A 41064-nucleotide genomic window follows, 5' to 3' on the forward strand; every position below is an offset into this window, starting at 1 on the left:
GAAATTAGAAATCCGATTTCACTATTTTGGGGCCTCGCCAACTTACATGTTATTTTAAGCTGACTTTCCGCCAGCTTCTGAGTTTGTGGCCCGTTTCCCCAACTTACATTGTTTGTAGAAATTGAGGATCCAATTCCACTATGTTGGAGCTCCGCCAACTTGCATGAAATAGAAGCTGACTTTCCGCCAGCTTCTGAGTTTGTGGCCCGTTTCCCCAAATTGCACTGTTTGTAGAAATTAGAAATCCGATTTCACTATTTTGGGGCCTCGCCAACTTACATGTTATTTTAAGCTGACTTTCCGCCAGCTTCTGAGTTTGTGGCCCGTTTCCCCAACTTACATTGTTTGTAGAAATTGAGGTTCCAATTCCACTATGTTGGAGCTCCGCCAACTTGCATGAAATAGAAGCTGACATTCCGAAGCCTCTATGTTGTGGACTGCAGTCAACTACTGCCAATATAACTTTGTAAAGCATAAAACATTGATTTGTGTACCAGACATAGTAATATATCAAAAGTTCAATTTTAAATATTAAAACACCATTTAAACGGAATTGATAATTAATTACTCCAGACATAATTGAAAGAAGTCATCTATCAGTATTATTTTTAATGAAATCATTAAACCGCGTTTCTTAATATGCCAAGATTATGATATGCTATTGAAGAATGAAATTAGAGGAGATTTATATATTTATGTTAGGAAAATACTGGATTCAATTATTGATAGCAACAGTTATTATAAGTTTAATATCAATTAAAGCTTTTCCATTGGCAATTGGGGCATTATATTTACCTGTTATTTTCAAAGTAATAAAATTACAACTCAATTTATCAAAAGGATTAATTGATGATGTTAATGCGCAAACATTCATTAAAAGTAATCAATCAGGTATTGTAATCAGTGTAATTTGTTGTTTATTAATAACAGCAATATTGTATTATACACTTGATGGGTTTTATGCGAGTTTAACAGGAGTTTTAGGTACGCTTGTTGCTCTAAATCCATATACGACAATTGTTAGTGCTGTATTATATATACTTACAGCTATTGCTACGGTTGAAGCTACTAAAACAAAGTATCGTAATTAAACTTAGTTCAATAATAACTAAATAATGATAGATAACACACTAATCGTATGACCGTATCACTGTAATAAAGGGTGAACACGTGCGATTAGTGTATTTTTATTTCAAATTATGAAAACGTTTTAATCATAAATTGCTCAATTAAATTATTTAATGATATACTACAGTTAAATAAACAGTGATAAGGGGAGAAATTGAATGTCAGTAAGAATTGAACATGATACTTTTGGAGAAATAGAAGTACCTGCAGATAAATATTGGGGTGCTCAAACAGAAAGAAGTAAACGTAATTTCCCAGTTGGTAAAGAGCGTATGCCAATCGAAGTAGTTTATGGTTTTGCACAACTAAAGCGTGCAGCAGCAATAGCTAATTTTGATTTAGGAAAATTAAGCGAGGCAAAGAAAGATGCCATTGTATATGCATGTGATCAAATTTTATCAGGTGAATTAGATGAACACTTCCCACTAGTTGTATGGCAAACAGGAAGCGGTACACAAAGTAATATGAATGTGAACGAAGTAGTAAGTTATGTTGCTAATATGTATTTAAAAGATCATCAAAGTGATGAAAGTATCCACCCAAATGATGATGTAAATAAATCTCAAAGTTCGAATGATACATTCCCAACTGCTATGCACGTTGCATTATATCAAGAGGTTGAAACAAAATTAGAACCTGCATTAAAACTTTTAAGAAATACTTTGAAAGAAAAAGAAGATAAATTTGATTCAATTATTAAAATTGGTCGTACACATTTACAAGATGCAACGCCGATCAAACTAGGACAAGAGATTAGTGGCTGGCGTTATATGCTTGACCGTTGTGAAACAATGTTATCTGAATCTAAGAAGCACATTTTAAATCTTGCCATCGGTGGTACGGCTGTTGGTACTGGTATTAATGCGCATCCTGAATTTGGTGATAAAGTGGCACATTATATTTCAGAAAATACGGGTTATCCATTTGTATCTTCTGAAAATAAATTCCATGCATTAACAGCACATGATGAAGTAGTACAACTACATGGAACATTGAAGGCGCTAGCAGGAGACTTAATGAAAATTGCTAATGATGTGAGATGGTTGGCTTCAGGGCCACGAGCTGGTTTGGCAGAAATTTCTATCCCTGAAAATGAACCAGGTTCATCAATTATGCCTGGTAAAGTTAATCCTACACAATGTGAAATGTTAACAATGGTTGCAGTCCAAGTAATGGGTAATGATACAGTTGTTGGCTTCGCAAGTTCACAAGGTAACTTTGAATTGAATGTTTATAAACCAGTTATTATGCATAATACACTACAATCAATTTATCTTTTAGCTGATGGTATGGAAACATTTAATAACAATTGTGCAGTGGGCATTGAACCAATCGAAGAGAATATTGATAATTATTTAAATCAATCATTAATGTTAGTTACTGCATTAAATCCACATATTGGTTATGAAAAAGCAGCTCAAATTGCTAAGAAAGCCCATAAAGAAGGTTTAACTTTAAAAGAATCTGCAATTCAAACTGGATATGTTACAGAAGAACAATTTGAAGCATGGATTAAACCAGAAGATATGGTAGATCCTCATTAATTAAATATTAATATAAAATAAAGTTTGGGCATTACAGGTAGATGTAGTGTTCAAGCTTTATTTTTTGTCTATTTCAAATTGAACTTATAAGTCTGATTTGATATAGAGCCGTGAAAGAAAAAACTTTTCATGGAGTCCGTTTTATTATAGAACCTATTTTTTTTATGATGAATTGTTGTACATGTATTGGCCAAACAACCTGTGATAAAAATCTTATGATGTCATGTATTGTCCATAGATACACGTAACGCAGTTGAAAAAGACTACAAGTTATTATCCAAGGATGTTATAAAATGAATAATTACTAAAATATCAAAATATAAAATCCTAAGCATCGTAAAAAACAAAAAACCGAACATCTGAAAAAATTAATAATTTTCCATCTATCCGATTTAAGTTGATACTTGATTTAGTTACAATGCGGTATTGCATGTTTAAATATCATGCAAAACTAATCAAATTAGTCATCCAAAGAAACGGAAATGACTTCCTTAGTCAAGGGATGCACAAACTCTATTTTGTAACTTTCAAGTTCTAATTGTCTTAACGTTGAATCACCATATAAAGGATCACCAATAACAGGGTGACCAATTTCAGCTAAATGCACACGAATTTGATGAGTACGTCCAGTATCCAACTTGATTTCAAGTTGGCACACAGCTTCTTTTATCATTTTTGAAGTTAAAATGTGTGTAATTGCACGCTGTCCAGTAGGAGACACACGTCGTTTATTCGAATGGAATTTATCTTTACCAATTGGCATATCAATCGTTTGTGGTTTTAAAGGTAAAAGTGCCTTAACATTTGCTTTGTATATCCGCGTAATATCATTGTCTTCTAACATGCGATCAAGAATTTTTTTCATTAAAGGATTTTTAGCAACAATTAATAATCCTACTGTTTCCTGGTCCAGTCGATGAATTGGTTCGACATAGTCACTATCAATAGTGTAAATCACATGATTCATTAAAGTATTGCTTTCTTTTAAATCATTAGGGTGAGTCTTAACACCTTTAGGTTTCATTACGATTGCCATATCATCGTCTTCGTATTTAATTTGTGCATAACGATAACTTGGAACATAATTACTTTTTTCATCGATGGTTGGAACAAATACATCGTCGCCAGTATGCACTTTATCCATTAATCGCGCAGGTTTATCATTAATAGTAATATCTTTAGACATATTTAAATGATGTAAATCTTTTTTAGGTACCTTAAGTTGTTGGAAAATATCTCGTAAACTTAAGTCATTAAAGTTTTCTGGTATTTTAAATTTCATAAAATCCTCCTATAGTCTTTAATATCATATCACAAATCAGTTCTCCGAAATATAACTATTGAGTAATCAAGGCCATTTTATCATGTTCACGTCTAAGATTTAAAAATATAATAACTCAATGTATAATAGTTAATACACGTAAAAATGAATTGGAGCGATTTGATGGAACAAAGGACGCGACTAGCTTTATTAAAAGAGATTGCCGAATTTTTAAACGAAGAAACTGAAATGTATAGCATGACCCAAGGTGCGTTAAAATATTTAATTGAGGGCAGTAATTTCACGACAGGCTGGATATTTTTCATCAATAGCGTAGGTGAACATGAACTTGTATCACATGTGGCTCTACCACAATCTTTGACAGCAGACCACTGTCACTATATTAAAGATGGATCTTGTTGGTGTGTGAAAGCATTTAATCAAGGTAGGCTAATGAAAGCGTCGAATATCGTCAATTGTTCTCGTATTAACTTAGCCTCTAAAGCATTTCCTAGCCAAAATGACAATATTACACATCATGCAACGGTACCACTTAAATCGGGTCAAGAACAATTCGGCATTTTAAATGTAGCGTCTCCAAATACTGAAATATATAGTGATGAAGATTTAGAGTTGCTAGAGTCTGTCGCATTTCAATTAGGGTCAGCCATCAAACGTATTTATTTAACAGACCGTGAAAAAGAAGCAGCAAAAATTAATGAACGTAATCGTTTAGCTAGAGATTTACATGATTCAGTAAATCAAATGTTATTTTCTGTAAAACTAACAGCACATGCTGCGTATGGCATGTCAAGCGAATCCATCGCTAAACAAGCATTCAAGACGATTGAGGAAACGAGTCAAAATGCCGTTAATGAAATGCGTGCATTGATTTGGCAACTTAAGCCAGTTGGACTTGAGCAAGGTTTAATTCATGCTTTGACAGCATATAGTAAATTAATGCATATACAATTAAATGTAAATGTAGAAGGTTTAATCGATTTATCTAATGAAATCGAAGAAAACATATATAGAGCATTACAAGAGTGTATTAATAATGTTAAGAAACATGCTGATACGAATAAAATGGATCTTACATTAAAACAAATGAACGATATACTATATATTGACGTGATTGATTATGGTCAAGGATTTGAGATCGATAATGTTCAGATAGCTTCATCACACGGTATTAATAACATAAAACAAAGAGTTAAATTATTAAGAGGTAAAGTGACCTTTCATTCTCAGCCAACAAAGGGTACACAAATACAATTCACAATTCCTATAAAATAGCTTGATTTAAGGAGATAACCCATGAACAAAGTAATATTAGTAGATGACCATTATATTGTGCGACAAGGATTGCGATTTTTATTATCCACGATTGAAAACATAGAAGTTTTACAAGACTTTGCAGATGGAGAAACATTTTTAGAATATTTAAAAGAGCATGAGCACCCTGATATTGTGCTATTAGATTTAGTGATGCCTGGCATGAATGGTATTGAAATTACGGAATATATTAAGGCACATTATCCGGATATTAAAGTTTTGGTATTAACAAGTTATGTTGATGATGAACATGTAATTTCAGCAATCAATAAAGGTGCTGATGGTTATGAAATGAAAGACGTTGAGCCTCAGCAATTAATTGAAACTATTAGACGAGTTATGAACGGTGAAAAAATGATACATCCTAAGGCACAAGATGTATTCGAAACAGTTAGCCAAAAACCACACTACACGAATAAGTTGTCAAAGAGAGAAATTGAAGTGTTACGTGAAATGGTTAAAGGTAAAACAAATAAAGAGATTGCAGAAACTTTATTTGTATCTGAAAAAACAATTAAAACACATGTCAGTCATATATTTAGTAAATTACAAGTTAGCGATCGTACACAAGCAGCAATTTATGCAATGGAAAATAAGTTGATTTAGAATGAGCTTTTAAATATTTGTCGAAAAATAGACAATTTTTAATCTGATTTTGATGAATTTTTTATAGCGATAGGGTTTATTATACAGTTTTCTTTGTAAATTTGATATCATTATAAAAGTGTAAGTTTTATCAAATCTAGTGATTGTGCATAAAATTTTACTTCATTTACTTTCGCTTCATTATAAAGTAAACTTAACTCTTGTTGACTTGATCAAAATTTAATACAAATGTGAAATTGACTCTTTTCATTTTATTAAAAATATATTAAGATGTAATCTGTGTTTCAAGAAATGTGTATTATTGCAATTTCTTGTGTCCGGATAAAATTCCCCAAACAGAAAGGTAGATAACAGAATGGATAGACAGAGTTTTACAGATTTAATTCAAACAAAATTTAAAATGGTTCGTATAGAGGCTGGTTATACGCAAGATACTATGGCGCAAACAATTGGACTTTCTAAAAAGACTTTAGTACAAATCGAAAAAGAGAGAGTATTACCAAACTGGACAACTTGTATTTCAATTTGTGCATTATTCAGAGACTCTGAAGTATTAAACAGTACATTTGGCTGTGATCCATTAGAAATCGTTCAAACAATTTCAAGAAATCACTGTGCATATCCAAACCATGCACCAACAAGTGATATTTATTGGAATAACATTGAGACTCGTAATGGGTACATTTTACAAAGTAACAAAGTAAGCAATATTTATCGTGTATTAAATCCAGATAACCAACCAATTTTCGGTACTTCTAAAATGAGAGAAGCTGAAACATACTTTAACAGAAATGCTAAAGAAGAATTAGTACATATCTAGGCCTATATACTTTTAATAAATAATAAAAGCGATGTAACACACCTGTTTCGATTGGTGAGGCATCGCTTTTTGTATGTAAACTAATAATAAATTGAGCAGAAAGTGAAATGATTAATGAATTAAAAAATAAAAATAGTGGTATAATGAATAACTATGTTGTCACAAAGGAGTCAAAATTATGAATGCACTATTTATTATCATATTTATGATTGTAGTAGGGGCGATAATTGGGGGCATTACTAATGTAATTGCAATTAGAATGCTGTTTCACCCCTTTAAACCATACTATATATTTAAATTTAGAGTCCCATTTACACCAGGTTTAATACCGAAAAGACGCGAAGAAATTGCAACTAAAATTGGCCAAGTGATTGAAGAGCATTTGCTTACAGAAACTTTAATTAATGAAAAATTAAAAAGCGAGCAATCACAGCAAGCAATAGAATCTATGATTCAACAGCAGTTACAAAAGTTGACGAAAGATCAATTGTCAATAAAACAAATTACTTCTCAAATCGATATTGATTTAGAACAAGTATTACAAACTAATGGAAATCAATATATTGAATCACAATTGAATAATTATTATACAAAGCATCAAAACCAAACAATAGCATCTTTATTGCCAAATCAACTTGTAACATTTTTAGATCAGCATGTAGATAACGCAACAGACTTATTATGTGATCGTGCAAGGAATTATTTATCATCTGCAAAAGGCACACAAGATATTAATGATATGTTGGATACTTTTTTCCATGAGAAAGGTAAGTTAATTGGTATGTTGCAAATGTTTATGACAAAAGAGAGCATTGCAGATCGCATTCAACAAGAACTTATACGTTTAACATCTCATCCTAAAGCAAGAACAATTGTGACATCGTTAATTACCAATGAATATCAAACTTTTAAAGATAAACCATTGAATGAACTGTTAGATGCATCGCAGTTTAATGAAATCGCTGAAAATCTATCAGTGTATGTAACAACATATGCAAGCAAACAAGCGAATAAGCCAGTGGTTACGTTAATGCCTCAATTCGTTGATTATTTAGAAGGTCAACTCTCTAGCAAATTAGCAAATTTAATCATTGAAAAATTATCGATTCACTTATCTACAATTATGAAAAAAGTGGATTTACGAGGATTAATTGAAGAACAAATTAATACGTTTGACTTAGATTATATTGAAAAATTAATTATAGAAATTGCTAACAAAGAACTAAAGTTGATTATGTCATTAGGTTTCATTTTAGGTGGTATTATTGGATTTTTCCAAGGTTTGGTTGCAATCTTTGTCTAAAAAAGCGAGATGTGGTAAAGTAATATCGAACGTTTTAATAAACATCACAACAAAGGAGTGCTATAACCATGGCAGTAAATTTATATGATTATGCAAATCAATTAGAACAAGCTTTAAGAGAAAGCGAAGAATACAAAGCAATCAAAGAAGCATTCGCTAATGTAAAAGCTAACGAAGAATCTAAAAAGTTATTCGACGAGTTCCGTGAAACTCAAATTAACTTCCAACAAAAACAAATGCAAGGTGAAGAAATTGCTGAAGAAGATTTACAAAAAGCGCAAGAACAAGCGCAAGCAATTGAAAAAGATGAAAACATCTCTGCATTAATGAATGCTGAACAAAAAATGAGTCAAGTATTCCAAGAAATCAACCAAATTATCGTTAAACCATTAGACGAAATTTACGCTGACTAATATTAAAATAATATTTTTCAATCCTTTAAATAGAGGAATAGACTGCCGACAGAGTCCGAGACTTTGTGGGTAGTTTTTTTAGTTTTGATAACGGAAGTTAGAGGCTCTCTGTCAAATTGGGCAGATGCGTTCAGTATCGGAATTTAGGCTACTAAACATGTCCTAGCTTTAGCTCAGAATGGACGACGGAAGCTGGGCAATCAAACATGGCTAGCTCTATGCCAAAACGGGCAGATGAGCTTGATAACGGAAGTTAGGCTAGTAAACGTGTCCTAACTTCCTTTTTGCATTTTGAAGTGTAAAGTTTTCAACATAATACTATTAGTTCGGTCATGTATCGGACTGATGGAAAAGCGTTTCACTTTTAATGACTCATTAAGAACGGCCTGAAAATGTTTGGCGTATTTAGTGCAATGATAGTTTTGACATTTAGTTTCTAATTGGTCATTACTGCCGAGCAAATCTAGTAGAGTAATCATGTAAATCTTTAATGTGTCAGTTGGTTCACTAGCGGTGTTAACAATTACGGAAATTGCATTTCCGACTGAAATTTTTGAAAAAAATCAACGCACGCTACAAATAAAATTTTAAACTGTTATAAATGTGTCTCAATTTCATATGTTCATCGACGATATGAAGCGTATTATGGTAAAATGAAGAAATAATAAACTTGTTAATAAATAAAACATCACGATTTGACTAAAGCACTTTATTATTGTGTAGATAATAATTTTTTAACGAAATAAAAATGGCGACTGGTTTTAATAAATCAGCTAATGAATCACTACACCTATAAGTATGAATATAGTGATTAGAATGCTTTGTATAGTTGGATTTTGCAAAATTGATGTTAGAACCTTTAATTAAGGAGATATGGATGTATGGTTAAATTTATTCATTGTTCGGATTTACATTTAGATAGTCCTTTCAAATCTAAGAGTCATATAAGCCCTAAAATTTTTGAGGATGTTCAAAAAAGTGCTTATGAAAGTTTTAAAAACATTGTAGATATTGCATTACAACAAGATGTTGATTTTGTAATTATCGCGGGTGATTTATTTGATAGTGAAAACAGAACATTACGTGCTGAAATTTTCTTAAAACAGCAATTTGAACGTTTACAAAATGAACAAATCTTTGTTTATGTTTGTCATGGTAATCACGACCCATTATCATCAAAGATTTCATCAAACTGGCCAGATAATGTTTCTGTATTTTCAAATAAAGTTGAGACGTATGAAGCAATTACTAAATCTGGTGAAACAATTTATATTCACGGATTTAGTTATGAAAATAGAGCAAGTTATGAGAACAAGATTGATGAATATCCATCAAGTCAAGGCCAAAAAGGCATACATATTGGTGTCTTGCATGGTACGTATAGTAAATCTTCAGTTAACGAAAGATATACCGAGTTCATTTTAGAAGATTTAAACAGTAAATTGTATCATTATTGGGCTTTAGGTCATATACATGAACGTCAACAATTAAGTGATATGCCTGTAATTAACTATTCAGGTAATATTCAAGGTAGACATTTTAATGAGCAAGGTGAAAAAGGTTGCTTATTAATCGAGGGTGACCACTTAAAATTAAAGACTAAATTTTATCCTACACAGTATATTAGATTTGAAGAAGCAACTATTGAAACGGATAAGACATCTAAGCAAGGTTTATACGAGGTCATTCAAAACTTTAAAGAACAAGTGAGAGAAGAAGGAAAAGCCTTTTATCGTTTAACGCTTGTTATTAATAGTGAGACATTAATTTCACCTCAAGATTTATTACAAGTTGAAGAAATGATTACAGATTATGAAGAAAACGAAAATCAATTTGTATATATTGATGAGTTAAAAATACAATATGCACAAAATGATGAGTCACCTTTAGTTAATGAATTTTCAGCGGAATTATTAGTCGATCAAACTGTTTTTGATAAAGCGATGTCAGATTTATATTTAAATCCAAGGGCATCTAAGTTCCTAGACGATTATGGAACATTCGACCATACAGCATTAGTTAATCGTGCTGAAGAAATATTAAAAGCTGAAATGAGAGGTGAACAAAATGATAATTAAATCACTTGAAATTTATGGTTACGGTCAATTTGTTCAACGTAAAATTGAATTTAATAAAAACTTCACTGAAATTTTTGGTGAAAATGAAGCGGGTAAATCGACGATTCAAGCATTCATCCATTCGATATTATTTGGTTTTCCAACTAAAAAGTCTAAAGAGCCAAGACTAGAACCACGTCTAGGTAACCAATACGGTGGTAAATTAGTACTTATTCTTGATGATGGCTTAGAGATTGAAGTTGAACGAATTAAAGGCAGTGCTCAAGGTGATGTGAAAGTATATTTACCTAATGGTGCTGTGCGTGATGATGCTTGGTTACAAAAGAAACTTAATTATATTTCTAAAAAGACATATCAAGGTATCTTTTCATTTGATGTACTAGGGCTTCAAGACATTCATAGAAATCTAAATGAAAAACAATTGCAAGATTATTTATTACAAGCAGGGGCTTTAGGATCAACTGAATTCACGTCAATGCGCGAAGTGATTAATCGTAAAAAAGATGAATTATATAAAAAATCAGGTAAAAATCCGATCATTAATCAACAAATTGAGCAATTAAAACAACTAGAAAGTCAAATTCGTGAAGAAGAAGCAAAGCTAGAAACATATCATCGCTTAGTAGATGATCGAGATAAATCATCACGTCGATTAGAGAATTTAAAGCATAATTTAAATCAATTATCAAAAATGCATGAAGAAAAACAAAAAGAGGTTGCTTTACATGATCATTCACAAGAATGGAAGTCTCTAGAACAACAGTTAAATATTGAGCCAATCACATTCCCAGAAAAAGGTGTGGATCGTTACGAAAAAGCGCGAGCGCATAAGCAATCGTTAGAAAGAGATATTGGTTTAAGAAATGAGCGTTTAGCTCAACTTAAAGAAGAAGCGACTCAATTAGAGCCAGTTAAACAATCTGATATTGACGCCTTCATTAGTTTGAATCAACAAGAAAATGAAATTAAAAATAAAGAATTTGAACTTACTGCAATCGAAAAGGATATTGCGAATAAACAACGTGATAAAGATGAATTGCAAGCAAATATTGGTTGGTCTGAAACGCATCATGACGTAGATAGTTCAGAGGCAATGAAAAGTTATGTCAGTGAGCAAATCAAGAATAAACAAGAACAAGCTGCATACATTAAACAATTAGAACGTAGTTTAGAAGAAAATAAAATCGAAGATAATGCGGTTCATAGCGAACTAGATTCTGTTGAAGAAAAAATAGTTCCTGAAGAGACTTTTGAAAAGAAAAAAGAATACTCACAACAAGTCATTGAATTAAACGAAAAAGAGAACTTGTATAGCAAATTGAAAGAACGTTTCGAAATTGAGCAACAAGAAAAACAAAAACGTCAAAAATTGTTACGAACAACGTTTATTCTTTTAACATTAGTAGGTATTGGTTTAACTGCCTTCTCATTTATTTCAAACAACATGTTGTTTGGTATTATTTTCGCAGTATTAACTTTAGTATTTGTTATCGGTATCATCATGTCTAAATCAAAAGAAGTAGATTATAGCGAGGCCATCACAGATGAAATCGAAGAAATTAAAGCACAACTAGCCATTTTAGATGAAAATTATGACTTAGATTTTGATCTTGATGAGCAATATCGCATTCGTGATCACTGGCAACAAGCTTTGAAAAATAAAGATATTTTAGAAGAGAAACGTCAGTATATTGAAGGTCGTTTAAATGATGCGAAAGGGCGTCATGATGAATTACAATCGACAGTTGAGAACGTTAAGGATGAATTATACTTATCATCTAAAATTTCAAATGATTTAATTGTTGATAGTATTTCTACAATGGCGAATATTAAAGCATTAGATCAACATATCAGTGATTTAAATCAACAACGCCAGCAATTGGTTCAAGAATTAGATACATTCTACAATCATGCTGAAGCTGTTACAAAATCACAATTTGTTTATTTCAACAAATTATCTTTATTCCACGATGTGCAACAATGGTTGAAATCAGCTGAAGACACGAATGAAAAATGGCGTATTAATGCTGAAAATACCAAACTTGTTACAAATGAATTAAATCATTTAAATGCTCAATTAGAAGAAAATAATAAAGAAATTACAGCACTATTCGATTTTATCAATGTTGGTACTGAAGAAGATTTTTACCAACATCATGAAGATTACCAAACTTATACTAGTAATTTGAGTCGTTTTAATGATTTAACTAAATATCTTGAGAACCAAAACTATTCTTATGAATTAAGTTCTAGTTTAAGTGAAAAAACAACTGCACAACTTGAAGAAGAAGATCATTTATTGGCTACTCAAGTTGACGAATATAATGAGCAATATCTTGAAATGCAAGCACAAGTCAGTGATTTAAGTGCACAAATCAATCACATGGAAACTGATACAACGCTTGCTAATTTAAGACATGAATATCACAGTCTTAAAAATCAACTTAATGATATCGCAAAAGATTGGGCAAGTTTAAGTTATTTACAAAGTTTAGTTGATGAACACATTAAACAAATTAAAGATAAACGTTTGCCTCAAGTTATTAATGAAGCGGTAGAAATATTGAAGCATTTAACAGATGGCAGATATACGATGATTAACTATAATGAAGATTCAATTACGGTTAAACATGTTAATGGTCAATTATATGATCCTGTTGAACTAAGTCAATCTACAAAAGAATTACTTTATGTAGCTTTACGTATCAGTTTAATTAAGGTACTAAGACCATATTATCCGTTCCCATTAATTGTTGATGATGCATTTGTTCATTTTGATAAAAAGCGTACTGAAAAAATGTTGAATTATTTACGATCATTATCAGAACACTATCAAGTACTATACTTTACATGTGTAAAAGATAATATTGTTCCATCAAAAGAAGTGATTACATTAAACAAAATAGAGGAAGGCGGGAAACGATGAGAAATATAGAGAATCTAAATCCCGGAGATTCAGTTGATCACTTTTTCTTAGTGCATAAAGCTACACAGGGTGTAACAGCACAAGGTAAAGATTATATGACATTACATTTGCAAGATAAAAGTGGTGAAATTGAAGCGAAATTTTGGACGGCTACAAAAAATGATATGGCAACAATCAAGCCTGAAGAAATTGTACATGTTAAAGGTGACATCATAAACTATCGCGGAAATAAACAGATGAAAGTCAACCAAATTAGACTAGCGACAACTGAAGATCAATTAAAAACAGAACAATTTGTAGATGGTGCACCTTTATCACCGGCAGAAATACAAGAAGAGATTTCTCATTATTTGCTAGATATTGAAAATGCTAATTTACAACGTATCACACGTCATTTATTGAAAAAATATCAAGAACGATTTTACGCATATCCAGCTGCTAGTTCTCATCATCATAACTTTGCGAGTGGCTTAAGCTATCATGTATTAACGATGTTACGTATTGCAAAATCAATTTGTGACATTTATCCATTGTTAAACAAAAGTTTGTTATATAGTGGTATTATTTTGCATGATATTGGTAAAGTTAGAGAATTGAGTGGTCCTGTTGCGACGTCGTATACAGTCGAAGGTAACTTATTAGGACACATCTCGATTGCGAGTGATGAAGTAGTTGAAGCAGCTCGTGAATTGAACATTGAAGGAGAAGAAATCATGTTGTTAAGACATATGATTTTATCTCATCATGGTAAGTTAGAGTATGGTTCGCCAAAACTGCCATACTTAAAAGAAGCAGAAATTTTATGCTATATCGATAATATCGATGCTAGAATGAATATGTTTGAAAAGGCTTATAAAAAAACTGACAAGGGTCAGTTTACAGATAAAATATTTGGTCTTGAAAATCGTAGATTCTACAATCCTGAATCACTCGATTAAGAATTAAAAGATATCGGACAGATGAGTATACTGAAACATGAGCTCAACTGTCCGATTTTTAATGCGAAAAAACCGAGCGGCCGTGGTATGATTTTTGAACCACGGTCGCTCGGTTTTGTGTTATTGGCTCATGCCGGATTGTCCGCCTTGTGCGCCACCTTGTTTAAGTTTTTCAGGGTTTAAGATTTTATCTTCGACAACTGATTTAATATCACGATCTTTAAAGTCAACATCGTATTCTTTTAATAGATCTTTGTATGCATCAGTCAATAATTTTGGATTTTTTTGTACTTTCTGATCGACTAATTTTTCTTTCAGGCTTTGTTTTTCACTGTTAAAGTCTGTTGGTTTATCAGCTTTAATAATATGATATCCAAAGCTTGATTTAACAACCTCTGATACTTCACCATCTTTAAGCTTAAATAGTGCTTTTTCAAAATCTTTATCAGTTTGTCCTTTAAGAACATAACCTAATTCGCCATCTTTTTTAGCTGAACCAGTATCCATTGATTCTTTTTTAGCGATTTCACCAAATTTACTTGGATCTTTTGAAACTTCTTTTTGAATTTCTTCAGCTTTTTGTTTCGCTTCTTTATCATCTAAGCCTTCTTTGTCGCTTTTCTTAGATTTAACTTTAATTAAAATGTGTGAAGCTTTCTTGCTGTCTTCTTTAATTTCAGAATCAGAGATTTTAATTTTATCTGATAGTAATTCTTTATGATAAGCAGCAGTACGTAAATTTTCTTTATATTTATCGGCTGTTAAACCTTGCTGTTGAAGGGCCTTTTCAAATTTATCTTTACCGCCGTATTGCTTTTGCATTTTTTCAATTTGTTCGTCAATCTTCTTATCATTAACTTTATTTTTATATTTATCAGCTAAAATTTTATTTAACATTTCAGTAAATGATGCATTTGCAATTTGATCTTTACCGATTTTTTTCATTGTATCTGCAACTGTTACGTCTCCAGCTTTAGAAGAAATTAATGTATTTTCTTTAGAGTCTGTGGCACTAGCGCCACAAGCGCCTAATAATAAAGCACTAGCTGTTACCGGAACGATTAATTTGTTTATCATCTTCATAGTTGAAACTCCTTTGTAAGTTAATCATCGTGAATATAACATAGTTTTATATTATCACCAATCAATAACCCATGACATCAGACTAGAGCATTAGGTTTAGGGGTAGAAATTGATGAAAATAAAAAAACAAGGTCTATATACATTTGATTGTAAGCTATTACATAGCCTAAAAACAAATAATAACACCTTGCTATAATTATTTTGTTATAAATGATATGGATTTTTAATTTTTTTCAAAATATTAATACCTGTACTATGTTCTTCTATATATTGTCCATAATTAGAAAATATAATTATTTTTAAATATAATAAATCTGTAATGGAAATACCGAAATTCAATGCCAATAAGAACATAAAATAATGTCCATATTGCGGGAATGAAATTGTTAGATAAACGAACATTGCAGATAAGATAATTAACGGCAATATTAAGTTAATGCAAAAATAAAATTTGTGTACAGGTTGATTGACGTAGGTATTATAGAATATAAGCCATTTTCTTTTAGTTAACTTATGAACTTTAAACGATTTTCTATATGGTAAGAAAAATAATAAATGTATACTTTTATGTAATGGATACGTCATAAATACAAGTAATAAAAAGATGAGAAAATGTCTATCTGATAATGGCGTATTAGATAAAAAATACATTACTTCATAACTAACTAAAAACATAATGATGGTTGCAACTGCACTCATAAATGCAATTCTAGGCAAACCAAATCGTGCATTGATATCAATTTGTCTTTTACATAAAAACATATCTTACGCCTCATCTCTTTTCAATATAAGTTAGATTATAACTAACTCAGGTTCAGTAATTCAATAGTAACATATCATGTTAGAAGAATTGTTATATAAGAAGAAAGGAGCGACGTATTGTTTGATTTGAAACGCGAAAGTGGGGATTGGTAAAATTGGCTGATTGACTAGCGTAGAAGTAGAATGCAGAATAAATTTCTGCGAACACATCTTCTTGCTAATAAAGCATCACTTATGAAAAAGGCGCGTGTGACATGAGTATTTGAAAACTTGAATAATATAAAAAATGGATATGGCAGGGCATATGCAAAAGCATCTTTTGACCAACTAAGTCATACAAATGCTAAAAATATAGTGATATGTAATTATAATAAACACCAGATTAATAATTTGTGCAAGTAAGGTATATGTAATGTTTATATAAGGTTCGGCTCAATGAAAATATAAGTATGTTGATTGTCGATAATGATTTAAGTAAAGCGTAATCAAAGTGCAAGGATAACACAATGAATCCTAAGCAATGTTTTCAATCAATTCATAAATAGGATTTAAGCGAAAACTACTACAAACAATGTCTTCCTATAATTTGTAAACATAAGTTCATTTGAGTTTTAAAAGAGAGATGACAAGAAATATCTAATTTCTAATGTCATCTCGTTTATTTGGCATTTAAATTTAAAAAATAAATATGCTGTTACTAATAAAAATAGTTGTGATCGAGAACGTAACCTGCTACTTAGAAATTTCGTTTCCAATATCCTCGCCACGATTTTGTAAATTTTCGATGTGTGACTGTAAACGTTCAATATTAGGATTGATGTCAGATTTGAAGTTTCCAAGTAATGACTTAATTTCACCACCAATTGAACTACCAAATTCCGCACTTTCGTTTTTAATTTGAACACCATAGTTTAAAATGTCATTAAAACTTTGTTTAATCGTTTCAAATTCACGTTGTAGTTCTGATTTTGAACCAGTAGGGGCAGTACGATCGATTGTGTTGTTCTTGACACTTTTGTCGTCTCGTCCTTGAAGTGCAACTACAAAACCAGCTGCTACACCAACACCGATACCGAATAGAATGCGTGATGCTTTCATTTATATTCTCCTCACTTTTAACATCTGTTATCTTGATAACTCATTTTGTTTAAAATTGCTAACCTTGATGTTATCACTTCAAACGCAATTGTTATAATATTAATCATATTATACCCGTTCGAGCTTAGATTAAGCATACATTTAAAATTGTGCTTGAATTTGTTCAGCAATTTGTTGTTTTGCATCGTTATCTAAAATATCTTCATGTGTTTCCCACTTATAACCAAATCCATCAATATCATTTTCGTATCGAGGAATTAAGTGGAAATGAATATGAAATACAGATTGATCTGCAAACTCACCATTATTTTGAATAATGTTTAAACCATCAGGATTAAATGCACGCTTAATAGCATTTGCTACTTTAGGTAATGCTGCACCGATATGTTTCATTGTTTCTTCATCAGTTTCAAAGATATTAGCAGAAGCTTTTTTAGGAATTAATAACGTATGTCCTTTAGTAACTTGTGATATATCCAAAAAGGCATAGACATAACCGTCTTCATATACTTTAAAGCTAGGAATTTCTCCAGTTAAAATTTTGCCGAAAATTGTTTCTGACATGATGACTACACTCCTTTTCAACTAGTATTACCATTCATTATAACATTGTCGCTAAAAATTCGATATTAGGACATGTGTATTTAATATGAGCATTTTATAATTTTTGGTACAATATAAGTCATGGAGGTGCCTTATGACAGTTAAAGTAGAACAGCTTACAGGTGGATATGGAAAACGCCCTGTAATTAAAGATATAAATTTTGAATTAAACAAAGGCGAAATTGTTGGACTTATTGGCCTTAATGGCGCTGGTAAGAGTACAACGATTAAACATATGCTAGGATTGCTTACACCTATGGAAGGATCTCTATCAATTTCAGATATCAACATTAATGATGACATAGAGGCTTATAGAAGAAAGTTATCTTATATTCCGGAATCACCGGTTATTTATGAAGAACTCACATTAGAGGAACACATTGAGATGACAGCAATGGCATATGATATTGATCGTGATGAAGCGATGAATCGAGCAATGCCATTATTAAAGACATTCCGTTTAGAAAATGAATTGAAAGTTTTTCCGAGTCATTTTTCTAAGGGGATGAAACAAAAAGTCATGATTATTTGTGCGTTTATCGTTAATCCCGAATTGTATATTATAGACGAACCATTCCTTGGCCTAGATCCATTAGGAATTCAATCCATGTTAGATTTAATGGTTGAAAAGAAAAACGAAGGTAGAACCGTTCTAATGAGTACACATATTTTAGCAACAGCTGAACGTTACTGTGATCGTTTTATCATACTTGACGAAGGTGAAGTCGTTGCATTTGGAGATTTAGAAGCATTGAGACAACAAACTGGCTTACATAATCAAACATTAGACGATATATATATTCATGTGACGCAAGGTGGAGATGTACATGCATAACCAAGCGACCACATTATTTAATAAAAGATTACATGCCCTTCGTAAAGAGAAAAATTATTATAATAAGTTTATATTTAATGGTCATTTCATGGTCTTTTTACTTATTTTGCTGGGTGCATTTATTTTTGGATATGGTGAATGGTTAAAACATATTCCAACGAATATCAATTTTTCATTAATAGCAGCAGTGATTGTAGCATTGACATCCATTTTTCCAATGCGACCACTCCTAAAAGAAGCGGATAAAATCTTTTTATTACCATTTGAAAAACACATGTCTCAATTTATGCGTCATGCGATTTTATATAGTTACTTTGCGCGCATATTAATCCAACTCATTATTGTTATTGTAATGTTCCCGTTGTTTTACAATATTAATCAACATAATGTGGCATTTTATATTTGTTTTGGAGTCAGTGCATTAATTTTTCCATATGTTGGTTTACGCTTAAGATGGCAATGGTATCAATCGGGACTTAAAACATGGCAAGTTAATTTAATATCATTCATCACCTTTGCTCTAACATATTACTTATTATTAGCTCCAAAATGGTACATCGCATTTGTGATGGTTGCTTTGCCTGTGTTAATAGAATTTTTAGTTAAAAAATATAAACCAGGCTTTTTGTATCCTTGGGAGAAAATGATTGCAATCGAACATCGACATCATATGAATTATTATAAATTTGTTAATATGTTCACCGATGTAAAACATTTGAAAGAATCTGCAGTCAGAAGAAGTTATCTAGATATACTTTTACCAGTTCCAAAGGGTAGTAAATTTAACTCTAATGCGATGTATTTATTCTTATTTATTAGAAGCTTTATAAGAGGGAGAGACGCATTTAATATTATCTTTAGGTTAGTAATTATTGCAGTTTTACTTATGGTTTGGTTATCATATCCATTAGTGACAGCAATTATTGGGTGTTTATTTGTATATATTATATTGTTACAAATGGCACAATTTTATTCACAGCAAGCTTATGGCTTATGGCCTCAAGTGTGGCCTGTACCTGAAGAGAAGGTAATCAAAGGGTATGAACAGTTTTTATATAGATTAATGTTTGTTATTTGTACTGTGTTTGCAGTGACATTTATTATAAAACATATGACGTTATTCTATGTTGTACTCATTTTCTATATTGTAGGTTTATTAACGATTAGAAGTATTATTAAAAAGTTAAAATATCAGGAAACATTATTACGAGACTAAAAAACTTCCATTGGCATGTATGTTGTAAAGGTGCATGTAATGTTGAACGCCAAATGATACGGCGTTCAGATTACATTAGCATCTATACGTTAACAGCATAACCAATGGAAGTTTTCTTCGAGTCTATTCTTTTATTGGGTATAGATATCTTTCAAAATAACTTGAATGTTGTCCGCTTGAACCAAAGTAATGACTTAATGCGTCTTTTGAAAAATGGTCATTAAAGGCATCAGATTGCTTAAAGTCTTCGTATGCATGTCGATCAGCAAATCCGAAATAAATTTTGTATGTTGTACCTTTAGCAGGTCTTAACAAACGATAGCTTTTAAAGCCACCAAAGTTTCTGAAATTATCGTCTACACTAATCAGTTTCTTTTCAAGTTGATATGCATGATCTTCTGTTGATGGAATGAAGATTGCACAATAGAAATGATGTTCACTGAATTCACCAATTTCTTTGATAACATCATATTTTGTAGGTGATTTTAAAACAGTCTCACCATCAGTTTCTTCAAAAATAACTGAAGTATCTGATGCTGAAAATTGGAATAGTTGATGGGTCGGGTTATTGATTTTTATTTGATGTAAAAATCCATAAGTGCCATAAGATGTATATAGTTTCTTCATATGAAAGGTCCCCCTTATGTTTTTATTTATTATACGATGATAAACTAGTCATTACCACTATTAATAATTGATTAAAATTACTATAATGAATCTTGCGAGAGATTTAGAAGTAATGATACAAAATAATGGACTTTAGAATTTAAATTTACAATAAATAGTTCTATGATTAAATGTCAGTTTTATGACATTTATTTATTGAAAATACGAACGAATGAGCGATATGATAATATAGATAAGAATGATTTTAATTTAGGAGGCCTTTATGGTGCATAATAAAAACAATACAATTTTAAAAATGATCAAAGGTGAAGAAACATCACATACACCTGTTTGGTTTATGCGACAAGCTGGCCGTTCGCAACCAGAATATCGAAAATTGAAAGAAAAATATTCACTATTCGATATTACACATCAGCCGGAGTTGTGCGCTTATGTAACACATTTACCAGTTGATAATTATCATACAGATGCAGCAATTTTATACAAAGATATTATGACACCATTAAAGCCAATTGGTGTCGATGTAGAAATTAAATCGGGTATTGGTCCAGTGATTCATAATCCTATCAAAACAATTCAAGATGTTGAGAAACTTTCTCAAATAGACCCCGAACGAGATGTACCATATGTATTAGATACAATTAAACTTTTAACAGAAGAAAAGTTAAATGTGCCGCTAATAGGATTTACTGGGGCACCATTTACATTAGCGTCATATATGATTGAAGGCGGACCATCGAAAAATTACAATTTTACAAAAGCGATGATGTATAGAGATGAAGCAACATGGTTTGCTTTAATGAATCATTTAGTTGATGTATCTGTTAAATATGTAACAGCTCAAGTCGAAGCAGGCGCCGAATTGATTCAAATTTTCGATTCATGGGTAGGTGCATTAAATGTCGAGGATTACAGACGTTACATTAAACCACATATGATTCGATTAATCAGTGAGGTTAAAGAAAAACATGATGTGCCGGTAATTTTATTCGGTGTAGGTGCCAGTCATTTAATCAATGAATGGAATGATTTACCGATTGATGTATTAGGCCTAGATTGGAGAACGTCTATTAATCAGGCTCAACAATTAGGCGTTACTAAAACATTACAAGGGAATTTAGATCCATCAATTTTATTAGCACCATGGAATGTCATTGAAGAGAGATTGAAACCAATATTAGATCAAGGTATGGAGAACGGTAAACACATCTTTAATTTAGGACACGGTGTTTTCCCAGAAGTGCAACCAGAGACGTTACGTAAAGTAAGCGAATTCGTACACACATATACACAAAGATAATCATAGTATTACTTTGAAGCACATGAAAGATAATTCATTTAAAGGAAGGTATTATCAATGACTAAAAAAATGGGATTATTAGTTATGGCTTATGGCACACCTTATAAAGAAAGTGACATAGAGCCATATTATACAGATATTAGACATGGTAAACGTCCATCTGAAGAAGAACTTCAAGATTTGAAAGATAGATATGAATTTATAGGTGGTTTATCACCATTAGCAGGTACAACAGATGACCAAGCTGATGCGCTAGTTTCAGCATTAAATAAAGCATATGCAGATGTTGAATTTAAACTATACTTAGGATTAAAACACATTTCACCATTTATCGAAGATGCGGTTGAACAAATGCACAATGATGGCATTACTGAAGCAATTACTGTAGTACTAGCACCACATTATTCTTCATTTTCAGTAGGATCATATGACAAACGTGCTGATGAAGAAGCTGCAAAATATGGTATTCAACTTACACATGTGAAACATTATTATGAACAACCTAAATTTATTGAATATTGGACGAATAAAGTCAACGAAACATTAGCTCAAATACCGGAAGAGGAACATAAAGACACGGTATTAGTTGTTTCGGCACATAGTTTGCCAAAAGGTTTAATCGAAAAGAATAATGATCCATATCCACAAGAACTAGAACATACTGCACTTTTAATTAAAGAACAATCTAATATTGAACATATCGCGATTGGTTGGCAATCTGAAGGTAATACAGGTACACCTTGGTTAGGGCCAGATGTACAAGATTTAACACGTGATTTATATGAAAAACATCAGTATAAAAACTTTATATATACACCAGTAGGTTTTGTATGTGAGCATTTAGAGGTGCTTTATGACAATGATTATGAATGTAAAGTTGTTTGCGATGATATTGGTGCGAATTATTATCGTCCAAAAATGCCGAATACACATCCATTATTTATCGGTGCAATTGTTGATGAAATCAAGTCTATATTTTAATGACGAAAGAAGCGTGAAACGTTGTGACTAAATCAGTGGCTATTATAGGAGCGGGGATAACAGGTTTATCAAGTGCATATTTTTTAAAACAGCAAGATCCTAATATTGATGTAACCATCTTTGAAGCATCGAATCGTCCGGGGGGAAAGATTCAATCGTATCGTAAAGATGGTTATATGATTGAACTAGGGCCTGAATCTTATTTAGGTAGAAAAACGATTATGACAGAATTAGCGAAAGATATTGGATTAGAACAAGATATTGTTACAAATACGACTGGACAATCTTATATTTTTGCGAAAAACAAATTGTATCCTATTCCAGGTGGATCAATTATGGGAATTCCGACAGATATCAAACCGTTTGTGACTACAAAATTAATTTCACCACTTGGAAAGTTAAGAGCAGGGTTAGATTTACTTAAAAAACCTACTCAAATGCAGAATGGTGACATTTCTGTTGGTGCATTTTTCAGAGCAAGATTAGGTAATGAGGTACTTGAGAATTTAATAGAGCCTTTAATGGGTGGTATTTATGGTACCGATATTGATAAATTAAGTTTGATGAGTACGTTTCCTAATTTTAAAGAAAAAGAAGAGGCATTCGGAAGTCTGATAAAAGGTATGAAGGATGAGAAAAATAAGCGTCTGAAACAAAGACAATTATATCCTGGCGCACCAAAAGGACAATTCAAACAATTTAAGCATGGTTTAAGTTCATTTATTGAAGCATTAGAACAAGATGTGAAAAATAAAGGTGTGACAATACGCTACAATACGTCAGTGGATGATATTATTACATCTCAAAAGCAATATAAAATTGTTTACAGTAATCAACAAGAAGATGTATTCGATGGGGTATTAGTGACAACACCGCATCAAGTCTTTTTGAATTGGTTCGGACAAGATCCAGCATTTGATTACTTTAAAACGATGGATAGTACGACTGTTGCAACTGTTGTATTGGCATTTGATGAAAAAGATATTGAAAATACTTATGATGGTACTGGCTTCGTGATTGCGAGAACGAGTGATACAGACATTACCGCATGTACTTGGACATCGAAAAAATGGCCATTTACTACACCAGAAGGTAAGGTTTTGATTCGTGCGTATGTAGGTAAACCAGGTGATACTGTGGTTGATGATCATACAGATAATGAATTAGTATCGATTGTACGTAGAGATTTAAGTCAAATGATGACATTTAAAGGCGATCCTGAATTTACAATTGTCAATCGTTTGCCGAAAAGTATGCCACAGTACCATGTTGGTCACATTCAACAAATTAGACAGATTCAAGCACATATTAAACAAACATATCCACGACTTAGAGTAACTGGTGCATCTTTTGAAGCGGTTGGACTACCTGATTGTATTACGCAAGGTAAAGTTGCTGCTGAAGAAGTAATCGCAGAGTTGTAAGTTAATTGTTGGATGGTGTGGTGTAGGTGCGACGCCTTTAGATAATGTTTGATGAAATATAGTCATTTTTAAGTTATATAATGGTGGAAGTAATGTGTAAATATAGATACTTTCAACGGGAATTATTTTTGTGAATTTGAAGCAGAGACAAAGGTTTAGCTGTTTTTGAATGATATTGAAATGATGACAATACACTTTAATTAGAAATGTCACTTTGCGATATAACATTTCTAATTAAGGTGTTTTTATTTTACAATTATAGGTAATCAGTCATTTTTTTAAAAATAGAAAAGAAGTAGTAAGTTGAAAGGAGAGAATGAGATGACAGATGTAATTATTGTACATTCTATGCATGGAAATAGTAGAAATCATTGGTATCAGTGGTTGGAGCATAACTTAACTTTAGAAGGATATGACGTAACATTATTTAATTTTGAATCCCCTGAAGCGAAGACAGTGGATCAGTGGATTGAAGCTATGACGAAACAAATTAATGTACGCAAAAAGGATACATATTTTGTAACACATGGTTTAGGTTCAATCACAGCTTTAAAATATATTGAAATGATTGATCAGCCGATTGAAGGCTTTTTCAGTATAGCGGGCTTTAAAGAAGATGCAGAAAATATAGATTTAGATATTGATTTAAGTAATGTAACCATTGATTACGATAATATTAAAAAGAAAGTTGACAATTTTTACGGATTGAGTTCTAAAAATGACAAATACGTTTCATATAAAGAGACCCAGCGTTTAATGAATGCATTAGAGGGGAACTTGCGAATCGTGGAAGATGGAGGGCACTTCTTAGAAGAGGATGGCTTCGAAACATTTACAGCGTTGCAAGATCGGATGCAAGATTACATGACACGATAGTTAGTGTATGGGTTGTGTTATGTTGTGTCAGTAGGTAGCTGCTGATTTTGAAAAATTGTTGTAATTGAGGCGTCAAGCAATGTCTTAGGGCTACAATGTTATATTGGTAGTCGCTGACTGAAAGAATATGCGGTGTAACAAGCTTTTATAATTTCTTTTTCAGAAGGTATAGGCGTTGTAAACTTTATAACTCCTATACCTTTTTAAATGCTTTAACACTATTTATGACAACTATTAGACACTTATATGATAAAAGGGAATAAGAAGCGTTTTTTTACACAAAAAACTTTGAAAATGTCGTTGACGTACACTACAAAAATGAATATACTAATATTTGTGTTCAACAGAGAACATGTTGCTACGATATTTAAGTAATTATTTAAGAGATAACATTTAAATTAAATTCAAAAAGTTCTTGACTTTAGGTTTTTGATTATGGTATATTAATTAGGTAATTCAAAATAATATTAGCGCGGGATGGAGCAGTTCGGTAGCTCGTCGGGCTCATAACCCGAAGGTCGGTGGTTCAAATCCGCCTCCCGCAATACATAGTTTTTAATTTAATAGGTCTCGTAGTGTAGCGGTTAACACGCCTGCCTGTCACGCAGGAGATCGCGGGTTCGATTCCCGTCGAGACCGCCATTATTATTACCATTACGGTTCAGTAGCTCAGTTGGTAGAGCAATGGATTGAAGCTCCATGTGTCGGCAGTTCGACTCTGTCCTGAACCATTCTTAATTCATGGCGGTTGTGGTGAAGTGGTTAACACATCGGATTGTGGTTCCGACATTCGAGGGTTCGATCCCCTTCAGCCGCCCCATAATCGTTTACATTAGCGGGTGTAGTTTAATGGCAAAACCTCAGCCTTCCAAGCTGATGTTGTGGGTTCGATTCCCATCACCCGCTCCATTATTTTCTATTATTCCACAGTAGCTCAGTGGTAGAGCTATCGGCTGTTAACCGATCGGTCGTAGGTTCGAGTCCTACCTGTGGAGCCATGGCTCCTTGGTCAAGCGGTTAAGACACCGCCCTTTCACGGCGGTAACACGGGTTCGAGTCCCGTAGGAGTCATACAAACAGAAGTGAAATATCGCTTCTGTTTTTTTATTACATATTTATTGTTGAGGAAGGTTGTCCGAGCTGGCCGAAGGAGCACGCCTGGAAAGTGTGTAGGCGTCACAAGCGTCTCAAGGGTTCGAATCCCTTACCTTCCGTAAAGGCGCTTAAATTGGTTTTACCCATTTTAAGCGCTATTTTTATTTTAGACTCAAACCCTTGATATATCTGCATTTGAGCTATTATCCTCATTTTTACACTTCTTATTTATTTATATCCATTTAAAATTTTTTAGCCACAATGTGACTAATTTTTGATGAATAATCCTAATTTTAGTCACAAGATTTTGAAGTTTAGTCACAAAACAAATCATTCAGATTTTTTTCTATAAATTTAGTTTCATTATCTTCAAATTCTTTAATCAAATGTGAATATGTTTTAAGCGTTGTATGTACATCTGCATGACCTAATCGTTTTGATATGTAATGTTTAGCTGTTACTTAAAGAAAATCAAATATTATAATATAATCAATAGGCATCTACGTGCGGATTTTAAAGAAAAGCGTAGCATAATCAGGAGTTAGTCAATTTTTAATAAATTCGACTTTATTGCATTTGTAATTTATAGAACTGCGAACAGGGGACTACTGTTAATTTATGTGATTAAAGTTTCAATGATATTTGATTTATTAGACCATTTCAAAATCGCAAGGTTCTCATGTTCTGCTACAGTTTGCGGTCTTTGGAAGATATATATCATTTACTATTACTAACATGGTATATTCTAATTTGTTTGTGGATAGGCTGTTTGGTTTGATATCGCGGTAAATATAAGCTTCATTAGTTATATTGTTGAAATCTAAGTTGAATTTAATATCATACAGCAATGTGCCAATTAGGGACATTTTTAATTTTGAACTCTACATTTTGTTGAGAGTATCTGGTTATATTTGCAAAATGGTATGAACATTTATCATCACTTAATAAGTTGTCTTGATGATTGAATGACCCAGTATTTATTCAGTTCGAGAAGATTGAGAGTGTTAAATCGTATTCGCGTATAATTTCGATTCTAGTTATACCATTTTCATAAAGTTTAACCATTTGTAATTTGAAATCCTTAATATATGTTCTTCTGACTCTTGTCAAAATAAAATCGCCTATCCACATAGTTTAACAATAATTATTCTCAAATAATTTGTTTAACTATGTGTAGACGATTCTGCATTATCAATAAGGCTAATCAATTTGCTATCTTAAGCTGTTTCGAAATTTTCAAATTCGTTTCATTTAATATAAACATTGATATTATCACGTCTATAAATATTAAATCAATAAACCTATCTTTTCATCTAATTCGCTATAATCTATTGTACTAATATAGTTTTCATGAAGAAGATTTTTATTATGTTCATTTATTTCTTTTTTTGAGTCATTTAAAATAAAAATAAACTCATTTTGCCTGTGTCTTTTTATTTTTTTTGCTTGCATAGCATCCGTTATTTTCGACTTAATAATCATAGAATTATTAGGGTTAGAAATAGCATTGATAAATTTTTCTTTTTGATTTTTCTTAGCGCTAATAAAAAAGTCGAAATTATGAACAACACCACTGCTTCCTATAATAGGTAAATCTCTTCCGTAATAAATGTTATGTTCATCCAATTTGTTTGCAACATCTTCTGTAAATATGTTCTGTGACTTAGGATTAGAAAGTAAGTACATATCATTAACAAATATAAGGCACTGTAATAAATTATGTTTCGATTTATTAAAATTTTTAAAGTTAGTTTGAACAAAAATTTCGTGAGTTTTATCGTTATATTTAATACCGTAAGCTGAAAGGTGCTCTTCAAAAATCTTTTTATGTTTTTTTGATTTATTTAAAAAAATACCATTATTTTCTAAATCAAATATAGTATAGCCGTCATCTGTCAGTGTAATCATGTCTCTGGACTGATCGTATAAAGCGTAAATGATTAAATTATCTAAAGAATTATCTTTAAAAGGAGTATCTATTCTTACTACATTGTTTGATAAATTAGAAAACTCTAAGGTCTGATTATACCAATCAAGATATTCTTTTTTTAATTTTTTAGCATCAAATGTAGTCATAGTATCCCTCCTTTATTCAAGGTCTTTTATATTATTATACTCTAAAAACGACATATACACATTATACAAGTTATAGATGTCGGGGAAATCTTTCAAGTTAATTTCATAAGCAAACCTATCCTTTTTATCATACTTATCATTATATATGTGAATATGACTTTTCGGAGCGATTGTTCCATCTGGATTATCGTGAGTACCACCGTTAATATCTATTCTAACTAGGGTGTGATAGGTATCTTTGAAAATGATTGAAATTGAAAACCTATCTTTTTCTATGTTCCCTCTTTTTATTGTTAATAAGTACTTTATTCCTAACTTAAAACTTATTATTTCTTGCCTTTCATTTATTCGACTAGCAACTATTGTTTTTAATTCATTTACATCGATATGAGTTTCTGGATATTTTAATTCATTTATTAATAATTTTACGTGCTCGTCGTCAAGACTATTTAAATCAAGTTTAGCCATGTCTGTTCCTCCTTTAACATTGAATAGGCATTAATTTTTAATACTTTCTTATTTGAAAAAAGAAAAAAAGATAGGTGAGATGCATACACAACCAAAAGTGTATATTATCATTTTAGTACCTCGCAATATAATTTTATACAATGTATAATAAGATTTAAAGATGCAGCTCATCAACATTTTCATAGGGGATTTTTAAAATTAAGTATTGAAAAATAAAATATTTATATTATAATATAAATAAGTCAACGACCATGCGTGGACAGTAAAACGAAGTACATGCGAATGTAGTAGCCGTTTACTATGAGACTAGGCATTATAATTGAATATCATAGTATAAATTGCCATGAGAGTAGAAGCTTCAGTTTATGAAGACTTCGAAATCATGGTTTTTTATTTTTAGGGTGAAATTTTAGTTCATAGTAAATATATATATGTTTTTAATTAGACTAAATCATAACATTAAATTTTTTAGATGAAGCTAGCGATATTACGAAATGATATATAGAAGATTTCAGTTATAACAGTATACGAAGTAATCCTCTCCATTTAACGGATAATAGTTAATAATCAGTTAATTTTAAATTCAATTATAGATTATTTGTGATAATACAAACATTATTTTTTAAGATTTGATTAAAGTTCGTTTTGATTTTTATAGCGAAAAAGTTGAGTATCGGTAATTTTATCATATTGTTCGAGTATAAAGGGAACTATTTAAATGTAATGAAGGTTGCATCAAAATGACCGGTTTTCAGCAGCATAAATGAATAAATTGTGTCATTTTTAATATTTTATAGCATTTTATTTTTTAATGAACAGTTAATTTTATAAATAAGTGAAATAATCTAGAATAAATTTGTATTAAAAATTTATATAGAAAGAAAGTGAAACTTATGTTTAAGAAAAAAATGTTAGCCGCAACTTTGTCAGTAGGACTGATTGCACCTTTAGCATCTCCGATTCAAGAATCTAGAGCAAATACTAATATTGAAAATATTGGTGATGGTGCTGAAGTAATCAAACGTACGGAGGATGTAAGTAGTAAGAAATGGGGCGTTACTCAAAATGTCCAATTCGACTTTGTAAAAGATAAAAAATATAACAAAGACGCTTTAATTGTTAAAATGCAAGGTTTTATTAATTCCAGAACTTCATTTTCAGATGTGAAGGGTAGTGGATATGAATTAACTAAACGAATGATTTGGCCATTCCAATATAATATAGGACTGACGACTAAAGATCCAAATGTTAGCTTAATCAATTACCTTCCTAAAAACAAAATAGAAACTACTGATGTTGGTCAAACATTAGGATATAACATTGGAGGTAATTTCCAGTCAGCACCATCTATAGGTGGCAATGGCTCATTTAATTATTCTAAAACAATTAGTTATACCCAAAAGAGTTATGTCAGTGAAGTAGACAAGCAAAACTCAAAATCAGTTAAATGGGGTGTTAAAGCAAACGAATTTGTTACGCCTGATGGTAAAAAATCTGCGCATGATAGATATTTATTCGTACAAAGTCCAAATGGTCCAACAGGTTCAGCAAGAGAATATTTTGCTCCTGATAATCAATTACCACCTTTAGTTCAAAGTGGCTTTAATCCATCATTTATCACTACACTATCACATGAAAAAGGTTCAAGTGATACGAGTGAATTTGAAATTTCATATGGTAGAAACTTAGATATTACATATGCGACTTTATTCCCTAGAACTGGTATTTACGCAGAAAGAAAGCATAATGCATTTGTAAATAGAAACTTTGTAGTTAGATATGAAGTTAATTGGAAAACACACGAAATTAAAGTGAAAGGACATAATTAATATGAAAATGAAAAAATTAGTCAAATCATCAGTTGCTTCATCAATTGCACTGCTTTTGCTATCGAATACAGTTGATGCAGCTCAACATATCACGCCTGTAAGCGAGAAAAAAGTAGATGACAAAATCACTTTATACAAAACAACAGCAACATCTGATAATGATAAATTGAATATTTCTCAAATTTTAACTTTTAATTTCATCAAGGATAAAAGTTATGATAAAGATACGTTAGTGCTTAAGGCAGCTGGTAACATTAATTCTGGTTATAAAAAGCCTAATCCAAAAGATTACAATTACTCACAGTTTTATTGGGGCGGTAAGTATAATGTTTCGGTTAGTTCAGAATCAAATGATGCTGTAAATGTTGTTGACTATGCACCTAAAAATCAAAATGAAGAATTCCAAGTTCAACAAACATTAGGTTATTCTTATGGCGGAGATATTAATATATCTAATGGCTTATCAGGTGGATTGAATGGATCAAAATCATTTTCAGAAACAATAAATTATAAACAAGAAAGTTACAGAACTACGATTGATAGAAAAACAAATCATAAATCAATTGGCTGGGGTGTTGAGGCGCACAAAATTATGAATAATGGTTGGGGACCATATGGTAGAGATAGTTATGACCCAACATATGGTAATGAACTGTTTTTAGGTGGTAGACAAAGTAGTTCAAATGCTGGTCAAAATTTCTTGCCAACACATCAAATGCCTTTATTGGCGCGTGGTAACTTTAACCCAGAATTTATAAGCGTACTTTCTCATAAACAAAATGATACAAAAAAATCTAAAATTAAAGTAACTTACCAAAGAGAAATGGATAGATATACTAATCAATGGAATCGACTACACTGGATTGGTAATAACTACAAAAATCAAAATACAGTAACGTTTACATCTACTTATGAAGTTGATTGGCAAAACCATACTGTTAAATTAATCGGTACGGATTCTAAAGAAACTAATCCTGGAGTATAGAATTGTATATGATTAAATAATCAACAAAGTGCAATTATTTCAATTATCAAACGGAATTAAAGAACTAACATAATTTTTATTTACATGCATGATGATTTTTAGTTAGGGAAATGTAGATTGCTTTTCTAAATAGCAGGGTGCTAAATTTGCAAAAGTAGAATTATTTAGAAACTTCCAACATATAAAAAATTATTAAAAAAATGGAACCACGTCTTAATCGGCGTGGTTCTTTTTGTATATATAGCATCTATAATTGTATGACGGTGAAAGTTCATTACAAACTTGGTATTGGTAAATTTATCATTTTAAGTATCGGTGATTTAATTGAAATAGAAACTATTATCAAAGAAACACTATATAACACGATAATTATACGTTACTAAACTTTTCTTCAAGTTGTTTTTTGTTTTCAAATGAAAACACCTCTACATTATATTGAGATAACATAGTTGATACTGCTTCGCTAATATCATCTTGTTGTTCTGTAATGATATTAAGTCTAGCATTAGAATCAAAATTTTTATTTCTATGTACTTCAACATCATTCCAATCGAAAAGGACATTTTTTGCATTGTTTTTATCGATTCGTTTAATTGTTTTAACATACTCTGTAGCTTCTCCTGGAAATACTGCTTCGAAACTATGAATTAACTTAGATTTCCCCTCTACCTTAAATTCGGGAAATATATTAGGATAAATCTTTCTGTTTGATAGAAAATATTGCATCACTTCGTCTTTAAATAATGACTTAATATTTTCTTTCTTTAATATTCCCAAATAACTAATCTCGGAAATAGCCAAAACATAATCATGAATGGCTTGAGATAAGTCTATTCTATTTGTATAAAAGTTTATGTGCTTATTTTCAATGACTAGACCGTAATTTTGTATAATATTATTGAGAAGTTGATACTTTTTTTGTTTTTTATGATTAGTTAAATCTAAACCAAATTGTTCCATGTTCCATAAAGTTTCACCATGATCAGTTAGTTTATATCGATCCCCTGAAAAAGATATATTTACAGAAATAGAATCACCAAAATAATCGACGATAGGTGAATAAAATTCTATAGTTTCATTTTCTAATGGGATAAACTTTGATTCTGTTTGTAAGTAATCAAAATAGTCTTTGCTAATAGATTTAATTGTGTTGTCATGCATAGTATCACCAACTCATGAATAGATTAGTTTCAATTTTAATATTATCATTATGATTAGTTTTTGTATATTCAAGCAAAGTAAATAATTGTTTTACAAAATCAGAGCTATCTTCAAATATTTTATAAGGTAAAGGATATGCTTTCATATGGGTTACGCCGTCAGCTTTTTGTATAAATTCATTTTCAGAAAATATATTAATTCTATTTCCCCTTATTTTCTCATTATTAGAGTTTTTATGAAAACCGTCATTAAGATTTAAACGTAACAAGCTATAGTTGTAACGGCATTCTCTGAAATTTATAGTTGCTTTTCCAGGCTTTAAAAAATAGCTTAAAGTGAAAAAGTATTCAGAATTACATGATGTTATGTTAATATCTCCCTTACAAGTTTCGTCTAATTTAATGTTGTATTGTTCAAGTATTTCTTTACTTAGATTTACTAAATAATTTAAATCTTCATCGTTCAGTTTCAAATGCATTTAAACATCTCCTTAGTTTAGATTTTACGATCTTAAATCCTTATATTATTTTCAGTATTTGTAGTAAGTTATACAGATGTTTTCTATAAACTTAATAATTATTCCTTTTTAGCGTCATAATCGTATAGCAATACATGACAATGGAATATTTATTAATTTATTTAATACCGTCATTTTTAACATTATTAATAATTTGTGATAATGTTAGATATATTTTTCATTAAAGATGTAATGGCTATTGTTGCCGGAATTTTAATGTTTATTTTTAACGTCTATTTTGGCTTAGAAGTGCTTGGAGATCATTCGTGGTTCTATTTACCAATCACATATGCTACACGTTACGTTTATATGTTTATAGAAGGGAGTATACCAGTTACATTAACATTGGCGATCTATATTATTATCACGTTGCTATTAGCAGTTTTACTCTTTAAAGGATTTAAAAAATGGAGCGGTAGAACAATTAAAGATTAAAGATTGGGGCGCTAATGGTAAAAGAAATTTAGTTGCGTTGAAAAGGGAGAAAAGAGAACAGATAAATATGAATACAAAATAATTTTGTATTCGGACAACAGGGGTATTAGACGCGATTGACAATGTCTGGTTAATTAAACGTAATGTTTATTTAAGCGATGAATATTAGGTGCAAAGTTTTTGGATTTGAATGTAATTGAGGTTTATTGATTAGACATTTTATTGAATTGCGTGTTATTATATAAATGTAAAAAAGACGACATGCGCGAACATGTCGTCTAAGCAAGCCAAACGCTGGCTTCTAAAATATTTTTTTAACCATTCCAACTTGCCAAAGTTAATGCGGAATGGTTTTTTTATTTTCCGCTAATTGAAATAAAAATGACGTTTTAATATATTATGGGCTAGGTGGTTTGTAAGAAAGGGTTAGTTATTAAGGTTTTATAAATTAAGGAAATTTGAGTTTAAGGTTTATTCAATTGTGATTTTGTTGATGTCTCTTTTATTTAAGTTAAAACCTTTATGATCAGTAAAGTCTTGACCAACTGTACCAGTGATTTTTGGATCATTAGAATCCTTACTATGAATCGTCACTTTATCACCAGTTTTTAACAATCCTTGTTCTTCTAATTTTTTTGTTAAACTTTTCCAAGTAGCATTTGCATCTAACTTTGTATTGAAATCGCTACCATCAATGTTTTGCTTAGATATATCAATTTGAGTTAATTTTGAAAAATTACTTGGAGTGCTGGTTACATCATCATGATTAGCAGTAGATTCTACATTACTAGATTGACCGTCTGTACGAACATAAGACACTTTTACAGATTCATACTCGTTACCACTAATAATATTTGAATCAATTAATGAATCTTTAACTTTTTTCCACAATTGACCATTTGTCATATTTTCTTCTGCTTTTGCTGTTTTAACAACTTTATTTGTATTTAATCCTAAGTATGAAGAATGTAAACCTGTTCCTAATGTTGTTAATACTAAAGCACTTGCTACTAATGTTTTACCTAAAAATTTTGTATTCATTTTAATTGCTCCTTTTTTTATATTGTAAACGTTTACAATGAAAATATAATAATATTTTTTTAAAAGAACAATTAACTAAATATCAAAAATTTATTAACTATCTATTAACTAAAAAATAGAATAATTTTTTAACATAGTTTTGTTGTTTTGAATTATAAAAACTAAAGTAAAAATGTTGGATGTGAAAGATTGTTGATGAGAATTTTGGGATGTAGATAAATATCAAACTAGTCTATAGGTAAAAATTTATAATTAATTTGAAAAGAATGTCTCAAATAATGTTTGAATTAGCAGGTGTCATACTAAGTAATGTTAAGTAAATATTTTACACTTTATCAGAACAAAAAAGACATGCATCAACATGTCAGTGAAACTAATCCATATTATCTTAACAACGAAATTGAATCGAACCTGTAAAACGTATTTACAAATCGCAATTACTCTATCCAAGGCGAAATCGCAAAATCTGATCCCCGAAATAACATATCTCAAAAAAATTCCATAATTCAATCATCTTCAATAATTAACAATACATTACTAGTTCCAAATATACTCATACATACATGTTTCATTGATTGACTGCATATTGTCATAAATAATAGGGGAACTAATCGCTAATAATATTGTTAAACACAATAAATAATAAAGTGAAAGATTTTAAATACATGAATTGTTCACCATTCCGCCATATATTTTCAATTACCTAATTTCCGAATAAATATTACAATTTTAATTCAATAATTAATATTTAAGACCAAAATAATCCTAAAAAGTCAATTTTAATTGCGTGATATTGAGTTTTAAGCATATTTAAATAAATGAGTCAATTCATGTATAATTATTTAATAAAATGTTAATAAGTAGTTAATTAATATTTAATTAATATTTTTATATAAAATGTATATAGTGAATGTGTATCTAGATACATTAACTATAAAAATAAATTTTAAAGGAGGTAAAATATAAATAAAAATGTAATGGTTAAAAGTTTAACTGCTTTAACTATTTTAACATCTCTTGGTTTCGCTGAAAATATTTCTGATCAGTCTCATTCAATTGCCAAAGCAGAAAAGAATGTCAAAGAAATTACCGATGCAACGCACCATACAATTCAGTGGTAGCATTTGCGGGTGGTACTGGTGTAGTTGTTGGTAAAAATACAATCGTAACTAACAAACATATCGCTAAAAGTAATGATATTTTCAAAAATAGAGTATCAGCACATCATTTGAGTAAAGGTAAAGGCGGAGGAAACTACGACGTTAAAGACATTGTAGAATATCCTGGAAAAGAAGACCTTGCGATAGTTCATGTTCATGAAACAAGTACAGAAGGTTTGAATTTTAATAAGAACGTTAGTTATACAAAATTTGCAGAAGGAGCAAAAGCGAAAGATAGAATTTCTGTTATCGGTTATCCAAAGGGTGCACAAACAAAATATAAAATGTTTGAATCGACAGGAACGATTAACCATATCAGTGGAACGTTTATGGAATTTGGTGCGTATGCACAACCAGGTAATTCAGAATCTCCTGTATTGAATTCTAAACATGAACTGATTGGTATTTTATATGCAGGTAGTGGAAAAGACGAATCTGAAAAGAATTTCGGTGTTTATTTCACACCACAATTAAAAGAATTTATTCAAAATAATATTGAAAAATAAGTATCATCAATTCATTCGTGAAGTTGATTTTTTAAAAAATGGTTAAGAAAACGGTTACATAATTAACTAAATATACTGAATTATGTATCTAGATATCAAAATAATTAAAAGAGAGGAACTTAAAATGAACAAAAACGTAGTCATCAAGAGTTTAGCAACATTAACAATTTTAACATCTGTAACAGGTATTGGAACAACATTGGTTGAGGAAGTACAACAAACTGCCAAAGCAGAAAATAATGTCACAAAAGTTAAAGATACTAATATTTTTCCATATACTGGTGTAGTTGCTTTTAAAAGTGCAACTGGATTTGTAGTTGGAAAGAATACTATTTTAACAAATAAACATGTGTCGAAAAATTACAAAGTGGGCGATCGTATTACTGCACATCCAAATAGTGATAAAGGTAATGGTGGTATTTATTCGATTAAAAAGATTATTAATTATCCAGGTAAAGAAGATGTATCAGTCATTCAAGTTGAAGAGCGTGCAATAGAACGTGGACCAAAAGGCTTTAATTTTAATGATAATGTAACGCCATTCAAATATGCGGCAGGGGCTAAAGCTGGTGAGCGAATTAAAGTGATTGGTTATCCACACCCATACAAAAATAAATACGTTTTATATGAGTCAACTGGCCCTGTGATGTCAGTAGAAGGTAGCAGTATTGTATATTCAGCGCATACTGAAAGCGGAAACTCTGGATCACCTGTATTAAACAGCAACAACGAATTAGTTGGTATTCATTTTGCTTCTGATGTAAAAAATGATGATAACAGAAATGCATATGGCGTCTACTTTACACCAGAAATTAAAAAATTCATTGCAGAAAACATAGATAAATAAACAAATTGACTTTAAACGAGCGTTGCAACATATCTCGAATTGTAAAGGAGCTTGAAAATGAATAAAAATATAGTCATTAAAAGCATGGCAGCATTAGCCATTCTAACCTCAGTAACTGGAATAAATGCTGCAGTCGTTGAAGAGACACAACAAATAGCAAATGCAGAGAAGAATGTTACGCAAGTTAAAGATACAAATATTTTTCCGTATAATGGCGTCGTTTCATTTAAAGATGCGACAGGTTTTGTAATTGGAAAAAATACAATTATCACCAATAAACATGTATCAAAAGATTATAAAGTTGGCGATAGAATTACTGCCCATCCAAACGGTGACAAAGGAAATGGTGGTATATATAAAATTAAAAGCATTTCTGATTATCCGGGTGATGAAGACATCTCTGTCATGAATATTGAAGAACAAGCAGTCGAACGTGGACCAAAAGGCTTTAATTTTAATGAAAATGTCCAAGCATTCAATTTTGCGAAAGATGCTAAAGTTGATGACAAAATTAAAGTTATTGGTTACCCATTACCTGCTCACAATAGTTTTAAACAGTTTGAATCTACAGGAACTATAAAAAGAATCAAAGACAATATTTTAAATTTTGATGCATACATTGAACCCGGGAATTCAGGATCACCAGTTCTAAATTCTAACAATGAGGTCATAGGTGTTGTGTATGGCGGTATTGGAAAAATTGGTTCTGAATATAATGGTGCCGTATACTTTACGCCTCAAATCAAAGATTTTATTCAAAAGCATATTGAACAATAAACAAATTTAAATATACACCATGAGCATGTGTTCAATAATTTTAATGAAAAACATCGGTCGAATATAACATAAAAAAACGTCTATATCAAAAGCATCATGAATAAACAGAGGAGCACAAATATGAATAAAAATATAATCATCAAAAGTATAGCGGCATTAACGATTTTAACGTCAATGACTGGTGTCGGCACAACAGTGGTTGAGGGTATTCAACAAACGGCCAAAGCCGAAAATAGTGTGAAATTAATTACCAATACGAATGTTGCACCATACAGTGGTGTTACATGGATGGGCGCAGGAACAGGATTTGTAGTTGGAAATCATACAATCATTACCAATAAACATGTTACTTATCACATGAAAGTCGGTGATGAAATCAAAGCACATCCTAATGGTTTTTATAATAACGGTGGTGGACTTTATAAAGTTACTAAGATTGTAGATTATCCTGGTAAAGAAGATATTGCGGTCGTACAAGTTGAAGAAAAATCAACGCAACCAAAAGGTAGAAAATTCAAAGATTTCACTAGCAAATTTAATATAGCATCAGAGGCTAAAGAAAATGAATCTATATCAATCATTGGTTATCCAAATCCTAATGGAAATAAACTACAAATGTATGAATCAACTGGTAAAGTACTATCAGTGAATGGAAATATAGTGACATCTGATGCGGTTGTCCAACCTGGCAGCTCTGGTTCACCTATATTAAATAGTAAGCGAGAAGCAATTGGTGTTATGTATGCTAGTGATAAACCAACAGGTGAAAGTACAAGGTCATTTGCTGTTTATTTCTCTCCTGAAATTAAGAAATTTATTGCAGATAATTTAGATAAATAAATCATCCATCCGTTCATTGATAAATGATTTTTAGAAATTAACAACAAAATCAACAATTTTAAACATCTCTGTGATTCTATTTATTCGAAATGATTTAAAAAATAAAACTTCAAAAACCTAACCTTATATTTATACGAATACTTAGAGGAGCACAAAAATGAATAAAAATATAATCATCAAAAGTATTGCAGCATTGACGATTTTAACATCAGTGACTGGCGTCGGCACAACAGTGGTTGAGGGTATTCAACAAACGGCTAAAGCTGAACATAATGTGAAACTAATCAAAAATACTAATGTAGCACCATACAATGGTGTCGTTTCGATAGGATCTGGAACAGGTTTCATTGTCGGTAAAAATACAATTGTTACCAACAAGCATGTCGTTGCAGGTATGGAAATTGGTGCACATATTATAGCGCATCCCAATGGTGAATATAATAATGGCGGATTTTATAAAGTTAAAAAAATTGTCCGTTATTCAGGTCAAGAAGATATTGCCATTCTACATGTGGAAGATAAAGCTGTTCATCCAAAAAACAGGAATTTTAAAGATTACACAGGCATTTTAAAAATAGCATCAGAAGCTAAAGAAAATGAACGCATTTCAATTGTTGGCTATCCAGAACCATATATAAATAAATTTCAAATGTATGAGTCAACAGGAAAAGTGCTGTCAGTTAAAGGCAACATGATTATTACTGATGGTTTCGTAGAACCAGGCAACTCAGGTTCAGCTGTATTTAACAGTAAATACGAAGTTGTAGGTGTTCACTTTGGTGGAAACGGCCCTGGAAATAAAAGTACAAAAGGATATGGTGTTTATTTCTCTCCTGAAATTAAGAAATTCATTGCAGATAACACAGATAAATAAATCCTTACATAGATAAATGATTTTAAAAATTAACAACAAACTCAACAATTTTAAACATCTCTGTGATTCTATTTATTCGAAATGATTAAAAAAAATAAAACTTCAAAAAGCTAACATTATAATTATACAAATACTTAGAGGAGCAGAAAAATGAATAAAAATATAATCATCAAAAGTATTGCAGCATTGACGATTTTAACATCAATAACTGGTGTCGGCACAACAATGGTTGAAGGTATTCAACAAACAGCCAAAGCCGAAAATACTGTTAAACAAATTACAAATACAAATGTTGAACCATACAGTGGTGTTACATGGATGGGCGCTGGAACAGGATTTGTAGTTGGAAATCATACAATCATTACCAATAAACACGTTACCTATCACATGAAAGTCGGTGATGAAATTAAAGCACATCCTAATGGATTTTATAATAATGGTGGTGGACTTTATAAAGTTACTAAAATTGTAGATTACCCTGGTAAAGAAGATATTGCGGTTGTACAAGTTGAAGAAAAATCAACGCAACCAAAAGGTAGAAAATTCAAAGATTTCACTAGTAAATTTAATATAGCATCAGAAGCTAAAGAAAATGAACCTATATCAGTCATTGGTTATCCAAATCCTAATGGAAATAAACTACAAATGTATGAATCAACTGGTAAAGTATTATCAGTGAATGGGAATATAGTGTCATCGGATGCAATTATTCAGCCTGGTAGCTCTGGTTCACCTATATTAAATAGTAAACACGAAGCTATTGGTGTAATCTATGCAGGTAATAAGCCATCAGGTGAAAGCACAAGAGGATTCGCTGTTTATTTCTCTCCTGAAATTAAGAAATTCATTACAGATAATTTAGATAAATAATTAAAACTTAGACATTCACCCAATCCTGACAAAATATACTATAACTAACATTTATTAATATATATATTGCATTATTTAATATGCATCAAAGCCAATCAACGATTGATTTTCACCAACTCAATTGTTGATTGGTTTTATTTATGTATGAATGAACAACTTTTTGACATCATTGAGAATATAAATGATTTTGAAAGCATTTGAAAGCTACAACATTTCTATAAAATTTTTCAATTATAATCGCGCCACTAAAATATGAAAATTTCCACCACCAACATCAAAATTCTCAACATCGCAACATAACCAAATGTTATAATAAATCTATTACACAAAGAGATAAATACTTATTCAAAGGCGGAGGAATCACATGTCTATTACTGAAAAACAACGTCAGCAACAAGCTGAATTACATAAAAAATTATGGTCGAT

At 31.1% G+C, this 41064-nt stretch carries 38 protein-coding genes, 8 tRNA genes and 3 pseudogenes; 37 read left to right on the forward strand and 12 right to left on the reverse strand.

Going from position 1 to position 41064, the window contains the following annotated elements:
* The first annotated feature begins 695 nt into the window (after nt 1-695).
* Both IDG63_RS11460 and fumC read left to right on the forward strand, forming a co-directional pair.
* Nucleotides 696-1091: a hypothetical protein gene (locus tag IDG63_RS11460; protein WP_000901021.1), complete on the forward strand. Its 396-nt coding sequence runs from the start codon at nt 696-698 to the stop codon at nt 1089-1091.
* A gap of 195 nt (nt 1092-1286) precedes the next feature.
* Nucleotides 1287-2672: a class II fumarate hydratase gene (gene fumC / locus IDG63_RS11465; RefSeq protein ID WP_000116224.1), complete on the forward strand. Its 1386-nt coding sequence runs from the start codon at nt 1287-1289 to the stop codon at nt 2670-2672.
* 460 nt (nt 2673-3132) lie between these two features.
* On the opposite strand, the gene IDG63_RS11470 is transcribed toward fumC, so the two are convergent.
* Nucleotides 3133-3954, reverse strand: a complete 822-nt coding sequence (locus IDG63_RS11470) for an RluA family pseudouridine synthase (RefSeq protein ID WP_000669376.1) — start codon at nt 3952-3954, stop codon at nt 3133-3135.
* 162 nt (nt 3955-4116) lie between these two features.
* Between IDG63_RS11470 and IDG63_RS11475 the strand changes: the two genes are divergently transcribed.
* The 9 genes from IDG63_RS11475 to yhaM all read left to right on the forward strand — a co-directional run bounded on the left by IDG63_RS11475 (nt 4117) and on the right by yhaM (nt 14352).
* The gene (locus tag IDG63_RS11475) at nt 4117-5229 is read left to right on the forward strand and encodes a GAF domain-containing sensor histidine kinase (protein ID WP_000437961.1); all 1113 of its coding nucleotides are present in this window, start codon (nt 4117-4119) and stop codon (nt 5227-5229) included.
* 21 nt (nt 5230-5250) lie between these two features.
* Nucleotides 5251-5874 (forward strand): response regulator, encoded by a 624-nt coding sequence (locus IDG63_RS11480; protein ID WP_001045133.1) that lies wholly within the window; start codon nt 5251-5253, stop codon nt 5872-5874.
* Between the two features lie 355 nt (nt 5875-6229).
* Entirely contained in the window at nt 6230-6694 is a 465-nt protein-coding gene (xdrA, locus tag IDG63_RS11485; RefSeq protein WP_000375864.1) for an XRE family transcriptional regulator XdrA, read from the forward strand.
* Nucleotides 6695-6872: 178 nt separating this feature from the next.
* Nucleotides 6873-7997 carry a DUF445 domain-containing protein gene (locus IDG63_RS11490; protein WP_000992516.1) on the forward strand — a complete coding sequence of 375 codons (1125 nt, stop codon included), beginning with the start codon at nt 6873-6875 and terminating at the stop codon, nt 7995-7997.
* 68 nt (nt 7998-8065) lie between these two features.
* Nucleotides 8066-8410 carry a YlbF/YmcA family competence regulator gene (locus IDG63_RS11495; RefSeq protein WP_000290301.1) on the forward strand — a complete coding sequence of 115 codons (345 nt, stop codon included), beginning with the start codon at nt 8066-8068 and terminating at the stop codon, nt 8408-8410.
* A 492-nt stretch (nt 8411-8902) separates the two neighbouring features.
* On the forward strand, nt 8903-9001 hold the full coding sequence (locus IDG63_RS11500) for a hypothetical protein (protein WP_001802255.1): 99 nt from the start codon (nt 8903-8905) through the stop codon (nt 8999-9001).
* 290 nt (nt 9002-9291) lie between these two features.
* Nucleotides 9292-10488: a metallophosphoesterase family protein gene (locus tag IDG63_RS11505; RefSeq protein WP_000238227.1), complete on the forward strand. Its 1197-nt coding sequence runs from the start codon at nt 9292-9294 to the stop codon at nt 10486-10488.
* Nucleotides 10478-13414 (forward strand): ATP-binding protein, encoded by a 2937-nt coding sequence (locus IDG63_RS11510; RefSeq protein ID WP_000584628.1) that lies wholly within the window; start codon nt 10478-10480, stop codon nt 13412-13414. The genes IDG63_RS11505 and IDG63_RS11510 overlap by 11 nt, the downstream gene beginning before the upstream one ends.
* A complete protein-coding gene (gene yhaM, locus IDG63_RS11515; protein WP_001244171.1) occupies nt 13411-14352 on the forward strand; it encodes a 3'-5' exoribonuclease YhaM in 942 nt (313 codons plus the stop codon). Before IDG63_RS11510 ends, yhaM begins: the two co-directional genes overlap by 4 nt.
* 120 nt (nt 14353-14472) lie before the next feature.
* On the opposite strand, the gene prsA is transcribed toward yhaM, so the two are convergent.
* The 4 genes from prsA to IDG63_RS11535 all read right to left on the reverse strand — a co-directional run bounded on the left by prsA (nt 14473) and on the right by IDG63_RS11535 (nt 17859).
* On the reverse strand, nt 14473-15435 hold the full coding sequence (gene prsA / locus IDG63_RS11520; RefSeq protein ID WP_000782121.1) for a peptidylprolyl isomerase PrsA: 963 nt from the start codon (nt 15433-15435) through the stop codon (nt 14473-14475).
* Between the two features lie 204 nt (nt 15436-15639).
* A complete protein-coding gene (locus IDG63_RS11525) occupies nt 15640-16197 on the reverse strand; it encodes a DUF3267 domain-containing protein (RefSeq protein ID WP_000477959.1) in 558 nt (185 codons plus the stop codon).
* Between the two features lie 732 nt (nt 16198-16929).
* A complete protein-coding gene (locus IDG63_RS11530) occupies nt 16930-17295 on the reverse strand; it encodes a YtxH domain-containing protein (protein ID WP_000648118.1) in 366 nt (121 codons plus the stop codon).
* A 141-nt stretch (nt 17296-17436) separates the two neighbouring features.
* Nucleotides 17437-17859, reverse strand: a complete 423-nt coding sequence (locus tag IDG63_RS11535; protein ID WP_000004988.1) for an HIT family protein — start codon at nt 17857-17859, stop codon at nt 17437-17439.
* Between the two features lie 133 nt (nt 17860-17992).
* Between IDG63_RS11535 and ecsA the strand changes: the two genes are divergently transcribed.
* A complete protein-coding gene (gene ecsA, locus IDG63_RS11540) occupies nt 17993-18733 on the forward strand; it encodes an ABC transporter ATP-binding protein EcsA (protein ID WP_000216874.1) in 741 nt (246 codons plus the stop codon).
* A complete protein-coding gene (ecsB, locus tag IDG63_RS11545; protein ID WP_000551840.1) occupies nt 18726-19949 on the forward strand; it encodes an ABC transporter permease EcsB in 1224 nt (407 codons plus the stop codon). Before ecsA ends, ecsB begins: the two co-directional genes overlap by 8 nt.
* A gap of 123 nt (nt 19950-20072) precedes the next feature.
* Here ecsB and traP read toward each other — a convergent pair whose 3' ends face one another.
* The gene (gene traP / locus IDG63_RS11550; protein WP_000737978.1) at nt 20073-20576 is read right to left on the reverse strand and encodes a signal transduction protein TRAP; all 504 of its coding nucleotides are present in this window, start codon (nt 20574-20576) and stop codon (nt 20073-20075) included.
* A 162-nt stretch (nt 20577-20738) separates the two neighbouring features.
* Between traP and IDG63_RS11555 the strand changes: the two genes are divergently transcribed.
* The 13 genes from IDG63_RS11555 to IDG63_RS11615 all read left to right on the forward strand — a co-directional run bounded on the left by IDG63_RS11555 (nt 20739) and on the right by IDG63_RS11615 (nt 26371).
* Nucleotides 20739-20849, forward strand: coding sequence for a hypothetical protein (locus IDG63_RS11555; protein ID WP_001790154.1), 111 nt, complete (start codon nt 20739-20741; stop codon nt 20847-20849).
* The gene (hemE, locus tag IDG63_RS11560; RefSeq protein WP_000233526.1) at nt 20839-21876 is read left to right on the forward strand and encodes a uroporphyrinogen decarboxylase; all 1038 of its coding nucleotides are present in this window, start codon (nt 20839-20841) and stop codon (nt 21874-21876) included. The genes IDG63_RS11555 and hemE overlap by 11 nt, the downstream gene beginning before the upstream one ends.
* A 57-nt stretch (nt 21877-21933) precedes the next feature.
* On the forward strand, nt 21934-22857 hold the full coding sequence (hemH, locus tag IDG63_RS11565; RefSeq protein ID WP_000162881.1) for a ferrochelatase: 924 nt from the start codon (nt 21934-21936) through the stop codon (nt 22855-22857).
* Nucleotides 22858-22880: 23 nt separating this feature from the next.
* Entirely contained in the window at nt 22881-24281 is a 1401-nt protein-coding gene (gene hemY / locus IDG63_RS11570) for a protoporphyrinogen oxidase (RefSeq protein ID WP_000167554.1), read from the forward strand.
* Nucleotides 24282-24602: 321 nt separating this feature from the next.
* A complete protein-coding gene (locus tag IDG63_RS11575; protein WP_000132890.1) occupies nt 24603-25157 on the forward strand; it encodes an RBBP9/YdeN family alpha/beta hydrolase in 555 nt (184 codons plus the stop codon).
* 471 nt (nt 25158-25628) lie between these two features.
* A tRNA-Met gene (locus IDG63_RS11580) sits at nt 25629-25702 on the forward strand.
* Between the two features lie 21 nt (nt 25703-25723).
* Nucleotides 25724-25799: transfer RNA gene (locus tag IDG63_RS11585), tRNA-Asp, on the forward strand.
* Nucleotides 25800-25815: 16 nt separating this feature from the next.
* A tRNA-Phe gene (locus IDG63_RS11590) sits at nt 25816-25888 on the forward strand.
* A 13-nt stretch (nt 25889-25901) separates the two neighbouring features.
* Nucleotides 25902-25977: transfer RNA gene (locus IDG63_RS11595), tRNA-His, on the forward strand.
* A gap of 15 nt (nt 25978-25992) precedes the next feature.
* Nucleotides 25993-26066, forward strand: a tRNA-Gly gene (locus tag IDG63_RS11600).
* 14 nt (nt 26067-26080) lie between these two features.
* A tRNA-Asn gene (locus IDG63_RS11605) sits at nt 26081-26155 on the forward strand.
* Between the two features lies 1 nt (nt 26156).
* Nucleotides 26157-26228: transfer RNA gene (locus IDG63_RS11610), tRNA-Glu, on the forward strand.
* 54 nt (nt 26229-26282) lie between these two features.
* Nucleotides 26283-26371 (forward strand) — tRNA-Ser (locus IDG63_RS11615).
* A gap of 497 nt (nt 26372-26868) precedes the next feature.
* Here IDG63_RS11615 and IDG63_RS14745 read toward each other — a convergent pair.
* The 3 genes and pseudogenes from IDG63_RS14745 to IDG63_RS11625 all read right to left on the reverse strand — a co-directional run.
* Nucleotides 26869-27079 (reverse strand): annotated as a pseudogene (locus IDG63_RS14745) (DUF1828 domain-containing protein); the annotation flags it as partial.
* Between the two features lie 460 nt (nt 27080-27539).
* Nucleotides 27540-28328, reverse strand: coding sequence for a DUF1829 domain-containing protein (locus IDG63_RS11620; RefSeq protein ID WP_000206349.1), 789 nt, complete (start codon nt 28326-28328; stop codon nt 27540-27542).
* A gap of 12 nt (nt 28329-28340) precedes the next feature.
* The gene (locus IDG63_RS11625) at nt 28341-28796 is read right to left on the reverse strand and encodes a DUF6978 family protein (protein ID WP_001086053.1); all 456 of its coding nucleotides are present in this window, start codon (nt 28794-28796) and stop codon (nt 28341-28343) included.
* Nucleotides 28797-29689: 893 nt separating this feature from the next.
* Between IDG63_RS11625 and lukE the strand changes: the two genes are divergently transcribed.
* The 3 genes from lukE (at nt 29690) to IDG63_RS14925 (ending at nt 31993) form a co-directional block, all read left to right on the forward strand.
* A complete protein-coding gene (gene lukE, locus IDG63_RS11630; protein WP_000473596.1) occupies nt 29690-30625 on the forward strand; it encodes a bi-component leukocidin LukED subunit E in 936 nt (311 codons plus the stop codon).
* Nucleotide 30626: 1 nt separating this feature from the next.
* Complete coding sequence (gene lukD / locus IDG63_RS11635) at nt 30627-31610, forward strand: bi-component leukocidin LukED subunit D (protein ID WP_000782463.1); 984 nt, start codon at nt 30627-30629, stop codon at nt 31608-31610.
* Between the two features lie 257 nt (nt 31611-31867).
* Entirely contained in the window at nt 31868-31993 is a 126-nt protein-coding gene (locus IDG63_RS14925; protein WP_000216887.1) for a hypothetical protein, read from the forward strand.
* On the opposite strand, the gene IDG63_RS11640 is transcribed toward IDG63_RS14925, so the two are convergent.
* Nucleotides 31980-32771, reverse strand: coding sequence for a DUF1828 domain-containing protein (locus tag IDG63_RS11640; protein ID WP_000543848.1), 792 nt, complete (start codon nt 32769-32771; stop codon nt 31980-31982). The genes IDG63_RS14925 and IDG63_RS11640 overlap by 14 nt on opposite strands.
* 4 nt (nt 32772-32775) lie before the next feature.
* The gene (locus IDG63_RS11645) at nt 32776-33249 is read right to left on the reverse strand and encodes a DUF6978 family protein (protein ID WP_000550254.1); all 474 of its coding nucleotides are present in this window, start codon (nt 33247-33249) and stop codon (nt 32776-32778) included.
* 195 nt (nt 33250-33444) lie between these two features.
* Between IDG63_RS11645 and IDG63_RS11650 the strand changes: the two are divergent.
* A pseudogene (locus tag IDG63_RS11650) lies at nt 33445-33723 on the forward strand (BsaG family lantibiotic immunity ABC transporter permease subunit); the annotation flags it as partial.
* A gap of 471 nt (nt 33724-34194) precedes the next feature.
* Here IDG63_RS11650 and IDG63_RS11655 read toward each other — a convergent pair.
* Nucleotides 34195-34764, reverse strand: a complete 570-nt coding sequence (locus tag IDG63_RS11655; RefSeq protein WP_001092783.1) for a DUF4888 domain-containing protein — start codon at nt 34762-34764, stop codon at nt 34195-34197.
* A 962-nt stretch (nt 34765-35726) separates the two neighbouring features.
* On the opposite strand from IDG63_RS11655, the pseudogene splA reads away from it, so the two are divergent.
* The 7 genes and pseudogenes from splA (at nt 35727) to IDG63_RS11695 (ending at nt 40839) form a co-directional block, all read left to right on the forward strand.
* Nucleotides 35727-36430: pseudogene (gene splA / locus IDG63_RS11660) on the forward strand (serine protease SplA).
* A 124-nt stretch (nt 36431-36554) separates the two neighbouring features.
* Nucleotides 36555-37277, forward strand: coding sequence for a serine protease SplB (gene splB / locus IDG63_RS11665; RefSeq protein WP_001039455.1), 723 nt, complete (start codon nt 36555-36557; stop codon nt 37275-37277).
* 57 nt (nt 37278-37334) lie between these two features.
* Nucleotides 37335-38054, forward strand: a complete 720-nt coding sequence (gene splC / locus IDG63_RS11670; RefSeq protein ID WP_001038866.1) for a serine protease SplC — start codon at nt 37335-37337, stop codon at nt 38052-38054.
* A 120-nt stretch (nt 38055-38174) separates the two neighbouring features.
* Nucleotides 38175-38894, forward strand: coding sequence for a serine protease SplD (splD, locus tag IDG63_RS11675; protein ID WP_001038723.1), 720 nt, complete (start codon nt 38175-38177; stop codon nt 38892-38894).
* 157 nt (nt 38895-39051) lie between these two features.
* Nucleotides 39052-39768 carry a serine protease SplE gene (splE, locus tag IDG63_RS11685; protein WP_001038760.1) on the forward strand — a complete coding sequence of 239 codons (717 nt, stop codon included), beginning with the start codon at nt 39052-39054 and terminating at the stop codon, nt 39766-39768.
* 150 nt (nt 39769-39918) lie between these two features.
* Nucleotides 39919-40638: a serine protease SplF gene (gene splF / locus IDG63_RS11690; protein WP_001038693.1), complete on the forward strand. Its 720-nt coding sequence runs from the start codon at nt 39919-39921 to the stop codon at nt 40636-40638.
* 66 nt (nt 40639-40704) lie between these two features.
* Nucleotides 40705-40839 carry a hypothetical protein gene (locus tag IDG63_RS11695; protein WP_031835054.1) on the forward strand — a complete coding sequence of 45 codons (135 nt, stop codon included), beginning with the start codon at nt 40705-40707 and terminating at the stop codon, nt 40837-40839.
* The last annotated feature ends 225 nt before the right edge of the window (nt 40840-41064 follow it).

This window comes from Staphylococcus sp. EG-SA-14, from assembly GCF_017151935.1.
GTDB lineage: Bacteria > Bacillota > Bacilli > Staphylococcales > Staphylococcaceae > Staphylococcus > Staphylococcus aureus.

What these genes read in the sequence shown, in the direction of transcription:
- IDG63_RS11460 (WP_000901021.1), top strand. Translation starts at nt 696, where the DNA reads ATGTTAGGAAAATACTGGATTCAATTATTGATAGCAACAGTTATTATA.
- fumC (WP_000116224.1), top strand. Translation starts at nt 1,287, where the DNA reads ATGTCAGTAAGAATTGAACATGATACTTTTGGAGAAATAGAAGTACCT.
- IDG63_RS11470 (WP_000669376.1), bottom strand. Translation starts at nt 3,954, where the DNA reads ATGAAATTTAAAATACCAGAAAACTTTAATGACTTAAGTTTACGAGAT.
- IDG63_RS11475 (WP_000437961.1), top strand. Translation starts at nt 4,117, where the DNA reads ATGGAACAAAGGACGCGACTAGCTTTATTAAAAGAGATTGCCGAATTT.
- IDG63_RS11480 (WP_001045133.1), top strand. Translation starts at nt 5,251, where the DNA reads ATGAACAAAGTAATATTAGTAGATGACCATTATATTGTGCGACAAGGA.
- xdrA (WP_000375864.1), top strand. Translation starts at nt 6,230, where the DNA reads ATGGATAGACAGAGTTTTACAGATTTAATTCAAACAAAATTTAAAATG.
- IDG63_RS11490 (WP_000992516.1), top strand. Translation starts at nt 6,873, where the DNA reads ATGAATGCACTATTTATTATCATATTTATGATTGTAGTAGGGGCGATA.
- IDG63_RS11495 (WP_000290301.1), top strand. Translation starts at nt 8,066, where the DNA reads ATGGCAGTAAATTTATATGATTATGCAAATCAATTAGAACAAGCTTTA.
- IDG63_RS11505 (WP_000238227.1), top strand. Translation starts at nt 9,292, where the DNA reads ATGGTTAAATTTATTCATTGTTCGGATTTACATTTAGATAGTCCTTTC.
- IDG63_RS11510 (WP_000584628.1), top strand. Translation starts at nt 10,478, where the DNA reads ATGATAATTAAATCACTTGAAATTTATGGTTACGGTCAATTTGTTCAA.
- yhaM (WP_001244171.1), top strand. Translation starts at nt 13,411, where the DNA reads ATGAGAAATATAGAGAATCTAAATCCCGGAGATTCAGTTGATCACTTT.
- prsA (WP_000782121.1), bottom strand. Translation starts at nt 15,435, where the DNA reads ATGAAGATGATAAACAAATTAATCGTTCCGGTAACAGCTAGTGCTTTA.
- IDG63_RS11525 (WP_000477959.1), bottom strand. Translation starts at nt 16,197, where the DNA reads ATGTTTTTATGTAAAAGACAAATTGATATCAATGCACGATTTGGTTTG.
- IDG63_RS11530 (WP_000648118.1), bottom strand. Translation starts at nt 17,295, where the DNA reads ATGAAAGCATCACGCATTCTATTCGGTATCGGTGTTGGTGTAGCAGCT.
- IDG63_RS11535 (WP_000004988.1), bottom strand. Translation starts at nt 17,859, where the DNA reads ATGTCAGAAACAATTTTCGGCAAAATTTTAACTGGAGAAATTCCTAGC.
- ecsA (WP_000216874.1), top strand. Translation starts at nt 17,993, where the DNA reads ATGACAGTTAAAGTAGAACAGCTTACAGGTGGATATGGAAAACGCCCT.
- ecsB (WP_000551840.1), top strand. Translation starts at nt 18,726, where the DNA reads ATGCATAACCAAGCGACCACATTATTTAATAAAAGATTACATGCCCTT.
- traP (WP_000737978.1), bottom strand. Translation starts at nt 20,576, where the DNA reads ATGAAGAAACTATATACATCTTATGGCACTTATGGATTTTTACATCAA.
- IDG63_RS11555 (WP_001790154.1), top strand. Translation starts at nt 20,739, where the DNA reads ATGATTAAATGTCAGTTTTATGACATTTATTTATTGAAAATACGAACG.
- hemE (WP_000233526.1), top strand. Translation starts at nt 20,839, where the DNA reads ATGGTGCATAATAAAAACAATACAATTTTAAAAATGATCAAAGGTGAA.
- hemH (WP_000162881.1), top strand. Translation starts at nt 21,934, where the DNA reads ATGACTAAAAAAATGGGATTATTAGTTATGGCTTATGGCACACCTTAT.
- IDG63_RS11575 (WP_000132890.1), top strand. Translation starts at nt 24,603, where the DNA reads ATGACAGATGTAATTATTGTACATTCTATGCATGGAAATAGTAGAAAT.
- IDG63_RS11620 (WP_000206349.1), bottom strand. Translation starts at nt 28,328, where the DNA reads ATGACTACATTTGATGCTAAAAAATTAAAAAAAGAATATCTTGATTGG.
- IDG63_RS11625 (WP_001086053.1), bottom strand. Translation starts at nt 28,796, where the DNA reads ATGGCTAAACTTGATTTAAATAGTCTTGACGACGAGCACGTAAAATTA.
- lukE (WP_000473596.1), top strand. Translation starts at nt 29,690, where the DNA reads ATGTTTAAGAAAAAAATGTTAGCCGCAACTTTGTCAGTAGGACTGATT.
- lukD (WP_000782463.1), top strand. Translation starts at nt 30,627, where the DNA reads ATGAAAATGAAAAAATTAGTCAAATCATCAGTTGCTTCATCAATTGCA.
- IDG63_RS14925 (WP_000216887.1), top strand. Translation starts at nt 31,868, where the DNA reads ATGACGGTGAAAGTTCATTACAAACTTGGTATTGGTAAATTTATCATT.
- IDG63_RS11640 (WP_000543848.1), bottom strand. Translation starts at nt 32,771, where the DNA reads ATGCATGACAACACAATTAAATCTATTAGCAAAGACTATTTTGATTAC.
- IDG63_RS11645 (WP_000550254.1), bottom strand. Translation starts at nt 33,249, where the DNA reads ATGCATTTGAAACTGAACGATGAAGATTTAAATTATTTAGTAAATCTA.
- IDG63_RS11655 (WP_001092783.1), bottom strand. Translation starts at nt 34,764, where the DNA reads ATGAATACAAAATTTTTAGGTAAAACATTAGTAGCAAGTGCTTTAGTA.
- splB (WP_001039455.1), top strand. Translation starts at nt 36,555, where the DNA reads ATGAACAAAAACGTAGTCATCAAGAGTTTAGCAACATTAACAATTTTA.
- splC (WP_001038866.1), top strand. Translation starts at nt 37,335, where the DNA reads ATGAATAAAAATATAGTCATTAAAAGCATGGCAGCATTAGCCATTCTA.
- splD (WP_001038723.1), top strand. Translation starts at nt 38,175, where the DNA reads ATGAATAAAAATATAATCATCAAAAGTATAGCGGCATTAACGATTTTA.
- splE (WP_001038760.1), top strand. Translation starts at nt 39,052, where the DNA reads ATGAATAAAAATATAATCATCAAAAGTATTGCAGCATTGACGATTTTA.
- splF (WP_001038693.1), top strand. Translation starts at nt 39,919, where the DNA reads ATGAATAAAAATATAATCATCAAAAGTATTGCAGCATTGACGATTTTA.